Source organism: Bradyrhizobium sp. (genome assembly GCF_035935975.1).
Classification (GTDB): Bacteria; Pseudomonadota; Alphaproteobacteria; order Rhizobiales; family Xanthobacteraceae; genus Bradyrhizobium.
The window spans coordinates 57,672-110,411 of sequence record NZ_DASYWN010000025.1; the positions used below are offsets into that span (position 1 = coordinate 57,672).

Consider the following 52,740-nt stretch of genomic DNA (forward strand, 5'->3'; position numbering starts at 1 on the left):
CTTTCGTCAGGATTTGGCGGCACCCGCCCTCGATATCGCCAGCATTCCATTTCTTCACGATCGAGGACGAGCACACCGCGCCAACGCCCGCGTTGTAGGCGAGCGAGATCGCGGACGCGCGCACGCCATCCGGCAGGTCGACCTTGATGCACTTTCCGATGCCTACGTCGTACTCTTCGACGAGACGCTTCGCGAGTCGATCCGACCAAAATTTTTCCGAATGCGTCTCGCCTAGCTTCACATCTTCTGTTTCGCCGTAACCGCCGGTCGGCAGGCCGTTTGCGAGCTTGTCCGGAACAACGGTAGGCGCGAAGCCTTCCCAATGCTTGACGCCAACCGTAGCCATCGCGATGGCGCTGGCACTCGCAACTGTAATGGCGGTTTTGCGCGCGCTCATTGCGGCTCCCTCTGCTTCGCCAGCCTCGCCAGCGGGATCACGACCGTGTTGACGAACACGCTTACCGCAACGAGGAACCACGGGTTAAAGACGTCCGTGAATGCGCCGAGCACAGCCGCGACGCCATTAAACGCCCCGACGGCTAGCGATGCCCGGATCACCCACAGTCGATGAAATTCTCGTCCCGCATTTGCTATCAGCATGTCAGCCTCACGTTTTGATGCAGGCGAGCAGCGCGACGTTGCGCGGCCGCGTCTCCGCGCCACCCAGGCCGCCATTCACGCCGCCCGTTGTCGACGTCGTGCGCAAATTTTGAACTGTCGCCGCGTTCGTGCCGTCCTGATGCGGCGCCCCGTTCCACTCTTGATAGTTGTGCGTGTGGTCCTTCAGCAGATCGCCTTGGAAGCTGCCGATCGAGCGCGCGGGGTCCACGCCGCGACCGTTGTCCAAGGCGCGGATGAATTCGCCGCGCAGATCGGGCACGCGGAACGTCGTCGTGAGATCGCCGCTCGAAAAGGCGCCGTTATTCGCCGGCCACAAGGCCTCGGTGATGAAGTTGCCCGACCCCGCCGCGAACGCATAAAGCCCCGGATAGGTCGCGCGCGCGACAAGGCTGCCGTCCGCTTTGATATAACCGGCCGGCGCGTTTACCGCGGGAAACCACGCGATGGAGCCGATGGCGGTAGACGCCGCGCTCTCCCATGCGGTCCACAGGATGGTGCCAGAGCCGTTGTCGTAGGAATATCGGCGGAACGCCGTGACTGCCGACGTTCCCGCGGCGGCCTGCGCATACGGGTAGGCTCTCTGCGAGATGTAGAGATCGCTGAACGTGACTGTTTCAATAACCCAACTGGCGAAGCCAGGCGGCATATTGGCGCCCGCCGCGACGACCGCCCAGCCCGATGTGGTCAGGAGGTTGCAATCCGCCACGCTATTCGCGCTCGCGTGCGGCGCCAGACGCCCGACCATGTCCGAGCCGTCGACCTTCGCGGCTTGGATGTTGGCGCGCGCGGTGTCGGGCGCGCCGATCCCGGCCAGGTTGCCCGCCTTCGACAGATAGAGCGACAGGTTGACGCTGGCGGCCGATGCGGCGGCCGCTGCAGCGCTACCAGCCGCATTCGTCGCGCTCGTGCCGGCCGCCGTAGCGCTGCCACTGGCGGCCGTTGCTGCAGCCTGCGCTGCGGCCACTGCGTCCGCGACCGCCTGCCCGTCCGTCGGGTCGAAGATCAGCTGCAGCGCCAGCGCGAGACTATCCCACGTCACGATGCCGTTCTGCAGCGCGCCATCCGAGCGCCTGACGTCCTTGACCGAGTCGACGAGGCCGTCGATGGCCGTCGAGATGTTCGCGAGCTCGTTGTCGAGCGGCAGCGCGGGCAGCGGCGACGTGGGCGAATTCGCCTGAAAGTTTCCGAAGCTGTAGCTGACGGTGTAGCCGGATGGATCGCTCATCAGCCCCTCACGGCAGGACAAAGTAAATCAGGGTTACGTCAGCTGTGGCGGGAGCGCCTTGCGCCGTCCCGACGCGGAAATAGACGGTGTTCGCCGTCGGCAGCGCCGACGCCACACACGCGACGTTGCTGACGCTGGCGTTCACCGAGCACGCATTGTTGGCTGTCGCATCTGCCGCGGACGCGACCGTGTTGGCCTGCGTGGCGAACAGCGCCGTGCCAGCGCCACCCGCTGCGGTGAACAGACCCCATGTTGACGTGGTCAGCGTCTGCGAGGCGTGGTCGATCTGCACGCGGAACGGGATGAACCGCGTGAAGCCCGCAGGCAGGGCGATCGCCATCGCGTTGTCGGAGTTGGCGGCGTTGAAGTTTACGCCGGTCAACTTCGTCATGTAGAGGCCCATGACGTCCGCGGCCGGAACGACAGGCCCCGCGCCGACCATGTCGGAAACGGTCTTGCTGTTGATCTTGAAGGATGTGCCGTTCGCGGTGTTGATAGTCTTGTTGCTGAGAACCGTCGCGGCCGTCTCTTTGGCCGTTGCGAGGCCGCCGAACGGGCCGATGAACGTCGTTTGGGTGCCGTTGTCGGTGAACGACGTGATGAACTCGGTGCTGACCGAATACAGCCTGTTGTCGTTGTTGATGAGGCTCTGGAACTTGCCGCCGAGCAGAATAGCGCCGGTGCTGCCGAACTTGTTGCCAGCCGTCGTGCCCGCGCCGGAGCAGTTGATCAGCACGGGATAGTTGCCGTTCAGCGTCCAGTCTTCGGCCGATCCGTTCGATTCGTTGTCGAGGTTGATGTAGGTGTTGCGCGAAGACGTGGCGTCCTCGACGAGACCGCCCGCGGCGTTACTCTCGATCGTGCCGCCGCGGAAGTAGTTGTTGATCGCGCCCGTCAGCACGACGGCCTTGTTGCCGCTCGCGCCGCAGCCTTCAACGATCAGCTTCTCGAACTGGCACGCTACGGGCTTCGTAAAATCGACGCCACGGCCGGGCTGCACGAGGAATGCGCCGTCGGTGTTGTTCGAGATCCGAATGTCGAAATACGACTCGACGGCAGACGATCCGACCAGGCCGGTATCGGCGCCATACAGGCACGTCGCGCTATCCCGCAGCACGACCTTCATGTGGCCGAAGTGCCAATTGTCGATGTTCACTTCGCGGGTCGTGCCGCCCGCGGGGTTGCCCTTCAGCGCGATGTGCCCGGGGCCGCCGAAGACGCCGCCGATGCAGCCCTGCGATCCCGGGTAGGTGTTCATGCCACTGAACTGATTCGCTATGCCGGTCCCGACGTGGATAAAAGCGGCGTTCTCGCCTGGCGCGGTGATATGCAGATTATTGTAGGCCCAATTCGGCGCGGTCGAGTGCAGGTAGTTGCCGTCCGGCACGCTCAGCGAGACGCCCCGATTCCTGGCCTCCGTGATCGCGGTGTTGATAGCCGCAATATCGTCCGTGCCGTAGACGACGTTCTTTGACACGGCTGTCACCGTCGTGACCGCATTCGCCGCCAGCGTCACATGCTCGGCGTCGGTGAACCCCTGAATGGTGGTCGAAAGCACGGCGCCTGCCGTTCCCGCGCCAGGCACCCATATCCCCTTGCCGACATCCGCGGCCTTGAATACGGCCCCCGTCGCCTGCAATGCGTTCGTGCCGGAGTTGATCGTCACTGTCGCGGTGACGACGATGCCGTCGCCCTTCGCGAAGTCCTTCAGGTCGAGAACCCGGCCTATCTTCGCGTTGACCGTGCTTGCGATCGCGCCCGTGCCGGCCTGCGTGAAGGTCACGTCGACGGCGTCTGGCTGCGTCTGCACGCTCGTGCCGTCCGTGAGGATCGACGATATCCATTTGTGCGCAACCGCGGCCTTGGAGAACACCCCGCCGAGCGCAACCGCTGTCGGCGGCGTGAGCGTGGCGACCGGCAGCGCGACGACGAACGTCCATTTCCCGGCTGCCAGGTCGGTCGCGAAAACGCCCGACGTGTGCGCGACCGCAGCGCGGTACAGGTTGCCGTTCTGGATGACGCCCGTCTCCGCGGCGTAGAACGTCGCCGTGGCCCACGCGGTCGCCGGCGCAAGCCCTGCGGTCTGCAACGACGGCGACAAGCTGTCGTGCGTGACGATCCCGTTCTGAAGCGCGTTGTCCGATCTGATCGTGCCGGAGATGAACGTCTCAAGGGCGGCTATGCTCGCCTCGAGCCCGGCCAGATCCGCGTCGAGCTGCGTCCCCGGGAACGAGTTATCGCCCTGCGACTGCTGGAAGCCGGTGTAGCTGTACGTGATGTCGTAAAGGACCGGATAGGCCAAGGCCGCGCCCCAAATGTATCAATTGGCGCCATACAATGCACGACAAACGCCCAAAAAGCAAGAAAGGCCGCCCGGGTGCATCGGACGACCTTTCGAGGGAGGTACTGTGAGAGCCTGCAGCGGTGCGTTAAGCCGCTGCCGATGTTGTATCAAATCACAAGATACGCGTCAAGACGACGGCTCGGCGTCCGGCACCCCCTGCCCGCCCGAGCGCACATCGGCGTCCGGCACCGGCTGCCAACCCGGGCGCACTTCGACGACTTCGACGTCGGGGTGCAGCGCCATCGCCGGAGCGTAGCCGAACGCCGCCGCGCGGCGCATGAGATCGTTTATCCGCTCCTGCGAAAGACCCGCCAAGATACGCACCCGCCGACCTGGCGATGCGTCGATGAAGGCTTTCGCCGCGACGTCGATTTCGTCTTCGGTCATGATCCGCGTCAGGCCTTTTTCACGGGCGCCAGGCGTCGGCCGTTCTTGGTGACGCGAAGCGCGCCGTTCGCGATCAGGAACACGGCGGCTTCGAGCTCGGCTTTGGTCAGGTCCATTTCGATTCTCCGTGACGGTTGACGAATTCAGGCGCGAATGCTGCGCTACTTCGCCGAAGTGCCTTCGACGCCGCGGCGCATGCGGTCGAGCGTGCGCTTCTGCAGCCAGAGCAGCGCCTGCTCGACGTTCGTCAGCGCCAGCGCGTTCTCACGGCTCGAATACGGCCCCGCCTGGAACGAGCGCAGGCGGTCGGCGACGATCGAAAGCAGCACTTCCTGCGTGATGCCGTTGACGCCGGCCTCGGCGATCGGGCCGTTCTGGAAAAGGATCGTTGCGTGCTCGGCCGGCTGCCCGTGGCGCGCCGTAAACGGGCAGGACGGGTTCGATCCGGTGTTGAAGCCGGTGATCATGTACAGGTGGTTCGCGCCGCCAGCGCCCGGTTCGTCCGTCACGGTGATGACGAGCTTGTCGTTGGCAGGGTTGACGCGGTGATCGGTCACTTCGCGGGTCATTTTGCGGTCCTTCGCGGTCGTTGCGGTGGTCAGTGTTCGTCGCTGTATCACGCTAAAGCATACAACGTCAATTTTTGTACCGTTTCGCATGAAATCAGTATCCCAAAATCGGTTTTTGGGCCGCAAATTTGTAGCGGTGTCCGACGCCGCTTCGGTTTACACGCCGAAACCGTCACCAGGGGGCAGCCGCCGGCCAGGCCGGCAGCCGATCGCCGTTCGAGCACGGCGCCGATGCGCCGTTGCTATCTCATACAGTTAGACAAAGCTAAGCGAATACAGACTCTTCGCTATCCGGGTTGGGCGCATCTTGCGCGCTTTCGCCCTCAATCGGTAGCTCCTTACCGCTTACGACCTTCATTCGGGCTTCGAGCTGGCGCTGTGCCTGGCTCAACAGCTCGCGGATCTTGTCCGGCGGCATTTCGGCCAGGTCGGCTTCAGACAGGTTTGCGGCGCCTGTGATGCCGCTGAGCTGCACCAAGGCCTTGGCGGCCGCACCGCGCGTGCTGCCCTTCTGTTTCACGTCTTCTGCGAGCTCAATCAACACTCTAACGCCCACTTCGGCGCCCTCGGTTTGGAGCCTAAGCCGTGCTCGCCGGCGCACTTCTTCGGCCACGTCGGGATTGCGCATCAGCTTGCTCGCCGCGGCTGGCGCGTGAGCGTAGCCGGCTTTTTCGGCCGAATAGGCCGGATCGCCCGAAACGGCCATTTTGGCCGCAAATGCCCGCTCCATCGCGGTTAACTGCCCCTTTCGCTGCCTCATAACCCTTTTGCTTACTCTGAGAATAACCGCAAAAACTTACCTTAGCGGTTACTTACCTCTTTCGAGCACGATAGGCCGAACGTGAAAAAATCTCAACCCGTCTGTATTTTGTCTCTTGACGATAGCATACAACTGACATACGTTTATTCCATCAACAACGGAGGACACCCGATGCCGAAGGTTATAACTTTCCTCGCCCCTGCTATCGACCCAAAGACCCGCCAGGCAATGACTGTAGAGCGCCGCGGCGTTGTCGCCCTGCTCTACGTCGGCAACATCCAAGAAAAATTCGTTCTGCAGTTTCGCGCTGGCACCGACACGGTCGAGTGTCTCACACACTACGCGTCCGGCTACAAATTCGGCGACCTCGCCCCGATCAAGCTCCGTCACGCCCGCAGCTATCGCACCATGACCGATCGCGCGGCGGCAGAAGAGCTGATCTCCGACGCCGTCGCGAAGCGCGGCGCCGACGACATCCGCAAGATCATGAACGCCATGCCCGTCCTCAACGGCGCCGACGACAAGGTGGAAGCATGAAATACCCCCGCCGCAACTATCTCACAAACGAACAGATCGAAGCCGCCCTGGCCGCGATCATGGCTGCGCTCTACCCCAACTGCGAAGAGGGGTGGAACGCGTGGAGCCGCTACGCTGCAAACGGAGAATGGATATGACCGCGTTCGATGCTCAGCTCCGCAAGGTAAAGGCCCTCGAAGAAAAGCTCGCGGGTTGGTCCAATAAACTCAACGACCCGCGCAAGTTCAAACCCGTTATGCAAATCGAGTGGGGCCGCTGTTTCGACGCCCGCGAGAAGGCCAAGACGGAGCTTTGCCGCATGGACCGCGAGCGCTTCGCGGTCGTCTACCCGAACGAACCGAACGACCGTTAGCTCGCCTGAACTGTATCAACCACCGCAAGACAACACAGGACATCTGACCATGACCGACATCTACGACCAACACGCAAAAGCCTTCGCGAACGTTTCCGCCTATGTCGTCGCGAAGGATGGCGACATCATCGCCCGAATCGCGTTCAAGCACTCAAAGAGCAATTTGCGCGTTACCTGTTATCTGCACATCCTCGGCGCGCAGATGGTGAAGGCCTACGCGACGGGCGGTAACTACGACCGCCACACCGCAGCAGCTCGCAGCGCGATAAGCAAGGTTGTGGCCGAAGATACCGACATCCGCACGGTGCAGCGCGTCGGAGCATTCCGCGACGCTGTCACCGACAACGGCGCGCATTGGGATCAGGATTTGCGCCGCGTCGGCTTCGACGTCTGGCAGGCTGTCTGATCATGACGCGCAAGCAAATCTTGGCCGCTCTCAAAGCCGCAGGCGCGGCGAACGATCGCCAGGCGTGGACACGTCTCTACGTCGAAAACCGCGTCTCCCTTGTGGCCGCAAACCAGCAATGGCGGGAAGGCCAAGCTTGGGCTGAGTTCATCAAATACCGAAACGAACGGGTCGACGCGCTACTCGGTCAAACGCTAGTTGTCATCGACTCTCGCCCCGACTATGGCAGGGACCGGCTCAAAGGCGCGCAGGGAGACTAGGGTCATGATCCTGTGGTTGATCATCGTCGGCCTGCTGCTGGCGTTGTTGATGCTCCCCGCCCGCGCGTTCGGCTGGCTGTGCGGTCAGGCCGCGCGTATCCTGGTTCGCGACCGCAAGCCCCCGCTTCCGCCCCCGATAGACCCGCGATAGCATACCTTGACTTCGGCCTGCCCCCCGCCTGGTTTTGCGCCCGGCGGGGTTTCTGTTGAATAGCATACGTTTTGCCCCAAACGACACGAAGGCGGGGTGGTGGCCTCTGTAGGGCCAACCCCTCCCCGTAGGGGAGGGTCACTTTGATGCAGCACTTTGATGCACTTTGATGCAGACATACAAAGAACGCCTTTTTCCTTTGATTTCAACACGTTCTGCGAGCACTTGATGCAAAACGCAGAGCACTTTGATGCACCTTGATGCAGAAGTGCATCAAAGTGACCTCGATGCAATGATTTCAATGGGTTACGAGAGCACTTCGTGCACCTTGATGCACTCGAAAAAGCACTTTGATGCACTCAGCCGAAGACGCTTTCGTCCGTTTCGGTCGCCGCGGGATGTATGACCTTATAGCCTACAATTGGCATACGGTTAGACGGCTTCCTGCCGACGACGGCGACCGCCACCCGCCCCGCCTTAATGACGCGCTGCCAGCTCGCTTCCACGTCCCCAAACGGATACAGCGCCAGCACGTCCGAGCGCTTCATCAGGACGCGCGGCGCATAGTTGGGCGAGTTGTACCCCTTGACCATCGCGACGCCCTCCACGCACGCCTCCCCTACCGCGGCGAGCAGTGCATCATCGATCGCGTTGCCCATCGATTTAACCGGCCCTACGACCGCGCCAGGCGCCCCCACAGTGGCCGACTCGTCGGCGCCGTCGTCCAATACCGCGCCGGCCTTTGCGCTCTCCAGCGCGAAGCAGCCGCGCTGCCATCGCAGCATGAACACGTCACCGCTCGCCCCGTAATTGGCCTTACGGTTCTCGAGCCTCCGGAATGGTCCTGTGCCGTCTTTCGTGGCGTGCTGCAGATAGAGCCGCGAGCGCACAGACGCGTGCCAGGCCGTCGAACCGGACGTGCCATCGCCGCCAACAGCCTGCCCCGCTTTGCTGGGGTGGCCTAGCGCCAGGACGGCGCCGCCGATCTCTTGTGCGAGCCGGCCAAGGCATGACTGAACGTATTGCCGAACCTGCGAGCGATCGATCTCGGATCCGCCGAACGTGTCGGCGATCGTATCGACGACCAGCAGCTTTGCGCCGAAGGCCTTTGCGTCGCGCAGCAGCATTTCCCAAACGGCCGTGCGCTTCATTGCCGCGCTGCTGGACGTCCAGACGGCGAGCAGGTTGTCCATATATTTCCGCGACGCGATTCGCAGCCAAGGGCTGAGCTCTTCGAGATCCGCACCCATAGCCAGGCAAATGTCGCGCTGGCGCAGGTTCAGCTCGTCTTCGCTATCTTCGCAAAGGAACATCATGACCTTGCAGCGTTCGGTCGCGCGGCCAAGGAATTGGGCGCCGAGTGCCACAGCCGTGCCACCCTGCTGTGCCAATAGCGTTTTGCCGACGCCGCCTGCGCCCGTGAGAAGCGTAACCTCGCCGTCGGGCACCATGCCCGCAATGATCCAGCGACGCTTCGGCGGCGTGACGCCGGCCCACTCTTTCGGGTCCACCCAGCGGATCGGGGCGGCCGCATCTTGGGTCTGGTCTTCTAAAAGGCGTGGCGAATTTTCTATAAACAGGCTTTCGGGTTCATCTGGAATTTCCTCGAACCACGCATCTGTGCGCTTGAAGCTGTTGCCGCTGTGTGTCTCGGCCAGCTCGTAAAGCCATGACGCGCCCCGCCGATACGGCGGCTTCATCCGGCGCCAATCGGCTTCGACGATACCAGGGTCATTGTCCCCGTCGGTCCAGCGCGCGCACCAATCGCTGAAGAGCCCGAAAGCTTCCTGCTCGTGATCGGGGAGCGCGGCCTTGATGGCGTAGCCGAAGTCTCTGTAGGCCTCACGTGTCGGGAATGCCGCCGACGTGTTCGGCGTCGCCTCGACGGCCTTGCGAACGGCATCCAGATCGCCGCGCAGTGACGCCTGGTTGACAACGTCAGTCGCGCCCTCGGTGACGATTGGCTTCGCGGCCGGCAGGATGGAGCGCAGTTCCTCGAGCAGCGCCACGATCTGCGCCGGCGTTGCGATCGGCAGTTCAGCGAACGGTTTGAGCTCGAACGGCCAGGCGTAGGGCAGCTTGGTCTTGGGGTGGATGCCATGCGCGACGAACTGACGGCCGTCTGACAGGATCTCGACGCGGTCGCGCGGCTGGTTGCGCTCGGTTAAAGGCCCGAAGTCAACGCGGCAATATTTGATCGGCTCGGAGATCCGGCACAGATAGCCAGCCTTCGGGAAATTGCCGATGCGCGTAGGCAGCACGCCGATGTGCTTGATGACGGCCTGCTGGATGATGGCTGCGTGCTGCTTGTCGGGCGTGTCGGCGTCGATCAGGACAATGCCCTGCCCGCACTTGATGCCGATGCCGGCGCCCATGCTCTGCCAGCGCCGGCAATCCTTTTCGTCGGCCTCGTGGGGCAGCCAATCGAAGCCGAACCATTTGCCGTCCTGGCCCTTGACGCCGACGGCTTTGCCGCGGCTGTCCTGATGCGTGCCGACGCGCGCGTAGAGGCTGCTGCGCTCGCTGATGTCGGCGTCATGCGGGATGATCGGAACGAGGCGTGTGTAACCCAGGCGCCAAAACGCCTCGAACGTGTTGACTGTCATTTTTGCGGCGGATCACACATCAGGGCGTAGCCGCCCCCGTAGTTATGTTCAGCGAGAAAGCCGGCCATCTTGTCTTTGTGGCCCGTCGCGATAGCGATCAGTTCGGCTAACCACGTTACGGGCACTTCACCGTCGTGGACGATGACGCAGGACCACCCAACGCGCAGTCTGACGATCTCGTCGCGTTCTGTCGGCTCGATGTCTATGAAGCATCCGCCCCGCGCGCCCTCGCCGGCAAAGCGGTTCGGACAGATATGCCCTCGTTTCATGCCTGCACCTTCTCCACCAACTCGCCTTTGAGCCACTTCGCCAGCGCGACCTTGCCGCCGTGCAGGGTGCAGTAGGGCTTGCCGTCGATCTCGACGACGCTCTCACGCTGACAGCGCGCCGGGTCCGTGTGTGGCCGCAGATCGGCGTATCGACCTTTGCGCCAGGTCTCGAAATGCGTGTTCGCTGGCACGACCGTCGTGCATTGCGGCGTGATGACGCGCTCCGGCGGCGGGGGCGTCTGCTTAAGCTTGCTGATCATCGTCACCCCGCAGCCAGCGCGCAAAACGACGTGCGCGAGACGGCCCTGTTCCCGGCGCCATTGCGCCAGCGTAGGCGCAATAACAGCCGTGTTGTTTCATGCCTATGCAGTCCTCGCAATCGAACATCGGCCACGCGAAGTCGCGCAGCCAGCGCCAACGTCGGAACATGCGCCTCATTGCCGCGTGTCCTCTGTGCCGTGCTTGGCGTTGAGCGCAGCCATCATGAGATTGCACTTCACCACGCCGTGATGCTGGACCATTGCGCCGAGCGACGTCTTCGCCAGTTTAGCGACGAGCGTGTTCGGGTTGGAGCACGCCAGGATCGCCTGCTCGAAGTCGTCGAGCTCGGCCTGTGTGAACGGGCGCGCGTGCGCGAAGGTGACGGTGCCGGTCATTTGCCCTCGCTCTGTGGGCGCGTGAGTGGGGAAGTATCGAAGACGTGCGTGATTGCAGCGTCGTCCATCAGCCGCGTGCGGCCCCTCATCGCATAGACCGCATCTTGGATGTTCTTGAACAGCCCCTCGGGACGGTGCTCGGGCTCGATGCCGGTCCTGATTTGCTCTCGGATCGTCTCCAACAGCTCGTGTAATTTTGACTGGCGTTCGTCCTCCGCCATAAGCAAACGGAGCGCCGCCGCCATGTCTTGCAATCTCTGCGGTGGAGCGCTGAGCGCTTCAATGATGCGGTCAATCTGCTCTGCCTTCAGGTGCACGAGATGGTCTCCGTTCTCGTAGCATTGAAGATGCTGAATCAGCTCATCATTGCCGGCAGAACAGCGTTCAGGTGAATCGGTCATTTGCACCTCACGGATTTGATGATCCAAGCCACGACGACCAGGCCGAGCACGGTCGGCACGATGGCGAACAGCCAGGCGAGGACGGGGGTGATGTACGGAGCTGCTGCGGGGATCGGGAAACTCATTCGTGAGCCCTCCGGTCGTGCGGCGCGCAGTACGGCTTCCCCGCGCTGAAGTTGGCGCCCGTGCATCCGCAGAAGACGAAACCCGCCTCGCCTGGCGCACCTTTCGGCCAGCGGCACATGTCGTTCTTGAGCTCGTCCAGCGAAACGCCGACGCCATCGCTCGGCTCTTCGTAGCGGCTAATATCTCCCACCACGGGCTTCGCGCCGATCAGGTGCATGCCGTTGAGCGACGAGCGCTTCGGCTCTTTCGGCAGATGCAGCACCGGCCGGTCGAGCTTCCGCTGCGCGCGCTGCTCTTTGAGTTTTTCGCCGCGCGTCTTGCGCACGTAAGGCGCTGCGGGTTTTACGGAACGGGCGTGCTGATTCGTGTTGTGGACCGCTCGTGTGAAGCCTTTGCGGTCGATCAAGCTGATGACTGAGTTGCGCGATCGGCCGTTGAGCTGGCTCGAGATCTGGCTTGCAGACCAGCCTGCGGCCCACTTTTCACGGGCGAACTTGATCTCTTCGTCAGACCACCCACGGCGTTCGTGCGTGACGCCATCTACTGAATATTGATTTCCATGCGGGATTGTTTTAAGCATGAGTCGTCCTTCGCTCCGGTCAGGGCGGTGGGCATTGCGGTGGGCATTGCGGTGGTGATTGGCGGCGGGCTTTTTGCGGAGCCCGCCGTTTTATTTTGAGCAGCGGGACGTTACCCTACCGCTTTGTATTACGCTGTCAAACGCTATTCGATACAGCGCTAGCCGAGCACGCCGGTGGTTTGCTGCCCCTGCTTCAGGAAGATCGGCAGCGGCTCTGCCGTGGACATGTGGGCGCGCAGCCGGTCAACGTTCGGGGCGTCGTCGGCTCCACCGAGCACGGCGCCCTCGTGAATGAACGTGACGGTGTGGGGCTGGCCGGTCAGCTGCGAAAGCTTCTCGGCGTCGGCGTGCAGCGCATCCTGCAGTTCCGGAGGGAAGCCCTCTTCCGGACAGCCCGCGCTGTGGCCGCCGAACACTCCGCACGTTGTGCATTCAGTTGACGCGACCTGATGCTCATCGCCGCTATCGCCCGACACGGGCTCGGCGCCAGCGGTGTCCTGCTGGCCCTGGTCGATGACAGGCAGCTCCGGCCTGACGTCGGTTTTCTCCGGCTCGAGCGCCGCGGTAACAGCGTCCGTGACGCTCTGAAGCACAACGCCAGTAACCCCGCCCTGCGCGTTGGTCTCAACAGTTGACGGCTCGATCGTGAGGGGCGCGACGCGGACCTTCAGCAACGCAGTCGTGCCCTCGCTGGCGGATGTTGGCCCGGCCTGCGGGCGCGACACTTTCAGCATGGTCAACGCGGCCGTAGCGACGGCCTGCGCGTGCTGGCGGGTCTCGTCGAAGAGCGCAACGGCTTCGCTGTGGCGCGCCTGCAGCGCGGCGTGGTCGTTCTGCAGGGACGACAGCGCGGTCTTCAGCTGTGCGTTCTCGGATCTCACGCTGTCGAGGTTGGCGAGCGCGACGGAAAGGTCGTGTTCGATCGTGGCGACTTGGTCGGCAATTGCAGGCATCGGTCAGAGCTCCCTGAGTTGTGGCAATAGTTCTTCGAGCGCGTCGCTGATTGCGGCGAGAAGTTCATCGTTGGTCATCTCGTTGACCTTGTCGGTGGCGTAGGCCTCTGCGACCAGCGCCAATTGGTGCTTGCGGCATTGTCTCTCGTGGAGTTCGCGCACGGCGCGGTAAACGGCGCTCACGCGAAGTCCCCGCGGATCGGCAGCGCGCGTTCGAGCGTCTTGCGGACGGCGTTGGCGCCGAACGGGCTGAGCTCGGAGAACCGGCCGACGCGCCAGAACCGGCGCGCTTCCTCGACGCGCTGGTGCGCGTAGGCCTTGCCGAAGTTCACGGTCAGGCAGCGCACGGTCGCCCGCAGGCTCTCGTGCTCGACGCTCTCGTAGGTGTGCATCGCGATTGTCCTCAGTCGAAGATGCTGCGGTCAGGCAGTTGCGGTGGTGAAGGCGCCGGCGGCGCAACAGGCCGCGGGTCGTAGGGGTCGTCGGTCGCCGGCGCGGGAAAAGCCGCCAGGATCGCGTCGGCCTCGGTCTCGCCCTTGAAGGTGTAGACCTGGCCGCCGTCGTAGATTTCGAGCGTCACGCTCCGTCCCGGCTCCATCGCGTAGACGGCCAGTGCGAGATCCGGGCGCGCCGCGCGCAGGTCATCCAAAGATGGGCGCATCGGCCTTGCCCTCGGTCGCCGCCGGCTGCGTCTTCAGGCCGAGACCCTTGCGCAGCGTCATGTCGATCGTGCTCGCTAGCGAGCGGCCTTCCTTGCTGGCGCGCTCGTCGAGCTTTGCGCGCAGGCCGTTGTCGAGCCAGATGCAAGTGCGCTTCGAGCGCTGGTTTTTAGGCTTGGTTTTCGCCAAGTGCTGCTCCGATGGTGGCGGGAATCTGTTGTATCAAATGTATGTCGTTTGTATTCCATTGTCAACAAGCGCGAAAGACAATACATTCGGGAACCGCTAATTTTGCGAGGCGCTATGGCCTATTCACAGAATCAAGCGCTGTTCTCGGCGCGCACGACCGACGGCAACAGCAACGCGGTTTCATGGCCCGGCGGGCGCGGCGTCTTCGCGGTGTTCGGCACGTTCGGCGGCGCGACCTGCAAGCTGCAATGGTCGCCTGACGCTGATGCAGGCGGCTCGACTTGGCTCGATGTCGACGCGGCCGGCGACGCTTACGTTACCAGAACCGCGAATGGCGCTGGCGGCTTCGAGCTCCCGCCCTGTCAGATCCGCGCGGTGCAGTCGGGGTCGACAACGACGAGCCTTACGGCCACCGTCGGCGGGTTGCGACTCTGATGCCGGCGATCTCTTTTCCCATTTCTGGCGCGCTCGGCGGTAGCGGCGGCGGAAAGGTCAACGTCCGCGTCGTTCCGGACACCGCAAACAGCTTCTATGTCATGGCGCGCAACGTGCGCGGGACCGCGTTCGCTTATCACTTCATTCGCAATACGGGCGGCAACTCAGCGACTGACCAGGGCGGATCGTGGCCGAATTGGCGCTACGTTGGCTGCGCTGAATTTGCCAGCGTGCTTAGCGTCCCCACCGGCGCGCCCATCCGAACATTCTCTAACGACACGGGCGCGCAGGATTACGCTTTCGTGTTGCCGACGTCGTCGGGCAAATTTTCCGGTTCATACCACGGTATAGGCTCCGGCTCGCTGACCGCTGAAGCGTTGACGATCGACGGTCAAGCATTCGACCCCACGTCCAGCGTCGCTTCCGGCAACCAGATTGTTCTCACGCATAGCGTGTCGATCACAGACGGCTCTAGCACCGTTACCGTGACAGGATTCACCGTCACGATCAACGCTGCTGGTATCTTCTTCGATTCCGGCACGGTCTCGTCATCGGCCGTACTTGCGACTGCCTACATCGGGATGGGCATCGCTACAGGCACTTACGACGAAGGCACCTTTACGCTTGCAAGCGGTGGAACCGAATACAAAACACCGATATCGGTCGGCACGACGACCTACGGCCGCGTCTATCTGCAAAAAGCCAACATGGTCAGTCTGCGCAGAACAGCAGACGGCGTGACGATGAGGTTTACAACCAACGCGCCCAACCAGGCGAACTATCGTCGGACGTCCGTGGTGCGCGACACCACGATCGGGCGGTCGAAGTTCTATTTCGATATGGGCAACGCCAGTGCATTCGGCTCGGTGTCCGGCATATCGTGGTCGCAGACGTTCGAGCTCGGCGCGACCGGGGCGACTTCATTTGCAGCCAACATGATTACGAACGGAACTTTCCCGGCGAACATATCCGGGTGGACGACTAACCAAAACCCGTCCGGGGTGGTGTGGAACGCGGGTGGCTTCCTTCGCATGACGCGCGGCGCGAGTGGCACTGACACTCGAACTATTCAAGGCGTGACGACGGTGATTGGTGCGCCCTATCTGCTTTCCGCGGAGAACGTGTATACGCCGAACGTAGGCGGAACCTATTTGAACCCAGGTTCGCTCGGCTTGACAAACAACAGCAACGGCAGCACGTCGTCCCCCACACCCGCCTATGCGCCGATCAACTACGACCAGAACGGCTATAACGCGCACGTTGTCATCCCGACCGCGACGACGCAATACGCTATGCTGGCGCTTCCCGCCGACACGGTGTCCGGCAACGATACGACCAGCGACACGAGCGATTGGGACAACGTCCAGATGTTCCCTCTCGCGGCCTAGTCCTTCCGGTAGCGCTTCCCGACGAACCCGCTCGCCGTCAGCGGCAAGCCCTTTGCCCACGGCGGCAGCCGGCAGATCAGCTCTTCGAAGAAGCGGACGTCGCCGCTGCCGCGCACCTTCTCGGTGATGATCTCGTCATGCACATGGCCGATGACGGGGTAGCCGTTCGCTTCGGCGAGCCGGATCCCGTTCTCGAGCAGGTCCAGCGCGATGGCCTGCACGATGTTCTCGAAAGCGAGGCCGCCGTAAAGGGCGAAGCGGACCCACCGCTTCGTGACGCTGTCGACGCCGAGCGCGGTCGGGGACGGCTTCGCTTCGCTCTCGATCTTGACGTCGCCCTTCGCGGCCATGCGCTCGGCCTGCGTGCGCTCCATGACCTCGGACGATTCGGCCCATGAGCCGTCGGCCTCCCGCCGGCGCACCCAAACCTGTCGGGAGAGCCGCGGCGAGCCATAGGCCAGGCAGCGGCCGCTGGGCAGCCGGCACCACAGGAAGCCCATCTTGACGAGGTAAGAGACCTTTTTGACCGTGACGACCTGCCCGGGGTTCTGGATGGCCTGCGCGATGCCTTCCTGCAGCGCCGGCCAGCAGCCGACGATTGCGGGATGGGTGGCGCGCCAGCCGACCTTGACGAGCTCAGCGGCCAGCCAGGCCTTGCGGGAGAGCACCTTCGTGGTCGGGTCGCCGCGCTTCAGGCAGGCCTCGTAGCGCTTCTCGGCGGCCTCCCGCCGCTGTTCTGGCGCCACACTCCACACGGGGTCATAGACGGGCTCGATCTTGAGGCTGTAGTTGCGCGCCATCGACCGGAACGCCCCCACCCCGCCCTGATATTGCAGCGACAGCTCGGAAACCTTGCCGACCTGGCGGCGGGGGTCTTTCTTGCCGAGCAGGTCGACGTCGGTGTTGAAGATGCCCGCGGCCGCGCGCCGGTACAGGTCCGGCAGGTCCGGATTGGCGATCAGGTCGAACATCGCCTTGACCTTCCAGTCCTCATCCGCGAACCACGCCGCGACCGCGCCCTCGATGCCGGAATAGTCGGCGACGCAGAGTTCGTGCCCCGGCGCGGCCCAAATGAAGCTGCGGAGCGCGTCGGAGACGAGATGTAGCGGCTTGCCGAGCTCGTCGCCATAGCAGAGCTTCAGCCACTCCGGATCGCCGTGGCGGAAGTTCTCGAACAAGGTCTTCAGGTCGGGGTGCGTGTCCCCGTAGACCTTGCGCGGGCGCGGCAGGTTGTGCAGCTGCGCGTCGACGGACGAATAGCGCCCCGTGCCGGCCGCGCGGAACAGGAAGGCGCCCCGCACGCGATCGTCGGCGCCGGCGCGCTTCAGGAATGCGACCAGCTTCGACGTCGACGTCTTGGCGGCTTCCTGGCGCAGCTCGAGCGCCTGCCGGACCTTTGCCGGTAGATCGTCGGTCTCGAGCAGTTCTTCGATCTCGGCCTTCGCTGCCGACGGGATCGGCACACCCTGCGCGTTGATCCACTCGACGAGCTTCGTGACCTGGCTGCAGGCCGTGACGTAGCCTTTCGGGTACGCCTCCGACGCCGTGGTCGCGGCCATCTGCCGGTCGAGCGGGATCTTCGCCCGCTCGACGAGACGGAGCGCGGCGCGGGCCGACTTGACGTCGATGCGGATGCCGCGGTCGTTGATGCGCTGGTCGATCCAGTACATTTCTTGATCGGCGTCCGAGAGCGGCACCATGCGGCTGTCAGCTTCGGCTTCCGATTCGACGTCGTCGTCGCAATAGTCGTGGAAGCGGTCGAACTTTTCCGGATAGTCCTCTGGCTCGTTGAAATAGAGCCCCGGCGGCTCGTCCTTCTTCTGCCGGCGCGGGATGCTGAAAAAGCGGATCAGCGCCCCGCCCTCTTTGTCCTTTTTGATCTTGAGGCCGAGCGCGTCGCCGAGCCCTTCGAGGCTGCGCGGGAGCGCCATCGCAGCAGCCGTGGCGGCCGTGCAGCGGAACTGCTCGAGCTTCGGCATCGGCCAGCCTATGCGGGCGAGCACGCGTTGCATCAGCAGGCGCTCGAAGCCGGCTTGGTGCGCGGAAATCGTGCCGCCGCGCTCGATGTGCTGGCGGATGTCGTCGGGGCACGGCTGACCGTAGCGCCAGCGTTTCCGCGGGCCGCCGTTGATCTTGTAGGACGCCATCAGCGCCTTGGTGTGCAGCGATTCGAAATAGCGGTAGCCGCCGGCGACCTTGATGTCGACGTCGGAGCGCGTTTCGAAGTCGATTTCGAGTCCGCTCACGCCGACGCCTCGTCGAAAAATCCCTTCTGCTGCAGAAGGTGCCGCTGACGGTGCCAGTTATTGTTCTGCTTGATGGTAGACCACGTCAGATTGTCGCGGCAGTTGTTCGCGCTGTCACCGTCCCCGTGGTCGCCGATCGTGTGGTGCATGCTGCGGCGCCGCTTCCCCGCCCGTTTCAGGATCTCTTTGTGCATGTAGACTTTGCGCTGCTTCCGCGTGCCGTCGGGCAGTCGCTCCGTCGTCATGCGGGTCGCGTAAAACTTTTTGCCGGTGCTGTTGAACGTCGCATGCCAGCGCCACTGCTGCGCCCACTCGTAGTCGATCGGGTCGACCACGACGTACTTTGTGTCGTCCAGCCAGATCTGGCACTCGCTCATGCAAACACCCCCGACGCCAGGCTCAGTCGAAGATGTTCGGTGTCGAGGTAGGCGCGGACGAATTCTTCCGCTTGCTGCGCGACGATGGCGTTGCCGTAGGCGCGCAGGCGTCCCACTCTGGTGGCAGCCCCATGAGCCAGCGGGAATGTGCCGGATTCAACTGGCCGCCACTTGCCATCCCGGCAGAGGAGCCAGTCAGGATCTCGCCAGTGGCCGTTAGTCGGGCCGGCTGCATCTCCGCAACCATCTGTGAGAGCGGCACTCCCTTGTCGTGCGGCCGCGGCGGTTTGCTGCCCCGCCGATGATCCTCTGCCGTCGGTGTCGCCCAATTCGCGAGTTCGACCGTCTTCCTGCTGCTGTCGTTGTTGCCCGCCGCGTTGTAGCCCTTCTGTGCTGGCGTCCCTGCCATCGGCGTCGGCCAGCCCGCTACGTTCAGCCAGTGATGCGCCGCCGCGTCCAGCCGCATCCCCTTCTTCCCGCCGCCCCGTTCCTCGTAGGACAGCGACGGCGCCCCCTTGAAATCCGTGGTGGTGGGCGTGGGCCAGGCCGCCAACATCGTCACGTCGCATAAGCGCGGGCCGCGATCCCGGTTCGTCTCTCTGATCGCCCGCTCGTTCACGCCGCTGCGCGTGTCCGATTGGAGCGGCGTCGGCCATCCAGTAGAGTCGTTGTCGGATATGCGGCGCACCGAAGCCCGCAGCGCAGAGATCGAACGCCCCGCCGGCGTAGTCCTCGCCTTCCAAGTCAGCGAGAACAAGGTCGATCCAAGCGAGGCCGTCTTTGCTCGCAACCTGCTCTCCAAAGACGACATCCGGGCGGCATTCGCGGATGAGATGGAAGAACGCAGGCCATAGGTGCCGCTCGTCAGCAAACCCTGCGCCTCGGCCTGCCGAGCTGAAAGGTTGGCAGGGGCAACTTCCGGTCCAGCCTCGCCGGTCGTCGGGCCAGCCGGCGCGTCGCATTCCGTAAGACCACACGCCGACGCCGGCGAAGAAGTGGCATTGCGTGTAGCCTCGCAGGTCTGAAGGTCGAACATCCCGGATATCTCTTTCGTCGACGTCGCCCGGCGCGATCAGACCCGCTGCAATCAGGTTGCGCAGCGTCGCGGCGGCGAACTTGTCGATCTCGTTGTAATAAGCCGTCATCCGAAAACGCTGTCTTCCGGATCTGGCAATTCAGGTTCGAAGACTTCGCGCGCAGACACCATTTCGGCGTCGCTGACTTCGAGCCCGGGCGTGTCGCTCAGCAGCTCGGCAATGGCCTCGCCCGGCGTCGCGCCGTTACGGATGCGCCAGGAATTCGAGCCGACAGCCAGATTCGCCTGGTAGCCGCCCTGCGACGGCCACAGCGAGAATCCGTGCATCTTGCCGGCGAAATGGAGCCCGTTAAGGCGCGCGATCAGATCGTCGGTCAATCGAACACCCCTGTCGGTTCAGCGGGTTCAAGCCCGATCGCCACTTCGCGCGCTTCGCGGGCGTTGAAGTCCGCCCAATGGCTGTTTCGATCAGCAGCCACTTGTTCGTCCTTCGCGCGCTCAGAGACGGCCGCCGCCCCGTATTTCATGTCGTAGGCCTCCGTGGCCGGCACCTTCTCGATCGCCTTCGCGAGCGCGGAGGACGGGCTGTCGTCGATCTGTGCGATGTGGCTGCCGGTCGCGCCGAGCGTCAGGTAGCATTGCCAGCCGCCACCGTGGCGCCGGGCGAGCGATACGTTCGTCACGCGGCCGTCTGCCGCCAGGTTGTCGAGCTCTTCCATGCTCACGCGACAACCTCCGGAACGGGGTCTTGCAGCATGTAGCCCCTGCCCCAAATCGTCTTGACGACGTCGAGGCCGGCGGCGGTCAGCTTCTTCCGGAGCTTGCAGATGAAGACATCGACGATCTTCAGCTCCGGCTCGTCCATGCCGCCGTACAGGTGGTTCAGCATCATGTCCTTGCTGATGCACATGCCTTTGCGCAGGCACAGCAGCTCGAGAACCTGATACTCTTTGCCGGTCAGATGCAGCGGCTGCCCGGCGGCGCTGGCGGTTCGCGTGTCGAGGTTGAGCGCGAGATCGCCCGTCTGGATGATCGACGCAGCGTGGCCGCTTGAACGGCGCACAACGGCGTGGATATGGGCGACGAGCTCGTCCTTGTGGAACGGCTTGGTGAGATAGGCGTCGGCGCCGACGCCGAGCGCCTTGACCTTGTCGACGACGCCGGCGAGGCCGGAGCAGACGACGATCGGCGTCTTGATCTTCGCGACGCGGATTTCGCGGATCATATCGTAGCCGGACATGTCCGGCAGATTGAGCTCCATCGTGACGACGTCGTAGTCGTAGAGCTTCGCCAGGTCGGCGCCTTCTTCGCCGAGATCGGTCGTGTAGACGTTGAAGCCTTCGGACTTCAGCATCAGCTCGATCGACTGCGCGACCGAGCTATCGGGTTCGATGACCAGCACTCTCATGCGAAAATCCCCAGCGCCTGGCAGTAGGTGTCGAGAATGGCTTCGTGCTCGGCCCGCTCGTTCGGGTCTTGTTTGCGGATCTTGACGACCGCGCGGATTGCCTTCGTGTCGTAGCCGTTGCCTTTGGCTTCCGCGTAGACATCGCGGATGTCGTCACCGATCGCCTTCTTCTCTTCTTCGAGCCGTTCGATCCGCTCGACGATCGACTTCAGCTGATCCTTGGCGAACTTCGTCGCCGCGCTGTTGTGGCCCTCTACGGCCCGCTCGTTTTCGGCTTTTGCCATGTGGTCTCCGGTCAGGATTTGCGGTGGTCGGGAGACGTTCTGTCTCCCGGTGTATTACGCCACTTGATACAACAGAGTCAGCCGAAAAGGCCGCCCGCCCCTGCGCCGCCCTTCGTGCTGGCGGGCGCTTCGCCCTCGTCGGGAATGACTTCGGCCCACTTCTCGACGTCGACGCCGCCCCCGCCGCCAAGACGATCGCCGTCCTTGACTGCCTGGAACATGTCGATGCCGAACGTCAGGCCCTTGCCCTTTTCCTTGTTCTCCCAAGTGAAGACGTGCAGGACAGCGAAGCCGTAGCAGCCAGAGTAGATCGCGCCGCCAGCCTTGGTGACGGGCAAACGCTTCCGGTCAACCAGCGCCGGCGGATAGTTCTCGCCGGACTTCACGCGGATGAACCAATGCCCGGGGAAGCCCGGATGCGACTCGCCGGTCTGTTTGTTCTTACCCTGCGGGCCGTCGCCGTCGAGGATCGGGTTGTGGATCAGCTTGTCCTTGATCAGCTGCTTCACCTTCGCTTCGCCGCCCCACTCGCCGGCGGCCGCCTCGAGCGCGGCCTTTTCGTAGACTGCCAGGCTGTCGCTCTTCGGGATCAGCAGAGAGCACGTCCAGCTCTTGTTGCCGCGATCGTCGGTCTGGAGCTCGAAGAGCCCGTTGGAAAACGCCACGCGCACGAGCGCGGGCGTCTTAAACTGTTCTGACCTGCTAGCCATTTAAGTTGCGCTTTCGTCGTTGAAGAAACGATTGACGCCCGACGGGATTGCCTGGCGTGTCGTTTTGTCGGCCCGAACGAGGTTCGTGCCTCCCGCTGGCGTCTCGGACAGGCCGGCAACCAGCGATTCCTTTTTGCCAAGCGCTTTGCGGACCTGCTTCGGGGTCTTCAGCTTGGCGGGGTTGAGATATTTTTCGGGCTTCAATTCCGAGTGGTCGAGGATGTTCAACACAGCCTCTTCCTCGCCGTCTTTCCATTTTTCGCGCTTCTGCTGCGGCACGAGGATGTAGTTCGGGATCTCCGTACCGCCTTCGGCCATCTTGTGCGCCAGCGCGCGGCGAGCGCTGATCCAGTCTTGGATCATGTCGAGCATGTCGAGATCGGCCGCTATCTGCTCCGGCGTGTCGAAAATCGCCTTGTTGCTGATCTGCGGCCGGTCGAGATCGTCGAACCAAACGTGCGCGGCGTCGAGCGCGCGCTGCTTCAGCGCCGGGCAATTGCCCTCCGACGGACAGAATTTGCAGTTGCCGGGTTTGAGCCACTTCGCCGACCAGGCGGCGAACGCCATCGTCTCGAACTCGTCGTCGGCCTGCTTTGCGAGCTTCATGCGCTCCAGCAATTCCGCGGTCCACTCAACGAGATCGGCGACATGAGGCTCATCGCTTCGAATCTTGCCGTCCTTGTGCGGCGCTCGCGGCTGCACGATCGTGGTTTTGACCTTCTCGACGTCGAGGCCCGGGTTTGCGAGCAGCGAGCCGAGCCCGTAGGTGCGCAGCTGCTTGTTGTCGGCAGCTTCGACCAGGCCGCGCCCACCCTTTAGGTCAACGACTTCGAGCAGTTTCCAGCGCGGAAAGTACATCACGGTGTCGCCCGTGCCGCCGGCATCGTAGGGGCCGCCGAGACGGTCGAGCGGCAGCGGCTGTTCGTGGACAACGATCGGCTCTTCGCCGAATTCCTGCACGTAAGCCGCAATGCGGCCGCGCACATAATCGACGTACATTTCGGTCGTTTCGGCGACTTCCCCGTCGACATCGATCTTGTGTTGCTTGGTCGTCTCGACGGTGCCAATGTATTCGTCGGGGTGGCGGTTGTGCTTGAAGCACTTCTCGGCGAGCTGATGGCAGGCCGTCCCCCAAGCGGCCGCCTCGCTCTCAACCTCCGGGGCTGGATTACGTCGGTTGAGAGCGATGGCGCCGCTACAATTCCAGTTGCGCGCGGTAGAGCTGGCCGCCCAAGTTGCGTGATCGCGGTCTGCGTGAACGGCCAGCTTGGTCATGTCGGCTCCTACTTCACAGCCTTGGCGGCTTCGACGATCGGCTTCAGCTCGGCGATCTTCTCAGCCGAGATGCCGTCGCCGGCCATGTCGCGCTTGTTGGGGTTCTTCTCGATCCCGTCCGCGATGGCGATGACCGCCTTGGCGATCAGCGCCTGGTCGTCGGGCACTTCGCTGATCTTCGGGAAGCCGACGAAGCCGGGGCCGTCGGCCTGCGCCTTCTCCATGCCGTAGGCCATGACGTAGCCGCCGAGCATCGTCCGGATGTGGTCGTGCGTCAGTTTCAGCGGCTCCGGTGCCTTCTGCTCGGCCGCCTCGTCCTTGGCGTCCTGCTTCTCGGTTTCGGTCGGCGGGGCCTTCGCGGCTTCAGCGGCGGCAGCGTCCGCTGCGGCCTTTTCGGCGGCTTCCTTCGCCGCCTTCTCGGCAGCGCGCTTCTGTGCGGCCGTCTGCTTCGGTTCGGGCTCGATCGGCGCGAGGGGTGCCGTGGCCCCCGAGACAGTGATGACCGCCGTACCGGCAAGCAGGACGCGCAGCTGCGCCTGCATGTCTTCGACGTTGTCGGCGTTGATGGTTAGCGAGATGTTCATGCGTTTTGGTCTCCTATGACTTCGCGGATTGCGGTCCAGAGCATTAACAGCCTGGCTTGGATGGCCTCGTCGATTGAGTTTTCGATCACGCATACCCGGACGACGGCCTGGCGGGTCTGCGTGTGGTTGGTGATCCGCAGCGACATCTGCTTCATGTCTTTCGGCGTGAATGACGCCTCGACGAACCAAAGGACGGCCGCGCTGCTGAGATCGATGGCTTCGCCGGCTGCGACAATCTGCGCGAGAAAGACGCGCTTCGACTTGTCGGTCAGCCACTGCTGCTCGATGCTGCCGCGCTCCGCGGCGGGCGTGGAGCCGTCGAGCCGGAGCACGCCGAACTCGGCGAGCTCGTCGGCCAGCACGTCGCCGACTTCGCGGTGCCAGTAGGCCAGGACGATCTTGTCGAGGCCGCCGGCGAACTCTTCGCGCACGGCTGCGGCCACTGCCGGCGCCTTGATGACGCCTGTCTGCCGCCGCAGCGGTCCAAGATGCATTTCGAGATCGCGCGTCTTGCCGGCGTCGATCGCGACGAGCACGGCCGACAGATCGGCGTCACCGTCCGCCGCGCGCCGCGCAGCATCGGGCACCATCAGCGGCAAGAGCTCATAGACAGGCGGCCGGATACCGACGTCCTCTTGCGTGCGCAGCAGGAAGAAGCCCGCCATGCGCTCGCGCAGCTCGTCGAGGTTGCGCCCACCGACGACAACCGGGATCTTTCGGAAGCGCGACGTCGCCTTCATCCGCACGACGCAGTAGCGGTGCAGGAAATCCTGATATTTCGTGACGTCGGGCCAGCTCTTCGCCTGGTCGGCGACGAGCCGCATCGGCGCCAGCGCGCGCAGCATCGGGTAAGCGTCAGCCGGCGAGTGTGGCAGCGGCGTGCCTGTCAGGCACCACACGCCCTCGCCTATGGCGGCCAGCGCGCGCTTGTTCAGCAGATGCGAGCCGCCCGCGTCAAGATCGCCGTAAACGGCACAGGTTCGCTTGGCGTCGAAGCTCTTCGCGTAGTGGCTCTCGTCGAGGATGACACGGTCGAATTTCTGCGCCAGCAGCGCGGCGCGCATCGCCGGTTCGGCAACCTGCGGCCAGCCGATGATCACGACGCCGGACAGCTTCTCGCGGGGCGGCCGCGTCAGGATGCGCACTTCCCGGGGGAAGATCGACCATGCGGCGATTGCGCGCTTCCAGACCGGCCGCCCCGACGCAGTCGTGACGATCAGGATCGTGAATTCGAAGTTCAGATCGGCGGCGATGACCGCTGCGCCCGTTTTCCCAACCCTCGGTTGATCGGCAAGCAACGCGTATCTGTTTCTCGCAAGAAACAGCGCGCCGCTGACCTGTGTCGGCAGAGGGTTCATGCGCATTTGCCGCGCCCCCGTTCGACGATGACGCCGCTGGGCGCGATCCAGTTGCGAGTGTTGATGACGTTCCAGATCGTGCGCTGACTGACGCCGTAAATTGCGGCCAGTTCATATTGGTTCGCTTCAAACGCCGTGTAGGCGCGTCGAATCTCAGCTGCCTTTTCGTCTGTCAGCTTCGCGTGTGCCTGAGCGGTGCCGCGTCGGCGCAAGACGGTCGCGCGCCGCTTCGCCCACATGTCGTCGACGTTCGCGAACGCGTCGCCAACAAAAAGGTGATCCGGGTTGACGCAGGGCGGAAAGTCGCAACGGTGCAGGACGTCGGCGCTGTCCGGCACTTCGACACCGGCCGCCTTGAGAGCGAACCGGTGCGCCTTCTCCAACCTTTCACCGTTCCAGAACACGCCGTAGCCGTGCTCGTTGAGGCCACCAATCCAGATGTGGCACCCGCAGTTCGGCTCCGGAATCCACTTCCGGTCAAATCGCTGCTGGCGTGTCGGCAAAGGTTGCATGACAGGTTGAACAGGCTCGCTAGGAAATCATTAACTGTATGTCGTTGTATCACGTCACTTGATACAGTCAAGACGCGATTTTGCGCGGCCTGTCGTCTGCACCCTCGCTCCGCGCTTCAAACGCGATCAGAAACATCAGGCAACACGACGCATGCCACAGATGAGGCTTGCCGGTCTCGGCGTCGTTCTGTTCGCCGCGCCACCAGGCCCACATGTGGCGCATCAGCGCGCCGAACGGCCGCGACCATGACATACCTTTTTCCCAATTGCGCTCGCCGTATTTTTCAGCGCCGAACGACAGGATTTCGGCCGTGCCGAACAGCATTTCCGGCGCGATCAGGTCGATGCGCGGCTTGCCGCCGTCGAACTTTGATCCGGCCTCTTGCTTCTGCTGGCTCACGCGAAAACTCCGTTGTTGATCGGCGTCACTCGGATCTCGGTGCGCGGCCGATCGCTGTAGAACTTGCGCACGCGAGCATCGACGACCTGTTTGTCGTCGATCCAGACTATGAGGTTGAGCGCGTCAGTGAGCTTGCCGCCGTTATCCCAATCGGGCTTCACGGTCGGCCGTATTTTGCCCGCCAGCGCGTCCTGACGGAAACGCGCCGGCTTGGAAGCCGGCACGGCGAAGTACATGACGACGTCGAGCTCGAGCGGCCCTTCGAGTGGGGGCCGACCTGCCATCGCGAGCTGAGCCGCATAGGCAAGTCGGCCCTCAAACGAGACGGTTCGTTCGGGTGTGTAGGAATGTCCGTCGGCAGCGGTCTTGACGCGTTCCTTGCCGCGCGGGGCGCCTGCCAGGGCGAACTCGATCACGCTATCATCGGCATCAGGGGGCGACGATGCTCTCGGATCGTCGCGGAGCAGGCCGCCCGGAGGCGATCGCTCTCTGTATGCGTATGCATGGCATACAGTTCGTTAATATGGAACTCGACGTCTTCGGCATTTCCTGCCCGGAATGCTTCGTTAAGTTCCCGTTTTATCTCAAAATAATGCTTCAGCTCTGTGGATTGTCGCTTGGTCAGCATTTGCGGTGATGCCCAACATGAGGAAGTGTTTTTAGATTTTTTGTATGCACCTGTAATTCAATGTATGACACTCCAAAGACAAAAAGTCAACGCGCTTTAACTTATACTAATGTCCGTACAACTACCGCGACATAACGCCACAAGTTGTTAACTTATTGACCTACAACCGTAAGATTTGCACGCTATTGGGCATAATTAACTCTTGACGTATGCCACTCGACGCGGTATGCATGACATACAACAGGCATACGACCAGTGTAAAATAATGTAGAAAAGGCGTCTAAAAATGGCTAGGACTACGCGCACTCATCTACCCCCAACATCAAAACAGTCGAAGTCGCCGCTCATTCCAAAGCACCTTGCCAAAGAAGAGTTCGCTCGCCGCTTGTATAAGCTGATGCTCGACAGAGGTTGGCGACAGGCGGACCTTGCGCGTGCAGCCGGCCTGCCCCGCAACGCGATCTCCGTTTACCTGCGCGGTGCTTCGCTGCCGACGCCGAGCAACCTCGAGAAGCTCGCCAAGGCTCTCGACATGAAACCCGAAGTGTTACTCCCGAACTATACGGAAAGCGCTATCGAGCGCGACAACCCGGAGTTGGAATTCCGTGTGTCGCCCGGCGATCCGTCGAAGGCGTGGCTGCGCATCAACAGACTCGTGCATACGTCGACCGCGGTGAAGATCCTGGCGCTGCTCGAAGCCGATGACGCAAACAAAACTTCTCACTGAAGAAGAAGCCGCGGTCGAGCTGCGCTGCTCTCCATCGACAGTGAAGCGCCTCCGGCTAAGCGGTCAACTCGGTTATCTTAAACGTCGGCCGGTGCTCATCGGTAGCGACGACATCGCGGTATATCTGGACCGTATCAAATGCCGACCTACAACTTGCAACAACACGACAACGGGGTCTTCTACATCCACTGGACCGAAGGTCGACGTTCAAAGCGTCACAGCACGGGCCAGACGGAAGAAACTGCAGCGCAAATTTACCTTGGCGAGTTCCTGAAGGGTGAAGCCGCCGATCGCGGCGAAGCCGCGCCCGTGTATCTCATCGAGGACTTGCTGCCGTTCTACACGAACTACCTTGAGCGCAAGGGATCCAGCCCGCGCAAATACGAATGCAAGAATCTGCTGCGTCACTTCGGAAAGCTTACTCTCGCTCAAGTTGCAACGTCAAGCCGCCCCGACGAACCGACGAAGATCGACGAATACATCGATCTGCGGGAAGCCGGCGAGATCGGGCAGAAACCAGCTTCGCCGGAGACGATCCGCAACGAGCTCGGCGTCTTGAAGTCGGCCCTCAATTGGTGCGCGGCGCCGAAGCAGGCCTTGATCAAGCCCTCCGATCTGCCGGTGTTCGAGCTACCGCCCGGCAGTCCGCCGCGTGACCGCTGGCTGCGCGCCGAGCAGGTCCAACTATTCCTGGCAACGGCCGCCGAGATGGTGAAGAGCGGCGACTTGCCGCAGAAGATGGAATGGCTCGCGTGGATCGCGCTCGAGACAGCGGCCCGATGCACGGCGATCCTGCAGCTCAGCAAAAAGCGGATCGACTTCGAGCTCAAGACGATCGACTATCGCCTCCCCGGCGCCAGGGAGACACGGAAACGGCGCACCGTCGTGCCGATCTCTGCCGCGCTGGAACCGCATCTGCGCGCCGCCTGCGCAGCCGTGAAGGGCGACCTGCTGTTCGACGGATTCTCGCGCGGGTCGTTCTACGGCTACATGCGCAAGATCGGGAAGCGCGCCGAGATCGAACTGAGCACGGGGCCGCATGTGATGCGACACACCGCTGCGACGCACATGCTGCGCAACGGCGTCGCGCCGTGGATCGTCGCCGGCGTCCTGGCCGACACGATCGCGACCGTGGAGCGCGTCTACGGGCACCACATCCCTAGCGACTTGCGCCAGGGCGTCGAGAACATCTACGGCGGGCTGCGGCCCGCAGAATAGGAGCAATGATGGACGACCAGCAGTACGCAGACCTGTTCGCAAAAGCTCTGGATAGCGCCATGTACAAAGTCATGACCGGAGGCCCGGCGAAGGCGCAGCCACCGCGCGCCGTCACGTTCCGCTATGGCCGCTTCGAGACCGTCGAGCTTGACGCCGAAGGCAAGATCGTCGAGCCGTCTCCGCGGTGCTGCTGGGGTGTCGTTTTGCACGCGCCGAACTGCAAAACCGGGTTTCTCTGCACCTGACAACGGCGGGCTGCGACCCGCTAAGTGAGAGGAACGCCTGATGACGATTAACGAGCAACAGCTCAAGGCTATTTTGCTGGCAGGCATTAAGGATCAATTCGATTACGTCCGGCAGCGAATCAGCGACGAGTTCGAGCCGATGCCAGATCACTACACTCTTGACACGCCAGATTTTGACTTTGCCAGGTTTGCAGCTTTTGTCCTGGCGAGCGAGCGGAACGCGCCGATCGACGATCTGGTCGGCGTGGTGATGAAGAACAGCGGCGGCTCGGCCAACCCCGACACGGTGCGGAAGGTCATTCTAGCGCTCCGCGGCGAGCGGGTTTCCTTCGTGGAGCTGCCAAACGGCGGGCTGCGGCCCACAGAATAGGAGGCTACGTGGTCAACTATATCGTCGTGGCGCCGGGCCACATCGCGCAGTTCTGTCACTACGAAGCCGCTCGAATCTTTGCGTCGGATTCCGATGGCGTCCTGCTCAACATGGCCGGTTTCATTAACTCGCGTTGCTTCGTGCGCGGGAGTTTTCACGACTGCACGTTCGGTCCTTGCAAAGAGGCTGGAGCGTGCCAATGCTGAGCGCAACTTGGGGCGCAAAACGCCCAAAATGAGCGTCCGGCGCAATACATTCTGAGCTACAAAGCGCCATACAGAGCTGAACAAATTAAGGGAAAATCAGCCTTAAAGGCAAAAACGCTAGAAGATACAACGAGAGACAAAAGCATACGTTTCTAACTAAGCCAGTGAGCGATCCGGTCAACTGCCTGCCGCATCTCATCTGCCGAGCGTGCATAGGAGAATCGTATGAACGAGCGCCCATGGATGGGATCGAAATCGACGCCCGGTGTGGCCGCAACATGGGCCTGTTCCAGCATCTGCTTGGCGAACTCGAAACTGTCGGAGGTGAAGTCCGAGACGTCGGCATAGAGATAAAATGCGCCATCGGCCGGCAGGAACTTGCTGAGGCCCGCTTTCGGCAATCCCTCGATCAGAATGCGCCGGTTTTCCTGATAACCGTGCTTGATCTCTTCCATCTCGGCTGCGCCGTCGAAGGCCGCCTCCGCCGCGATCTGCGACAGCGACGGCACCGAGATCGAGAGGTTCTGCTGCAGCCGCTCGATCGGACGCACCAGGATCTCGGGCACGACCATCCAGCCGACGCGCCAGCCGGTCATGCAAAAATACTTCGAGAACGAGTTGATCACGAGTGCGTGCTCGGACAGCGCCGCCGCGGTCACCGCGGGAAACGCGTAGTCGAGCCCGTGATAGATCTCGTCGGAGATGAAGCGGATGCCGGCGTCTTCCGCCGCCGTGATCAGGCCGGAGAGCGCCTCGCGGGACATCATCGTCCCTGTCGGATTGGCGGGGCTGCCGACCAGCACGCCCTTCAGCGGCGCCTTGCGATGCGCCGCGAGCAGCGCCTCGCCGGTCAGTGCATGGCGCGTGTCGTTGGTGGTCTCGATCAGCACCGGCTCGCAGCCGAGCGCCGTGAGGATGTGACGATACGGCGGATAGCCCGGCACCGTCACGGCGACGCGGTCGCCGGGCTCGAACATCGCCAGGAAGGCCAGGATGAAGCCGCCCGAGGAGCCGGTCGTCACCACGATCCGCTCGGGGCTGACGTCGCAGCCATAGGCATCGCGATAATGCCGCGCGATGCGTTCGCGAAGGCTGGGGATGCCGAGCGCCGAGGTATAATCGATCCGCCCCGCCTCCAGCGCCGCATGGGCGGCCGCGATCGCGGTCTTGGGCGCCCCGGCTGCGGGCTGGCCGACCTCCATGTGGATGACATGACCGCCGGCGGCCTCGATTCGGGCCGCCGCGGCCATAACGTCCATCACCATGAACGGGGGAACATCACTGCGGCGGGAGGGCTCGAGCCACTGCCCCAACCGGTTCCTCAAGGTCGCATCGTGCATCGATTTCTGCTATTCGCTGGCGGACCGGTTCGTCCGGTCCGGGAAACGGGGCGCTTGCGCCCCAGACTGGCCGCATTGTACGGCTCATAAGGGGAACGGCTCATAAGGGCATATCGCGTATCCGGTCCGCCGCCAATCGCCAAAAACCAATCACGAAACTGCTTGATCTAGACCGTTTGACCCAGACCGCCTGATGTTGCTCCAGATCGCATTGCGCAAGAAGGCCTCCGCCCTCGCCGCCCTGGTCACGGCTGCGGCCATCGCATTGTTGCCGGTCCCGGCTGCGCATGCGCAGGCCAAGGGGCCGCCCGTCCTGCGCGACACCGAGACCGAGCAGCTTCTGCGCGAATACACCCGCCCGATCCTGCGCGTCGCCGGTCTGGAAAAGCAGAACATCCAGATGGTGATCGTCAACGAGGCCTCGTTCAACGCCTTCGTCGCGGACGGCCGCCGCATCTTCGTCAATTACGGCGCGATCCTCCAATCGGAGACGCCGAACCAGATCATCGGCGTGCTCGCGCACGAGACCGGGCATCTGGCCGGCGGCCATCTGTCCAAGCTCCGCGAGCAGCTCGCCAACGCCCAGACCCAGATGATCATCGCGATGCTGCTCGGCGCCGGTGCGATCGCCGTCGGCAGCACCCGCGGCTCGAGCAGCGCCGGCAACAACGGCCTTGCCAACGCCGGTGCGGCCGCGATCGCCGGTCCGCAGGAAATGATCCGCCGCTCGCTCCTGTCCTATCAGCGCCAGCAGGAGGAGAACGCCGACCGTGCCGGCGTGAAATTCCTGACCGCGACCCAGCAGTCGCCGAAGGGCATGTACGAGACCTTCAAGCGCTTCACCAGCGAGAGCCTGTTCGCCGCACGCGGCGCCGATCCCTATCTCCAGTCGCACCCGATGCCCGCCGAGCGCGTCGCCGCGCTCCAGGAATTCGCCAGCACGAGTCCTTACTGGGACAAGAAGGACGATGCCGCGCTGCAGCTCCGCCACGACATGGTGCGCGCCAAGATCTCGGCCTTCATGGAGCGCCCGGAGCTGGTCTATCGCCGCTATCCGCAGACCAACGACAGCCTGCCGGCACGCTACGCCCGCGCCATCAGCACCTATCTGCACGGCGATCTGCGCAGCGCGCTCGCCCAGATCGACGCGCTGATCGCGGTGCAGCCCAACAACCCGTACTTCTACGAGGTCCGCGGCCAGGCCCTTCTGGAGAGCGGCAAGGCCGCCGAGGCGATCGCGCCCCTGCGCAAGGCTGTCGCACTCTCCAACAACGCCCCCCTCATCGAGATGTTACTTGGGCAGGCTCTGGTTGGAACCGATAATAAGGCCTACACCGAAGACGCCGTACGGATTCTCCGCGCCGCGGTGGCCCGGGAGCCCGAGGCCATCCTCGGTTATAGCCAGCTCGCGATGGCCTATGGCCGGAAGGGCGATTATGCCGAGGCGGATCTCGCATCGGCCCAGGCCGCCTCCTTGCGCGGCGACAACAAGACCGCCCGCGAGCTCGCCACGCGCGCGAAAACCCGTTTCGCCGTCGGCACGCCCGGTTGGGTCAAGGCCGACGATATCGTCGCGGCGAAGCCGCCGCGCAACTAACGAGAACGACGCCTGACACCACGACGTCACGACACCGAGCTTTAAGTCCGCCGGGACGTTTTCCGAAACCTGCTTTGGATAAGAGGATTTGCCTATGCCTTCGCTGCGTCTGCTTGCCCCCGCGCTGTTTGCGCTCGCCATGTTCGGCGCAGCCGTGCCCGCGTCGGCCGACAGCTTCTCCGATGCCCAGCGCACCGACATCGAGGCGATCGTCAAGAACTATCTCGTCACCCATCCCGAGGTGCTCGAGGAAGCCATGGCCGAGCTCAGCAAGCGCCAGGCCGATGCGGAGACGAAGAAGCACGAGGCCAGCATCACGCAGAACTCGGATGCGATCTTCAACTCGCCGCGCCAGGTTGTGCTCGGCAACAAGGATGGCGACGTCACCTTCGTCGAGTTCTTCGATTACAATTGCGGCTACTGCAAGCGCGCGATGGACGACATGCTCAACCTGATGAAGGGCGACCCCAAGCTCAAGGTCGTGCTGAAGGAGTTTCCGGTGCTGAGCCAGGGCTCGGTCGAAGCCGCGCAGGTCGCGGTCGCCGTGCGCATGCAGGATCCCACCGGCAAGAAATATCTCGACTTCCATCAGAAGCTGCTCGGCGGCCGTGGCGCGGCCGACAAGGCGCGCGCGATGCAGGCGGCCAAGGAAGCCGGCCTCGACACCGCGAAGATCGAGAAGGACATCGCCAGCCCCGAGGTGCGCGCCACCATCGAGGAGAACTTCAAGCTCGCCGAAGCGATGGGCATGAACGGCACGCCGAGCTACGTCATCGGCAAGCAGATCGTGATCGGCGCCGTCGGTCTCGAAGGCCTCAAGGAAAAGATCGGCGTTGCCCGCTGCGGCAAGGCAACTTGCTGATCGCGCATCTCGCAACTCACTCATGCAACGAGGCCGGCTGAAAAGCCGGCCTTTTTCGTTGGCCGAATATCGGCGCGAATACGGCGCGCGCGTTCATCCCGCGTTTAGGAAACAAATACCCCGGAACCCCCAATGTTCCGGAACAACTCAAATCTCCTTTCGTTGTCGGCGCGGGCAATGACGCAAAGAAACACGTGAGGAGAATATAGATGTCGAACCGCTTTATGATCTCGGTTGCCGCACTCGCGCTCGTGGCGGGCACCGGTCTGGCGAACGCACAAGGCAATATGAACCGCGACAGCGGCAGCGCCGGTGGCGCGCAGATGCAGCACTCGCAGCCCCAGGGCGGCGCGGCTGAGCGCGGCGCGATGGGCAAGGAAGCCGCTCCCGAGAAGGGCACGGTCGGCCAGTCCGGCGGCGCCATGAAGTCCGGCGGAGCGGCCGAGGAGAAGTCGTCCGGCGCGATGGAAAAGTCCGGCGGGATGGACAAGTCCGGCGCGATGAATAAGAACGCGGCTGACGAGAAGGCCGGCGCAGCGAAGGGCGAGCACGCCCAGGGCATGCAGGACAAGTCCGCACAGGACAAGTCGAAGAGCACGATGGACAAGTCCCAGATGGACAAGTCCAAAAGCACGGAGACCGACACCAAGAGCGGCAACATGAACGCCCAGACCAAGGGCGCGGACAGCAAGGCGGCCGACACCAAGTCGCAGACCACGACGGGCACCGCTTCCGCCACAGCGACCGCCGCGCCCCCCGCCGAGAAGCGGAGCGAGATCTCGACGGCGATCAAGTCGACCAAGATCGAGGAGACCACGAACGTCAACTTCAACATCGCGGTCGGCACCGCGGTCCCGGCGTCGGTCCGCTTCCATCCGCTGCCGCCCCGGATCGTCGAGATCTACCCGGAGTGGCGTGGCTATGAAGTGATCTTCGTCCACGGCCAGTACGTGATCGTCCGTCCGCAGACCCGCGAGATCGTGTACATCATCGAAGGCTAAGCTGCTTCGCTGACTGCCAAACGAGCCCTTGCCGAGAGATCGGCAGGGGCTTTTGGCCTATGGACAGGCCTCCCCCGCGCGTCCGGGCGGCCAGCCATCCTTCGGACTGGTTAACAAGCGATTTCCGTAGTTTCCGCACAGGTTTTTGCGCACTGGATGAGGTACCTGAACCACCCCCGGAGGCCCTTCGAGGCTTCCCCTGACGCGCTTTGTTACCTATAACCCCGCCACGCCGAAGCACCTCTTCCGGGATTGGAATGGCCGAACCTGCAACCGACACGATCCTCGTCCTCAACGGGCCGAACCTCAACATGCTGGGGACGCGCGAGCCTGAGAAGTATGGTCACGCGACACTGGCCGACGTCGAGGCGCTGTGCCGGGAGACCGCGGCGACGTACGGCCTCAAGGCCGATTGCCGCCAGTCCAACCGCGAAGGCGAGCTGATCGACTTCATCCACGAAGCGCATGCGCGCAAGATGAAGGGCATCATCATCAACGCCGGCGGCTATTCGCACACCTCGATCGCGCTGCACGACGCGCTGCTCGCGGTGCAGATCCCGACCGTCGAAGTGCACGTCACCAACATCCACGCCCGCGAGAGTTTTCGACACCACTCCTACACCGCACGCGCGGCCTTCGCCTCGCTCTGCGGTTTCGGCATCGAAGGCTACCGCCTCGCCATCCAGGGCCTTGCCGCCAAGCTTGCCATCAAGCCCAAAGCCTGACGCTCCCCTTCAACAGAACATTCGGATCAGACAACATGGCGCGCCAGCCAGACGACAAAGCAGCCGCAAAGTTTTCCAGCGAGGATTCCGCACTCGTTCGCGAGCTCGCCCTCCTGCTCGATGAGACCAGCCTCACCGAGATCGAGATCGAGCGCGCCGGCCTGCGCCTGCGCGTCGCGCGCAACATCAGCGTCGCTGCGACCATGCCGATGCCGGTCGCGGCCGCTTCCGTCGCCCTGCCTGCGGCCGTCGCCGCTGCCGCGCCCGCCGCGGCCGCTGCCGATTTGTCGAAGCATCCGGGCGCGGTGACCTCGCCGATGGTCGGCACCGCCTATTGGGCGCCGGAGCCCGGCGCAAAGCCGTTCATCGAGGTCGGCAGCAAGGTCTCGGTCGGCCAGACGCTGCTGATCATCGAAGCCATGAAGACCATGAACCAGATCCCTTCGCCGCGCGCCGGCACGGTGACGCAGATCCTGGTCGAAGACGGCCAGCCGGTCGAGTACGGCGAGCCGCTCGTCATCATTGAATAAGCGAGTGGCGAATGGCGAATAGCGAATGGTGCCTGTCCTGCCATTCGCCACTCGCTACTCCCTATTCGCCCGCCGAGGCACCATGTTCGACAAGATCCTCATAGCCAATCGCGGCGAGATCGCCCTTCGCATCCTGCGCGCCTGCAAGGAGCTCGGGATCGCGACCGTTGCCGTGCACTCCACCGCCGACGCCGACGCCATGCATGTGCGCCTGTCGGACGAGAGCGTCTGCATCGGGCCGCCGGCGTCCAAGGACAGCTATCTCAACGTGCCCGCGCTGCTCGCGGCCTGCGAGATCACCGGCGCCGACGCCGTGCATCCCGGCTACGGCTTTCTCTCGGAGAACGCGCGCTTCGCGGAAATCCTCTCCGAGCACAATCTGCATTTCATCGGCCCCAAGGCCGAGCACATCCGCCTGATGGGCGACAAGATCGAGGCCAAGAAGACCGCCAAGAAGCTCGGCATCCCCGTGGTGCCCGGCTCCGACGGCGCGGTCGGCCCCGACGATGACGCGATGGCGATCGCCAGGAAGATCGGCTTCCCCGTGCTGGTGAAGGCGGCAGCCGGCGGCGGCGGCCGCGGCATGAAGGTCGCCCAGAGCGAGGCCGACCTCCAGCTCGCGCTGTCGACGGCGGCCAATGAGGCCAAGTCGGCCTTCGGCGATGCCTCGGTCTATCTGGAAAAATATCTCCAGAAGCCGCGCCACATCGAGATCCAGATCCTCGGCGACGGCCGCGGCGGCGCGATCCATCTCGGCGAGCGCGATTGCTCGCTGCAGCGCCGCCACCAGAAGGTCTGGGAGGAAGGCCCCTCGCCCGTGCTGGCTGCCGCTGCGCGCGCCAAGATCGGCGAGACCTGTGCGAAAGCGATGCGCGAGATGAAATATCTCGGCGTCGGCACCATCGAATTCCTGTTCGAGGACGGCGAGTTCTACTTCATCGAGATGAACACCCGCATCCAGGTCGAGCATCCCGTCACCGAGAGCATCACCGACATCGACCTCGTGCTGGAGCAGATCCGCATCGCCGCCGGCGGCGAGCTGCCGGCCAAGCAGAGCGAGGTGCAGATCATCGGCCACGCCATCGAGTGCCGCATCAACGCCGAGAACCCGCAGACCTTCCGCCCCTCGCCGGGCCGCATCACGCAATACCACCCGCCCGGCGGCCTCGGCGTACGCATCGATTCCGCGGTCTATCAGGGCTACCAGATCCCGCCTTATTACGACTCGCTGGTCGGCAAGCTGATCGTGCACGGAAAGACCCGCGCCGAATGCCTGATGCGGCTGCGCCGCGCGCTGGACGAGATGGTGGTGGAAGGCATCGAGACCACGCTGCCGCTGTTCCGCGACCTGGTCCGCCAGGACGACATCATCAACGGCGACTACCACATCCACTGGCTGGAACAGTATCTGGCCGGCAAGGCGGAACCTGCCGCGAAATAATCCAATCGCCCCATGGAACCCTTTGGCCCCAATCGCGTTCTCGACCCTGGGGTTAGTTCCAAGGGGCCGTTTTGAACTCCAAGAAGCCTGATACGAAGCCTGACAAGGCGGATCCGTCGTGACGGTCGAGGCGCAGCGGCGGCGCGCATTCTGGCAGATCCTGCTGCTCGCGGCGGGGCTTCTGGTGCTGACCGTGATCAGCGCCGGCTCGGTCTATCTGGTCAACAAGGCGCGCGACGACAACAAATGGGTGGTTCACACCATCGAGGTGGAGAACCAGCTCAATGCCCTGCTGCTGGAGATTCGTCGCGCCGAGAGCGGTCTGCGCGGCTACCTTCTGACCCAGGGCGACAACTTCAAGGCCGACCACGACAAGGCGGTCGCCGCGATCATTCCCGCGCTGGACCGGGTGACCCGCCTGAGCGTTGACAATCCGACGCAACGCGAGGGCACCGAAAAGCTCAGCGCGGCGATCGAGACCCGGCTGGGCCAGTTCTCCCGGGAAACGGACTTCGTCCGGAAGGGCCAGGTCGACAAGGCCACAGCCCTGATGAATGAGGCCGCCGCGGCCAATACCACCGCCGCGATCGGCAGTGTGGCAAACGCGATGATCCAGGAGGAGGAACGTCTGTTCCGGCTCCGGTCGACCAACGCCGATCGCAGCCAGACCCTCGCCGCATCGATGACGGGCATCGGCTCCGGCCTGGTCGTCCTGCTCGCCATGATCTCGATCTGGCTGGTGCGGCGCTCGGCGCAGGCGCGCGACGACGCCGAGGCGCGGCTGCGCGATGCCAACGTCAATCTGGAATCCGTCGTCGACGAGCGCACGGCGGACCTGCGCGAGGCCAACAACGAGATCCAGCGCTTTGCCTATATCGTGAGCCACGATCTGCGCTCGCCGCTCGTCAACATCATGGGATTCACCAGCGAGCTCGAAGAGCTCGGCGGCGATATCTTCCGACGCATCGGCGGCCTCACCCACGTTCCGGCCGACGGCCCGCCGCTGCCCGCTGGCGAGGTCTCGCTCGAAGGCCCCGACAAGCAGCTTTCAGCGGATTTCTCCGAGGCGCTCGGCTTCATCAAATCGTCGATCGCCAAGATGGACCGGCTGATCTCGGCCATCCTCAACCTCACCCGTGAGGGGCGGCGCGAGTTCCAGCCGGAAAAAATCGAGACGCGCGACTTCGTCGAGGCGATCGTGTCGACGCTGGCGCATCAGGCGGCCGAAGCGCAGGCCGAGATCCACATCGAGCCGCTGCCCAATATCGTCAGCGACCGCCTTGCGCTGGAGCAGATCTTCTCCAATCTGATCGACAACGCGATTAAGTATCTGAAGAACGGGGTCCCCGGCGAGATCAGAATTCGCGGGCGCACCAAGCTAGGCTACGCTATCTTCGAAATCAGCGATAACGGCCGCGGTATCGATCCCAAGGATCATCAGCGGATTTTCGACCTGTTCCGTCGTGCGGGAACCCAGGACAAGCCCGGACAGGGCATCGGTCTTGCGCATGTACGTGCACTTGTGCGCCGCCTCGGCGGCACCATGTCGGTATCGTCGGAACTGAACACGGGCAGCGCCTTCACCATCACGCTGCCCATTGCCTGGAACACCAGCAACCGGAACGCAGATCGATGACCCAGCCTGTCAGCATCATCATGATCGAGGACGACGAGGGACATGCGCGACTGATCGAGCGCAACATCCGCAGGTCCGGCGTCAACAACGAAATCATCTCCTTCGCCAACGGCACCGACGCGATCAAGCACCTGTTCGGCGCCGACGGCAGCGGTCTCGTCCAGAAGGGCAATGCGCTGCTGATCCTGCTCGACCTCAACCTGCCCGACATGACGGGGATCGACATCCTCAAGCAGATCAAGGAGAACAAATACCTGAAGGCTTCGCCCGTGGTGGTGCTGACCACCACCGACGACAGCCAGGAAATCAAGCGCTGCTACGAGCTCGGCTGCAACGTCTACATCACCAAGCCCGTCAATTACGAGAATTTCGCCAACGCCATCCGGCAGCTCGGGCTGTTCTTCTCGGTCATCCAGGTCCCGCCTGCCGCCACATGAACCAGACAACGCCGACGCTGCTCTACATCGACGACGACGACGCGCTTGCGCGCCTGGTCGACCGCGGCCTGACGCGGCGCGGCTACAAGGTCATTCATGCCGCGAGTGGCGAGGAAGGCCTCGAGCACATCCGCCGTGCTTGCGCCCAAAGCAGCACCGAAGGCGGCATCGATGTCGTTGCGCTCGACCAGTACATGCCGGGGCTCGATGGCCTGGAGACGCTCGAGCAGATCATGGCGATCCCGGGCGCGCCTCCGGTCGTGTTCGTCACGGCCTCGCAGGATTCCAGCATCGCGGTCACCGCGCTGAAGGCGGGCGCGGCCGATTATCTGGTCAAGGACGTCAAGGGCGACTTCATCCCCCTGCTCCACGTCGCCGCCGACGGCGCGCTGCGCCAGGCCGAATTGCAGAAAGCGCGCGAGGAAGCCGAGGCCGAGATCCATGCCTCGCGCGACCGCTATGCGGCGCTGGCCGCCGAGCGCGAGCTGTTGCTGCGCGAGGTCAACCACCGCGTCGGCAACTCGCTCCAGATCATCGCCTCGCTGTTGCATCTTCAGGCAAGCTCGGCCGGGCAGGACGAGGTCAAGGCCGCGCTGACCAACGCCATGGGCCGCGTTGCCGCCGTCGCGCAGGTGCATCGCCGCCTCTACACCTCGCAGGACCTCAAGAGCGTGGTGCTGAACCAGTATCTGGACTCGCTGCTGGAGGACCTCAGGCGGTCGGCCGAAGGTAACCGGATGTCGCGCCTGACGCTGAAGGCCGAACCGATCGAGATCGACCCGGACCGCGCGGTCGCCGTCGGCATCATCGTCAACGAGCTGGTGATGAACGCGGTGAAATACGCCTATCCCGACGGCGCCGGTCCCATCCATGTCGAGCTGACCTCGCAGGGCGAGGATCTGCAACTGTCGATCGCCGACGACGGCGTCGGCGACAACGTCAAGGCCGATCCGCGCTCCACCGGCATGGGCCAGCGCATCGTCGCGGCGATGGCCACCAAGCTCGATGCCACCGTCGAGCGCGACCCCGCCCATGACGGAACCCGCGTCATCCTGAGGTTCCGGCGTTTGCCCTCGGCGCCCAAGGCCAACAACGCCGCCGCCGCGAGCTGATCCGCGCCGCCATCGCAACCGCGATCCAATCCTGCTATTGTCGCATCATGACTTCGCGCGACTCCGCTTCGTCTGAGATCACACCGGCCGTGCTGTTGCGCGCCTATGCCTGCGGCATCTTCCCGATGGCCGAGAGCGCCGACGATCCGACCCTTTTCTGGGTCGAGCCGGAATTGCGCGGCGTGATCCCGCTCGAGGGCTTTCGCGTCGCCTCGCGACTCGCGCGTACGGTGCGTTCGGACACGTTTCGCGTCACCGTCAACACCGCGTTCAAGGCCACGATCGCCGGCTGCGCCGCGCCGCAGGAAGGGCGCGAGGACACCTGGATCAACAAGCGCATCCGCGACCTCTATGGCGGCCTCTACGAGCTCGGCCATTGCCACAGCGTCGAAGCCTGGCAGGGCGACGACCTCGTCGGCGGTCTCTACGGCGTGAGCCTAGGACGCGCCTTCTTCGGCGAGAGCATGTTTCACACCGCGCGCGATGCCTCGAAGGTCGCGCTGGTGCATCTGGTCGCGCGGCTGATCCATGGCGGCTTCGAGCTGCTCGACACGCAATATGTCACCGAGCATCTGAAGAGCTTCGGCGCGGTCGAGATTTCGCGGCGGCGCTACACCGCGCTGCTCGACAAGGCGCTCGCCGGCGATCCCGGCGATTTCCTGCGGCTCTCGCCCGGCGATGCGATCCCGGGCGCGCGCGCGCTCGAGATCATCGCCTCACGGCCACGAGGCTAGCGGCTGCCGAAGCCGGGGAAGCCGAACAGACCGCGCTGCTCCTGCGGCTGCGGAGGCGGCGGTGCAGGCTGCGCTTGCGGCGGTGGCGGCAGAGGCTGCGGCGGACGCTGCTGCACGGCCTGCTTGGGCGCTGCCTTCTTCTGCGCGGGAGGTGGCGGCGGAGGCGCGGGCTTGTTCGCCGGATCGGGCGCAGCTGTCGCGATGGTCTGCTGCGGCTCTTTGCAGTCGGTGAGCCAGATGTCGTAGATCGGATGCTCGACGCCGTGCAGGCCGGGGCTTGCCGCGTACATCCATCCCGAGAAGATCCGCTTCACCTCGCCCTGCAGGGTGATCTCGTCGACCTCGACGAAGGCGTCGGTGTTGGCGGCTTCCGTCGCCGGCCGCGTGTAGCAGGCGTCGGTCTTGACCCTGAGCGCGCCGAACTGGACGGTCTCGCCGATTTCCTCGTCGAAATTGATGATGCGCCCGGTGATCTTGTCGAGGCCGGAGAACGTCGCCTTCTTGTTCACGATCTTCTGGGCCGGCGGCTCGGTCACGACCTCGTCGCCCGGCTGCAGGCTCGCCGGCGTCTGCGGCACAGGGCCACCCGGCGCGCCCTTCTGCTGCGGCTGGCGCTGACCAGGGGCGCCCGGCGGGACGGCTCCCGGTGCATTGGGCGGAGCGACCGCCACGGAGGGCGGCGGCGCGACCGGGGAGCCCGGCGGCGGCGCCAACGGCTGGCTCTCGACCGGTCCCGGCATCACGTTACCCTGCCGTCCCTGCGGAGGCGGGGCCATCGGGCGCGACGGCAGCACGCGGCCCTGCGGCGGCAGCGCGGGCACTTCCTCGTCGTCGTCATCCTGAGGCGGCGGCTGCGGCTGGCCGCGCGGAATCGCGCCCGGCGGCCGCGGCGGCGGATCCGAGAAGATCGTGCCGATCTGCGCCTGCGCCGGCGTCGCAACCGTCAGCGCGGTGGCGGCCAGCAGCGCCGCAAGGCCTGTCAGGGTAAAGGTTTTAAACATATCGCGCGGCTTCAACAGCGAATCGGGCTTGTTGCACATTCTACAGGGGATACCGCCGCTCGCAGGCCATCCGGTTAACACGCCGAATACGGCGGGGAAAGGGCGGCATCCCAGCCCTGCCCGCCGCCTGCTGGCCAGAGCCGCCCCCGGATGGGATAGTCCGAACAGCTCTCCCCAGGCCGAAACGGGCATTTCCCCGATAACCGACGTCCGCCCCTCACCAGAAACCGCAAGGCCGCTCCGCCATGCCCGTTGTGCTCGATCCCGACGCCGCCGCCGTCTACAAGGCGTTCCTGGAGGCCGCCCGCCCCGCCTACGAGACCCTGACGGCGCCGGAGGCGCGCGCCTCCTACGCGCAGGCCCGCTTTGCCACCAACCCCGAACCGCCCGAGCTTGCCCGCGTCGCACCGCTTTCGATCCCGGCGCCGCACGGGACGATCCCGGCCCGGCTCTATGTGCCGAAACAGCCGCGCCTGAAGAACGGCGTCTCGCCGGCCCTGGTGTTCTTCCACGGCGGCGGCTGGGTGATCGGCGATCTTGAATCCCACGACGTCGTCTGCCGCCAGCTCGCGGTCGAAGGCGCCATGATCGTGATCGCGGTCGACTACCGCCTCGCCCCCGAGCACAAATTTCCCGCCGCCGTCGATGACGCTATTGCGGCGACCAAATGGATTGCCGCGAACGCGCGCGCGCTCGGCATCGACGCCTCGCGCCTTGTGATCGGCGGCGACAGCGCCGGCGGCAATCTCGCCGCGGTCGTCGCGCTCTCCGCGCGCGATGGCGACGGCCCCGCGATCGCGGGCCAGGTGCTGATCTACCCCGCGACCGATTTCGCCATGACGCACGGCTCGCACAGCGAGCCCGAGACCAGCGTGCTGCTGACGCATTCGGTGATCCGCTGGTTTCGCGACCATTACCTCAGCGGCGCCGCCGACATCCACGACTGGCGCGCCTCGCCGGCGCGCGCGCAAAGCCTGGCCGGCCTGCCGCCGGCCTATGTGCTCACCGCCGGCGCCGATCCGCTGCGCGATGAAGGTAGTGAATATGCTGCGCGCCTGAAGCAGGCCGGCGTGCCCGTCACGTACAAGCACTTCCCCGGCCAGTTCCACGGGTTCGTCACCATGGGCAAGCTGCTCCGACAGGCCGATATAGCGATCAGCGAGATCGGCGCATGGTTGAAGGGATTGGGATAGTCCCGTAGCCCGGATGAGCGATAGCGACATCCGGGTCCGCTCTCGCCTTCAATGACACCTTCAATGATACCTGCCCCGGATATCGCTTCGCTCATCCGGGCTACGCACCAACGCTCACGACCATGCTGTCCATCCTCAAAACCGTCTTCGCCATTCCCTTGCGCGCCCTGACATGGCTCGGCGACCAGGGCACGCGCGCCGTGGCGGCGATCGCCTTCATCGCGGTTGCGGTGCCGCCGCTCGGCGCATTGCTGCGCCCCTACGTCACCGAGGCGATCCTCTGCCTGCTCTGCATCTCCTTCATGCGGGTCGATCTCGTCGCGCTCTATGGCCATCTCCGCCGGCCGGCGCTGATCGCGAGCGCAACGGCCTGGACCACGATCGCCGTGCCGCTGATCGTCGGCCTGCTCGCCCATGCGACCGGGCTCGACACCAGCTCGCCCGGCCTCTTCCTCGCGCTGATGCTCCAGGGCATGGCCTCGCCGATGATGGCAGCACCCGCGCTCGCCGCGCTGATCGGCCTCGATGCCACGCTGCCGCTGGTCACGCTGGTCACCGCCACCGCGCTGGTGCCGTTCACGGCTTCGCTGTTCGCCAGCCTGTTTCTCGGCGGCATGCTCAGCATCTCCCCGCTCGTGCTCGGCACCAAGCTCCTCGCCATCCTCGCGATCTCGCTGATCGGTGCGACCGCGATCCGCTGGATGTTCGGCGCCAAAGCGATCCAGCGCCACAAGCGGCCGATCGACGGCTTCAACATCCTTATCCTGCTGGTGTTCGCATCCGCCGTGATGGGCGACGTCGCGCACGACTTCGTCGCCGATCCGCTGTTCACGATCGGCGTCGCGCTGCTCGCCTTCGCGGTCTATTTCGCGCTGCTCACTGTCACGACACTGATCTTCCGCCGTGCCGGCTATGAGCGCGCCTTCGCGGTCGGCCTGATGGTGTCACAGCGCAATCTCGGCCTGATGCTGGCCGCGACCGCGGGCGCGCTGCCGGCCACGACCTGGCTCTATTTCGCGCTGACGCAGTTTCCGATTCACCTTGCGCCCTATCTGCTGACGCCGATCGCGCGGCGATTCACGGCGCGCGCAGAGGCGTCCGGCGCGGCGGCCGCAAACAGCACGAGCTAGGGGCGCTCTCAGAGAAGTTATTCAGCAGGTTTCGACGCACTGAAGATATAGCGGCAGGTGCTGAAGAAATATTGGCCCGCTCCGGTCAAGCGCTCGAACTCGCTGTGCCAGGCGTTGAGATCGTCGGCCGAAACGTCGTTCCTGCGGCCGACGAAGCCCCGAACTCCCTGCGCCAATCCCTTGCTGTAGGTATCGTCATCATACCGCAAATTCAGGATCGGAAAGACGGACGCTCCATCCAGATGAAATCCCGCATTGATCAGTCTGGAGGCCATCGACCGCGGGAGCCGCGGATGGGCACAATGTGCTTCCCATGATTTCATGACCGAGGCCATACGCTCCCGGTTTTCAGAATGCCACACCACGGCATCCCAATCGGTTGCGACAAAAATCGTCCGTCCGCCCGGCTTCAGGACGCGAAATGATTCCATGAGGACTCGGTCGACGTCCGGGACGTACTCGGCGACCTGAGTGCACACGACGACGTCAAACGATGCATCGGACTGGCCCAGTTCCGTCGCGTTGCCGATGGCATATGAAATCCACTCCGAAGCCTTCTGCCGGTTGCAGACGGCGATCAGGTCGGTCGACACATCGATGCCGACGACAGCACCGTCAGGCCCGACGAGCTGCGCCATGCTTTCACAGAGATAGCCCGGACCGCATCCAATATCGAGAACGCGCTCGCCGGCGGACAGATTGAGCTGCCGGATCGTCTCGGCGCGCTGGGCCTTCACATCGCTGGTGAGATAAAGTCTCTGGAGCCGCTTGGCGTTCTCATTGCTGTACTCCATCCCGCTCATCGTCGCTGCCTCCGTCGAGTGGCAAGTTACAGTCCCTACCCCGCCCGCGCCGCGCGCCGGAGCGCCTGCGAAAACCTGACCGACATTGAAGAGTTACTCGGGCAACCCCGCTTTGCGAAGTCCCTCGATCAATCGTTTCGCCTTTGCCTGCCCACCTCGGGCGATATAAGTGGAGATGGTAAAGGCAGGGTCGTGCTCGAGCACACCAGCCGCTGCCTCGCGTGCCTCCGCGTCCAGACCGAGGTAGGCGAACGCGCATGCCAAACACCGGTATGACGCAGCATGAGCAGCATTCTGACGAACGGCTTTCTTCGCGGCCGCGATTGCCTCGTCAAAGCGACCGAGCTCAATAAGGGCCATCGCCATTCCAATGAACGACCGATGAAGTAGCGGATCAATCGGGCTTACGCGGATGGCGCGCTCAAAGCTGCTGATCGCCTCCTCATACAGGCCCGCAATCCGGTACACCCAACCTCTGCCATGCCACGCCTCAAACGCATTCGGGTTGATTGTGACCGCGCGATCCGCCATCTCGATCTCGCTCTCGGAATCACCGACCATGAAGGCTGACACGGTGGCAGCATAGGCCAACGTTACGGTATCGCTGTCGTCTATACTCAGGGCCAGACGAAACAGGCGAATCGCCTCTTTACGATCCAATTGCGGATCGACGGAGAAGCCCATGGTCACGGTGAGCGTGTGGCACAGGCTTGCCAAGGCCGCGGCGATGCCGAATCGAGGATCCAGCTCCAACGCACTGTGAGTGAGCTTTATCGCCTCGGCGAGCCCTTCGCGGGTTGAGGCGTAAAACTGCGGCAGAGCCCGAAGATAAAAATCGTAGGCTGTGAGATTCTCCAGTGGTCGTCGCGTTGCGATCGCAATTTCCGTTTGAAGCAATTTCGGCTCGATGGCCGAGACGACGGCGACCGCGACCTCATCCTGGAGCGCGAACACGTCCGTCAAGTCACGCTCGAACCTGTCGGCCCAGATGTGCGCGCCTGTCACCGCATCGATCAACTGCCCCGCGATGCGAACCTTGCCGGAGGACTTGCGCACTGACCCCTCAAGAACATAGCGCACGCCAAGGCTGCGCCCGACTTCCTTGATATCGACCGCCTTGCCCTTGAACGTGAAGCTCGAGTTTCGAGCGATGACAAACAACCATTTGAACCGCGAAAGCGCCGTGGTGATCTCTTCGACCATACCGTCGGCAAAGTACTGCTGCTCGGGATCGCCGCTCATATTCTCGAACGGCAATACGGCGATCGAGGGCTTGTCGGGCAGCGCAAGCGAAGGCTTTGGCGAATCTACGTGGCCGGAAGCCCCCGCGACGGCAGGCGGGAGGTCCTCCTGGACCACGCCGACGAAACGAAAGCCCTTTCGCGGCAACGTCTTGATGAGGCGCTGTTCCTCGCCAGAATCGCCAATCGCGTTTCGAGCCGCATTGAGACGGGTGGTCAGTGCGACGTCGGACACGATACGTCCATTCCAGATGACAGTTACAAGGTCGTCCTTACTGACGACACGCCCCCTGTTGCGGATCAGGTAGTCGAGCAGATCGAAAACCTGCGGTGCGGTCGGGACGACACGGGATCCACGACGGAGTTCGCATCGGTCGGTGTCGAGAGCGTAGTCCTCGAAGAAATAGCGCACGCTACTGCTCCTTGGTCACCTCACAGATTGCCTGATGCGCTCCAGCTCCCTTGGGAGCCGCAAGAATAAGCTGCCGGTAAGCAAAATGTAAGCCGATTATAAAGCGCCGCCTGCGGCGTCCTGACATTCTTGCCTGGTCGCATACCAGGGAGAGTTCTGATGGCTACAACCTACGATGTGTCCTCGCCGAGACAGACCTTCGTGCCGGTTCGACCTGGGCTGGGCCCGCTCGCCAATTGCTACGCCGCTCTTCGTGAATGGCGCGAACGTCGACGATTACGAGCAAGGCTGTCGGAACTGAGCGACATGGCGCTCCACGACATCGGTATCTCGCGCGGCGAGATCGACTACATCGCTGCGAACCGGGATGTCGATCCGCGAGGCGTCTGATCGGCCGCCCTACCCCGCCCGCGCCGCGCGCCGCAGCGCCTGCGGCGGCTGGCCGAAGGCGCGGATGAAGGCGCGCCGCATGCGTTCGGGGTCGCGAAATCCCGTCGTCTCCGCAACGAGCTCGATCGCCTCGCGCGAGGACTGCACGCGCTCGCGTGCGACTTCGAGCCGCAACCGCTCGATCGCCTTGGACGGTGTCGTGCCGGTCTCGGCAGCGAACGCGCGGGCGAAATGCCGTGCGCTCATCCCGGCGCGATCGGCGAGATCCTCCACGGTCAGCGGCGCGTCGAGATTTTCGCGCGCCCAGGATAAGAGCTCACTGAAGCGGCCGTTCGGCGTCTTCAGCTCCAGCAGCGAGGAGAATTGCGACTGGCCGCCGCTGCGGCGGTGGTAGAGCACGAGCTGCCGCGCGGTCGCCTGCGCGATCTCCTCGCCATGGTCCTCGGTGACCATCGCGAGCGCAAGGTCGATGCCCGCCGTGATCCCCGCGGAGGTCCACACATTGCCGTCGCGGGTGAAGATCTGGTCCGGCTCGAACTTCACTTGCGGATAGCGCGCAACGAAATCGCGCGTCCGTCCCCAATGGGTGGTGGCGCGGCGGCCGTCGAGCAGGCCGGCTTCGGCGAGCACATAGGCGCCCGAGCAGACGCTCGCGACCCGCACGCCGCGCCTGGCCAGCCTCTGCACGAAAGCGCGCGTGGCCTCGCAGCGCGCGGCGTCCGCAACGCCGGCACCGCCCGCGATGACCAGCGTCGTGAGCGCATTCGCCGACTTGAAATCGCGCGCCATCATCTCGACGCCCGAGGAGCTGCGCACGAGGCCCGCCTGCGCCGCCAGCACGCGGAGCACCAGCGGCTTGCCGCTCGCACGTGCCGCGATCTCGAACACCGAGATGGGACCGGCCGCGTCGAGCAACTGGAAATCCGGGAAGATCAGGATGCCGATCATGGGTTATGTCCGAAAGTGAGGGAATTACGCCATTTTGGACAGCAGGGCATCATGCCAGTTTGCGCCCGTCAAGCTCTTCATTGGAGGTTCTCATGTCGGCACCGCTCCAGATCGGAATTCTGGTGTTTCCGCGCGTCACCCAGCTCGACTTCACCGGCCCGCTGCAGGTGTTCTCCATGCTTCCCGACGCAAAACTGCACCTGATCTGGAAGCGGATCGAACCGGTGCCGAGCGATTCCGTCATGGCGCTGACGCCGACGACGAATTTTGCGGACTGCCCGCAACTGGACGTGATCTGCGTGCCCGGCGGCGGCGGCACCAACGATTTGCTCAACGATGAGGAGGTGCTCGGCTTCCTGCGCAGGCAGGCTGAAGGCGCAAGCTACGTCACTTCGGTCTGCACGGGATCGCTGGCGCTCGGCGCCGCCGGCCTCTTGAAGGGCTACCGCGCCGCCACCCATTGGAGCGCGATGGAGATGCTGAGCCAGTTCGGCGCAACGCCGACCAAGACCCGGGTCTGCGTCGACCGCAACCGCATCACCGGCGGCGGCGTCACCGCCGGCATCGATTTCGCCCTGACGCTGGTGTCGATCCTGCGCGACCGCACCACGGCCGAAGCGATCCAGCTCCAGATGGAATACAACCCCGCCCCGCCCTTCAATTCAGGCTCGCCCGACACCGCGCCGGCCGAGGTGCTGGCGTTGCTGAAGGAGCGCGGCGCACAGAACCAGGCGCGGCGACTGGAGGCGGTCAAGCGCGCGGCTGAGCGGGTGAACTAGCTTCCGTTCTCGTGTCCCGGACGCGCTGCAGCGTGCAACGCTGCTGCGCAGAGCCGGGACCCAGAATGCCACACGGATCGCTGCAGCGTGGGCCCCGGCTCAGCAGCGCATCACTGCGTGCTGCGCCGCGTCCGGGGCACGAGACCGGAGTTTGGCGCAAGCTCCATCGGCATCATCCGGAACGATGTTGCTGACACGACGCTGTCAGGAGCCTGTCGCGACAATCCGAACCGCGACCGTCCACTTCCCGGTCGCGCGCACGGAAGGACCTGACCATGGCGCGATACCGGCTGCACTGCGTCGGAGCTTCGGGCAATTCCTTCAAGGTCGCGCTCTTTCTCAACTGCGCGGGGCTGGACTGGGAGCCGGTCGGTGTCGACTTCGCGGGAGGTGAGACCCGCAAGCCCCACTGGCGGGCCGCAACCAACGTCATGGGCGAGGTCCCGGTCCTCGAAGCCGATGGCCGGCAGATGAGCCAGTCGGGCGCGATCCTGCTGTGGCTCGCCGAGACTCACGGCGTATTCGTTCCGACACGCGAGGACGGATTCGAGGCGATGCGCTGGCTGCTGTTCGACAACCACAAATTCACATCGAGCTTTGCCCAGCACCGGTTTCAGCGCTGCTTCATGCCGGAGCCTGCTCATCCCGCCGTGCTCGCGTACTTGCGGGCGCGGACCGAAAGCGCATTCTCGATCGTCGAGCGACATCTCACGGGCCGCCACTTCATGCTGGGCGACCGGCCGACGATCGTCGATTTCTCGCTGCTGGGCTATTTGTACTATCCAACGGAGGAGACGGGCTTCGATCTCGCGGCGGCCTTCCCGGCCATCGACGCCTGGCGCCGGCGTATCGCCGAGTTGCCGGGCTGGAAGCCGCCTTATGAGATGATGCCGGTCGGCAACTCACCGCCGCTCCATCTGTATCTCTGAGTGGGAAAGCGCTGACCTGCAGCAGCATTCGTCGCTCTCCTGTCCCGGACGCGCTGCAGCGTGCAACGCTGCTGCGCAGAGCCGGGACCCAGAATGCCACGCGGATAGCTGCAGCATGGGCCCCGGCTCTGCGGCGCAACACTTCGTGCTGCGCCGCGTCCGGGACACAAAACTCCACCCCAACAGAAAAAGGCCGCTCGGTTTCCCAAGCGGCCTTTCCTGTCTTACGGCGGCTGCACATTCACATCGGGCGATTTCGGAGCTTCCAGACCGGGGGCCTATCTCCCGATCGAGTCCTTGTCGGCGGCCGCTGCATTTCGGGACAGTCGCGAACTGTTGCCCGAACCGAACGCGATGGTCTCCCATCTCCGTAAGATGGGATCATTGAGCCGCATCGTCCGTGTCGGTGCAACGCCCGCGCAAGCGCCATCCCCGCTGTTCCCGTTGTTCACAGCGGCATGAAGCGGATGCCTGTGCATCCAGTCGAACGAAGAAGAAGCGCGGGGCGGCTAAAGCGCGATGAGATTTGGATCAAACATCATCGCGCTTTAGGTTATTGTTTGAGCATGATCTTTTCGGAAAACCGCTGCGCACTTTTCCGGATCATGCTTTAGCCAGGGGTCCAGGGCTGGTAGTCGCCGGTCGCCTTGGGACGCTTGCCGCTGGCGAGCGTCGAGCCGGAGGGCCGCCAGGCCTTCGCCGTGCCGGTCAGGTTCGGCTGGTGCGGCTTTTCCCACTCGCGGGGCTGGTAGTTGATCTCGGTCGGCGGGGTGTCGACGACGTGATGGATCCAGCCGTGCCATTCCGGCGGGATCCGGCTTGCTTCCGCATAGCCGTTGTAAATCACCCAGCGCCGCTGAAAGCCGAGCGTCGGATCGATCGCTCCGCCGCGGGTGCGATAATAGAGGTTGCCCTGCTCGTCCTGGCCGACCAGCTCGCCATAGCGCTTGGTCCAGAGCTGGGTGCCAAACGTCTGACCACTCCACCAGGTGAAAAACTTGAGGAAGAATTGTTTCATTGCGGCAAGGGCCCTGCTTCGTCGGGTCCTGATGCCATCCGGACGGCAAAATGTCCAGTTCGCCGGGGGCAGCCGTCCCCGCCGCAAAATGCGTGACCGCCGCAAATCGGACGCGATCCGTTCATGCCGGGTACAGCGGACGCGTGAAAATCTGCCCGCACACGCGCACAGCCGCGTGAACCCAGGAACCACAGCCCTTTCAAGGGGTTTGCTTCCGGGAATAAGGAGTTTGAACATGAACACTATGAGAGTTCTGGGCGCAGCCGCGGCGTTGGCATTGATTCTTCCCTTGGCGACGCCGAGCTTCGCGCAGGGCCGTGGCGGACACGGTGGCGGCGGCGGAGCCCATTTTGGCGGTGGCGGCGGCGCTCATTTCGGCGGTGGTGGTCCGCGCATGGGCGGCGGTGGATTCGGTGGCGGCCCGCGGTTCGCTGGCGGTGGCGCTGGTTTCGCGGCGGGCGCGGCGGTGCGTCCTGGTGGCGGTAGCTTCGCCGGCGCGACGGTTCGTCCCGGTGGCGGCGCTGCCTTCACAGGCGGCGGTCGCAACTTCGCAGCCGCGGGCAACAACTGGCGTGGCGGCAACAACTGGCATGGCGGTGGCTGGCATCGCCGTGGCGGCTTCTGGCCGGGCGTCGCGGCAGGCGCCGCGATCGGCGGCCTCGGCTCGTATGCTTACTACGGCGGCGGCTACTACGATGATCCCTACTCCTATGGCGACAGCTACTATGACGAACCGTCAGTGGCGGTTGTGCCCGACAGCGGCGGCGATTCCTCCGCCTACTGCGCGCAGCGCTACAGGTCGTACGACCCGGCCTCGGGCACCTATCTCGGCTATGATGGCCAGCGTCATCCCTGCCCGTAAGCAGATCGACGCAACGCTTGAACGAAAGGCGCCGCAGCGATGCGGCGCCTTTTTCGCGCGCACCGTGCGCGTTGCTTGCGGCGTTCTGTACAAGTTGAAGCAATCGGACCTCTATTCACCGCACCGTGCATATCTACCCTGATCCAATCCAAAATTGACCCGGCCCACGATTCGCGGATATCACCAATGCGGGGACTTCGATCTACTGGGAAATGTCATGCCGCGTATCCTCGTGGTAGATGACGATCCGATGGTCGGTGCGACCATCGAGGTCCTCCTCCAACGTCAGGGCTTCGACGTCACGCTGGCTGACGGCGGTGAAACGGGGCTTGCCGCGCTGGAAGCGCAGTCTTTTGATGTGATGCTGGTCGACATCTTCATGCCGCACATGCGCGGCTTCGAATCCATCCGCATCTTTCACGAGCGCGCGCCCGCGATCCCGCTGATCGCAATGTCCGGCTACGCCTTCGCCTCCTCCGCCTCGCCCACACCCGACTTCCTGCGCATGGCGCTGGAGCTCGGCGCGACGCGCTGCCTGCGCAAGCCATTCACGCCGGATGCGCTGCTGACCACGATCCGGGAATGCCTCGGCGAGGCCGCACTGCCCAAGGACAAGAAAGAAGCCCCTTGATCCCCACGCAGCGCGTCATTCTCGGTGCCGGACTTGCCATCCTCCTGATCATCACCGCAGCCTCGATCGGCCTCGACGTGAAATCGCGGTCCGACACGATTTGGGTCAATCACACCGTCCAGGTGCTGAAGAAGATCTCGGATCTGCGCGTGCTGCTGCGCCGCGCCGAAAGCGCCGCGCGCGGTTACGAGATCTACCGGGAGCCGAGCTTCCGCGACGAATTCCAGGCGGTGCAGGCCCAGATCGCGCCGGCCCTCGCCGATCTCAAGCGGAATTTGCGCGATAATCCCGATCAGGTCGCGCTGATGGAGGGCACCGAGCCGCTGGTGCTGCGCCGGATCGAGATCGCCGCCGAGGCGATCCGCCTGCGCACGGCCAATGACCAGGCCGGCGTGACCGCGCTCCAGGGCAAGGGCGAGGGCCGCGGCCTGATGGATACGGTGATGGCCGATCTCGACCGTTTGAGCACGGAGGAAGAACGATTGCTCAGCGCGCGCTCGCAGGATTCGCGCCGCACCGGCATCGTGCTG

71 protein-coding genes and 2 pseudogenes (2 of these 73 running past the window's edge) are annotated in these 52,740 nt (G+C 63.9%); 33 read left to right on the forward strand and 40 right to left on the reverse strand.

All coding sequences use genetic code 11. From position 1 onward, the window contains the following. The 7 genes from VGR99_RS13700 to VGR99_RS13730 all read right to left on the reverse strand — a co-directional run. Nucleotides 1–397: the 5' portion of a glycoside hydrolase family protein gene (locus tag VGR99_RS13700; protein WP_326898908.1), read on the reverse strand. Its footprint begins 248 nt before the window's first position; only the first 397 of its 645 coding nucleotides appear in the window; its start codon is at nt 395–397; the stop codon falls past the left edge of the window. After that, nucleotides 394–600, reverse strand: a complete 207-nt coding sequence (locus VGR99_RS13705; protein ID WP_326898909.1) for a hypothetical protein — start codon at nt 598–600, stop codon at nt 394–396. The genes VGR99_RS13700 and VGR99_RS13705 overlap by 4 nt, the downstream gene beginning before the upstream one ends. Before the next feature lie 7 nt (nt 601–607). Beyond that, complete coding sequence (locus VGR99_RS13710; RefSeq protein WP_326898910.1) at nt 608–1,846, reverse strand: tail fiber protein; 1,239 nt, start codon at nt 1,844–1,846, stop codon at nt 608–610. A gap of 7 nt (nt 1,847–1,853) precedes the next feature. After that, nucleotides 1,854–4,148 (reverse strand): hypothetical protein, encoded by a 2,295-nt coding sequence (locus VGR99_RS13715; protein WP_326898911.1) that lies wholly within the window; start codon nt 4,146–4,148, stop codon nt 1,854–1,856. Nucleotides 4,149–4,316: 168 nt separating this feature from the next. Beyond that, entirely contained in the window at nt 4,317–4,577 is a 261-nt protein-coding gene (locus VGR99_RS13720; protein WP_326898912.1) for a hypothetical protein, read from the reverse strand. Between the two features lie 161 nt (nt 4,578–4,738). After that, complete coding sequence (locus VGR99_RS13725; RefSeq protein ID WP_326898913.1) at nt 4,739–5,146, reverse strand: hypothetical protein; 408 nt, start codon at nt 5,144–5,146, stop codon at nt 4,739–4,741. A 265-nt stretch (nt 5,147–5,411) separates the two neighbouring features. After that, nucleotides 5,412–5,876: a hypothetical protein gene (locus VGR99_RS13730; RefSeq protein WP_326898914.1), complete on the reverse strand. Its 465-nt coding sequence runs from the start codon at nt 5,874–5,876 to the stop codon at nt 5,412–5,414. Between the two features lie 111 nt (nt 5,877–5,987). Between VGR99_RS13730 and VGR99_RS13735 the strand changes: the two genes are divergently transcribed. From VGR99_RS13735 to VGR99_RS13760, 6 genes are read left to right on the forward strand one after another with little or no spacing between them, the layout of a single operon-like run. Next, nucleotides 5,988–6,443: a hypothetical protein gene (locus VGR99_RS13735; RefSeq protein ID WP_326898915.1), complete on the forward strand. Its 456-nt coding sequence runs from the start codon at nt 5,988–5,990 to the stop codon at nt 6,441–6,443. Next, nucleotides 6,440–6,580, forward strand: coding sequence for a hypothetical protein (locus VGR99_RS13740; RefSeq protein WP_326898916.1), 141 nt, complete (start codon nt 6,440–6,442; stop codon nt 6,578–6,580). Before VGR99_RS13735 ends, VGR99_RS13740 begins: the two co-directional genes overlap by 4 nt. Further along, nucleotides 6,577–6,795 carry a hypothetical protein gene (locus tag VGR99_RS13745; RefSeq protein ID WP_326898917.1) on the forward strand — a complete coding sequence of 73 codons (219 nt, stop codon included), beginning with the start codon at nt 6,577–6,579 and terminating at the stop codon, nt 6,793–6,795. Before VGR99_RS13740 ends, VGR99_RS13745 begins: the two co-directional genes overlap by 4 nt. A gap of 49 nt (nt 6,796–6,844) precedes the next feature. Next, on the forward strand, nt 6,845–7,201 hold the full coding sequence (locus VGR99_RS13750) for a hypothetical protein (protein ID WP_326898918.1): 357 nt from the start codon (nt 6,845–6,847) through the stop codon (nt 7,199–7,201). Nucleotides 7,202–7,203: 2 nt separating this feature from the next. Further along, nucleotides 7,204–7,461 carry a hypothetical protein gene (locus VGR99_RS13755; RefSeq protein ID WP_326898919.1) on the forward strand — a complete coding sequence of 86 codons (258 nt, stop codon included), beginning with the start codon at nt 7,204–7,206 and terminating at the stop codon, nt 7,459–7,461. 4 nt (nt 7,462–7,465) lie between these two features. Continuing rightward, entirely contained in the window at nt 7,466–7,612 is a 147-nt protein-coding gene (locus VGR99_RS13760) for a hypothetical protein (protein ID WP_326898920.1), read from the forward strand. A gap of 359 nt (nt 7,613–7,971) precedes the next feature. Here the strand turns inward: VGR99_RS13760 and VGR99_RS13765 are convergent, their stop codons facing one another. The 12 genes from VGR99_RS13765 to VGR99_RS13820 form a co-directional block, all read right to left on the reverse strand. Next, the gene (locus VGR99_RS13765) at nt 7,972–10,218 is read right to left on the reverse strand and encodes an AAA family ATPase (protein ID WP_326898921.1); all 2,247 of its coding nucleotides are present in this window, start codon (nt 10,216–10,218) and stop codon (nt 7,972–7,974) included. After that, nucleotides 10,215–10,487: a hypothetical protein gene (locus tag VGR99_RS13770; protein WP_326898922.1), complete on the reverse strand. Its 273-nt coding sequence runs from the start codon at nt 10,485–10,487 to the stop codon at nt 10,215–10,217. The genes VGR99_RS13765 and VGR99_RS13770 overlap by 4 nt, the downstream gene beginning before the upstream one ends. Continuing rightward, entirely contained in the window at nt 10,484–10,747 is a 264-nt protein-coding gene (locus tag VGR99_RS13775; RefSeq protein WP_326898923.1) for a hypothetical protein, read from the reverse strand. The genes VGR99_RS13770 and VGR99_RS13775 overlap by 4 nt, the downstream gene beginning before the upstream one ends. Nucleotides 10,748–10,921: 174 nt before the next feature. Next, nucleotides 10,922–11,143 carry a hypothetical protein gene (locus VGR99_RS13780; RefSeq protein WP_326898924.1) on the reverse strand — a complete coding sequence of 74 codons (222 nt, stop codon included), beginning with the start codon at nt 11,141–11,143 and terminating at the stop codon, nt 10,922–10,924. Beyond that, nucleotides 11,140–11,544 carry a hypothetical protein gene (locus VGR99_RS13785; RefSeq protein WP_326898925.1) on the reverse strand — a complete coding sequence of 135 codons (405 nt, stop codon included), beginning with the start codon at nt 11,542–11,544 and terminating at the stop codon, nt 11,140–11,142. The genes VGR99_RS13780 and VGR99_RS13785 overlap by 4 nt, the downstream gene beginning before the upstream one ends. Continuing rightward, complete coding sequence (locus tag VGR99_RS13790) at nt 11,541–11,669, reverse strand: hypothetical protein (RefSeq protein ID WP_326898926.1); 129 nt, start codon at nt 11,667–11,669, stop codon at nt 11,541–11,543. Before VGR99_RS13790 ends, VGR99_RS13785 begins: the two co-directional genes overlap by 4 nt. Then, the gene (locus VGR99_RS13795) at nt 11,666–12,250 is read right to left on the reverse strand and encodes a GcrA family cell cycle regulator (protein WP_326898927.1); all 585 of its coding nucleotides are present in this window, start codon (nt 12,248–12,250) and stop codon (nt 11,666–11,668) included. Before VGR99_RS13795 ends, VGR99_RS13790 begins: the two co-directional genes overlap by 4 nt. A 158-nt stretch (nt 12,251–12,408) precedes the next feature. After that, nucleotides 12,409–13,203 carry a hypothetical protein gene (locus tag VGR99_RS13800; RefSeq protein ID WP_326898928.1) on the reverse strand — a complete coding sequence of 265 codons (795 nt, stop codon included), beginning with the start codon at nt 13,201–13,203 and terminating at the stop codon, nt 12,409–12,411. Between the two features lie 3 nt (nt 13,204–13,206). Further along, a complete protein-coding gene (locus VGR99_RS13805) occupies nt 13,207–13,386 on the reverse strand; it encodes a hypothetical protein (protein ID WP_326898929.1) in 180 nt (59 codons plus the stop codon). After that, nucleotides 13,383–13,595, reverse strand: a complete 213-nt coding sequence (locus VGR99_RS13810; RefSeq protein WP_326898930.1) for a hypothetical protein — start codon at nt 13,593–13,595, stop codon at nt 13,383–13,385. The genes VGR99_RS13805 and VGR99_RS13810 overlap by 4 nt, the downstream gene beginning before the upstream one ends. An 11-nt stretch (nt 13,596–13,606) precedes the next feature. After that, complete coding sequence (locus tag VGR99_RS13815; RefSeq protein ID WP_326898931.1) at nt 13,607–13,864, reverse strand: hypothetical protein; 258 nt, start codon at nt 13,862–13,864, stop codon at nt 13,607–13,609. Next, nucleotides 13,845–14,051, reverse strand: a complete 207-nt coding sequence (locus VGR99_RS13820; RefSeq protein ID WP_326898932.1) for a hypothetical protein — start codon at nt 14,049–14,051, stop codon at nt 13,845–13,847. The genes VGR99_RS13815 and VGR99_RS13820 overlap by 20 nt, the downstream gene beginning before the upstream one ends. Nucleotides 14,052–14,165: 114 nt before the next feature. Here VGR99_RS13820 and VGR99_RS13825 point away from each other — a divergent pair, with 114 nt between their 5' ends. Together VGR99_RS13825 and VGR99_RS13830 are read left to right on the forward strand one after the other, a co-directional pair. Then, on the forward strand, nt 14,166–14,486 hold the full coding sequence (locus VGR99_RS13825; RefSeq protein WP_326898933.1) for a hypothetical protein: 321 nt from the start codon (nt 14,166–14,168) through the stop codon (nt 14,484–14,486). After that, on the forward strand, nt 14,486–15,874 hold the full coding sequence (locus tag VGR99_RS13830) for a hypothetical protein (RefSeq protein ID WP_326898934.1): 1,389 nt from the start codon (nt 14,486–14,488) through the stop codon (nt 15,872–15,874). Before VGR99_RS13825 ends, VGR99_RS13830 begins: the two co-directional genes overlap by 1 nt. Here the strand turns inward: VGR99_RS13830 and VGR99_RS13835 are convergent. From VGR99_RS13835 to VGR99_RS13890, 12 genes and pseudogenes are all read right to left on the reverse strand, one after another. Beyond that, complete coding sequence (locus VGR99_RS13835; RefSeq protein ID WP_326898935.1) at nt 15,871–18,120, reverse strand: hypothetical protein; 2,250 nt, start codon at nt 18,118–18,120, stop codon at nt 15,871–15,873. The genes VGR99_RS13830 and VGR99_RS13835 overlap by 4 nt on opposite strands. Continuing rightward, on the reverse strand, nt 18,117–18,497 hold the full coding sequence (locus tag VGR99_RS13840) for a hypothetical protein (protein WP_326898936.1): 381 nt from the start codon (nt 18,495–18,497) through the stop codon (nt 18,117–18,119). The genes VGR99_RS13835 and VGR99_RS13840 overlap by 4 nt, the downstream gene beginning before the upstream one ends. A 22-nt stretch (nt 18,498–18,519) precedes the next feature. Next, nucleotides 18,520–19,053 (reverse strand): hypothetical protein, encoded by a 534-nt coding sequence (locus tag VGR99_RS13845; protein WP_326898990.1) that lies wholly within the window; start codon nt 19,051–19,053, stop codon nt 18,520–18,522. A gap of 157 nt (nt 19,054–19,210) precedes the next feature. Beyond that, nucleotides 19,211–19,642: pseudogene (locus VGR99_RS13850) on the reverse strand (DNA cytosine methyltransferase); the annotation flags it as partial. Further along, nucleotides 19,639–19,911 carry a hypothetical protein gene (locus VGR99_RS13855; RefSeq protein ID WP_326898937.1) on the reverse strand — a complete coding sequence of 91 codons (273 nt, stop codon included), beginning with the start codon at nt 19,909–19,911 and terminating at the stop codon, nt 19,639–19,641. The gene VGR99_RS13855 and the pseudogene VGR99_RS13850, both read right to left, overlap by 4 nt. Beyond that, on the reverse strand, nt 19,908–20,258 hold the full coding sequence (locus VGR99_RS13860) for a hypothetical protein (RefSeq protein ID WP_326898938.1): 351 nt from the start codon (nt 20,256–20,258) through the stop codon (nt 19,908–19,910). Before VGR99_RS13860 ends, VGR99_RS13855 begins: the two co-directional genes overlap by 4 nt. Then, nucleotides 20,255–20,941, reverse strand: a complete 687-nt coding sequence (locus VGR99_RS13865; RefSeq protein ID WP_326898939.1) for a response regulator transcription factor — start codon at nt 20,939–20,941, stop codon at nt 20,255–20,257. The genes VGR99_RS13860 and VGR99_RS13865 overlap by 4 nt, the downstream gene beginning before the upstream one ends. Continuing rightward, nucleotides 20,938–21,225, reverse strand: coding sequence for a DUF2312 domain-containing protein (locus VGR99_RS13870; RefSeq protein WP_326898940.1), 288 nt, complete (start codon nt 21,223–21,225; stop codon nt 20,938–20,940). The genes VGR99_RS13865 and VGR99_RS13870 overlap by 4 nt, the downstream gene beginning before the upstream one ends. 77 nt (nt 21,226–21,302) lie before the next feature. Beyond that, nucleotides 21,303–21,935: an ssDNA-binding protein gene (locus VGR99_RS13875; protein WP_326898941.1), complete on the reverse strand. Its 633-nt coding sequence runs from the start codon at nt 21,933–21,935 to the stop codon at nt 21,303–21,305. Then, nucleotides 21,936–23,210, reverse strand: a complete 1,275-nt coding sequence (locus VGR99_RS13880) for a DUF2800 domain-containing protein (RefSeq protein WP_326898942.1) — start codon at nt 23,208–23,210, stop codon at nt 21,936–21,938. It abuts the gene before it with no gap. Nucleotides 23,211–23,218: 8 nt separating this feature from the next. Further along, a complete protein-coding gene (locus VGR99_RS13885) occupies nt 23,219–23,794 on the reverse strand; it encodes a hypothetical protein (protein WP_326898943.1) in 576 nt (191 codons plus the stop codon). Beyond that, nucleotides 23,791–24,858, reverse strand: a complete 1,068-nt coding sequence (locus VGR99_RS13890; RefSeq protein ID WP_326898944.1) for a helicase-related protein — start codon at nt 24,856–24,858, stop codon at nt 23,791–23,793. The genes VGR99_RS13885 and VGR99_RS13890 overlap by 4 nt, the downstream gene beginning before the upstream one ends. A gap of 28 nt (nt 24,859–24,886) precedes the next feature. Here VGR99_RS13890 and VGR99_RS13895 point away from each other — a divergent pair, with 28 nt between their 5' ends. Further along, complete coding sequence (locus VGR99_RS13895) at nt 24,887–25,081, forward strand: hypothetical protein (RefSeq protein WP_326898945.1); 195 nt, start codon at nt 24,887–24,889, stop codon at nt 25,079–25,081. 67 nt (nt 25,082–25,148) lie between these two features. Here the strand turns inward: VGR99_RS13895 and VGR99_RS13900 are convergent, their stop codons facing one another. From VGR99_RS13900 to VGR99_RS13910, 3 genes are all read right to left on the reverse strand, one after another. Next, nucleotides 25,149–25,664, reverse strand: a complete 516-nt coding sequence (locus VGR99_RS13900; RefSeq protein ID WP_326898946.1) for a hypothetical protein — start codon at nt 25,662–25,664, stop codon at nt 25,149–25,151. A gap of 67 nt (nt 25,665–25,731) precedes the next feature. Further along, entirely contained in the window at nt 25,732–26,064 is a 333-nt protein-coding gene (locus VGR99_RS13905) for a dATP/dGTP diphosphohydrolase domain-containing protein (RefSeq protein ID WP_326898947.1), read from the reverse strand. Next, nucleotides 26,061–26,480 (reverse strand): RusA family crossover junction endodeoxyribonuclease, encoded by a 420-nt coding sequence (locus VGR99_RS13910; protein ID WP_326898948.1) that lies wholly within the window; start codon nt 26,478–26,480, stop codon nt 26,061–26,063. Before VGR99_RS13910 ends, VGR99_RS13905 begins: the two co-directional genes overlap by 4 nt. 498 nt (nt 26,481–26,978) lie before the next feature. Here VGR99_RS13910 and VGR99_RS13915 point away from each other — a divergent pair, with 498 nt between their 5' ends. The 6 genes and pseudogenes from VGR99_RS13915 (at nt 26,979) to VGR99_RS13940 (ending at nt 29,458) form a co-directional block, all read left to right on the forward strand. Further along, on the forward strand, nt 26,979–27,419 hold the full coding sequence (locus VGR99_RS13915) for a helix-turn-helix transcriptional regulator (protein WP_326898949.1): 441 nt from the start codon (nt 26,979–26,981) through the stop codon (nt 27,417–27,419). Then, a pseudogene (locus VGR99_RS13920) lies at nt 27,394–27,492 on the forward strand (hypothetical protein); the annotation flags it as partial. The gene VGR99_RS13915 and the pseudogene VGR99_RS13920, both read left to right, overlap by 26 nt. Nucleotides 27,493–27,557: 65 nt before the next feature. After that, a complete protein-coding gene (locus VGR99_RS13925; protein WP_326898950.1) occupies nt 27,558–28,637 on the forward strand; it encodes a site-specific integrase in 1,080 nt (359 codons plus the stop codon). A gap of 5 nt (nt 28,638–28,642) precedes the next feature. Further along, nucleotides 28,643–28,882 (forward strand): hypothetical protein, encoded by a 240-nt coding sequence (locus tag VGR99_RS13930; protein ID WP_326898951.1) that lies wholly within the window; start codon nt 28,643–28,645, stop codon nt 28,880–28,882. A gap of 40 nt (nt 28,883–28,922) precedes the next feature. Then, on the forward strand, nt 28,923–29,252 hold the full coding sequence (locus tag VGR99_RS13935) for a hypothetical protein (RefSeq protein ID WP_326898952.1): 330 nt from the start codon (nt 28,923–28,925) through the stop codon (nt 29,250–29,252). 8 nt (nt 29,253–29,260) lie between these two features. Beyond that, nucleotides 29,261–29,458 carry a hypothetical protein gene (locus VGR99_RS13940; protein WP_326898953.1) on the forward strand — a complete coding sequence of 66 codons (198 nt, stop codon included), beginning with the start codon at nt 29,261–29,263 and terminating at the stop codon, nt 29,456–29,458. 152 nt (nt 29,459–29,610) lie between these two features. Here VGR99_RS13940 and VGR99_RS13945 read toward each other — a convergent pair whose 3' ends face one another. Continuing rightward, a complete protein-coding gene (locus VGR99_RS13945) occupies nt 29,611–30,798 on the reverse strand; it encodes a pyridoxal phosphate-dependent aminotransferase (protein ID WP_326898954.1) in 1,188 nt (395 codons plus the stop codon). Between the two features lie 193 nt (nt 30,799–30,991). On the opposite strand from VGR99_RS13945, the gene VGR99_RS13950 reads away from it, so the two are divergent. The 10 genes from VGR99_RS13950 (at nt 30,992) to aat (ending at nt 40,873) form a co-directional block, all read left to right on the forward strand. Continuing rightward, nucleotides 30,992–32,395 (forward strand): M48 family metalloprotease, encoded by a 1,404-nt coding sequence (locus tag VGR99_RS13950; RefSeq protein WP_326898955.1) that lies wholly within the window; start codon nt 30,992–30,994, stop codon nt 32,393–32,395. 94 nt (nt 32,396–32,489) lie between these two features. Next, entirely contained in the window at nt 32,490–33,257 is a 768-nt protein-coding gene (locus VGR99_RS13955) for a DsbA family protein (protein ID WP_326898956.1), read from the forward strand. A 209-nt stretch (nt 33,258–33,466) separates the two neighbouring features. Next, the gene (locus VGR99_RS13960) at nt 33,467–34,258 is read left to right on the forward strand and encodes a DUF1236 domain-containing protein (protein WP_326898957.1); all 792 of its coding nucleotides are present in this window, start codon (nt 33,467–33,469) and stop codon (nt 34,256–34,258) included. A 257-nt stretch (nt 34,259–34,515) separates the two neighbouring features. Further along, on the forward strand, nt 34,516–34,983 hold the full coding sequence (aroQ, locus tag VGR99_RS13965; RefSeq protein ID WP_326898958.1) for a type II 3-dehydroquinate dehydratase: 468 nt from the start codon (nt 34,516–34,518) through the stop codon (nt 34,981–34,983). A gap of 35 nt (nt 34,984–35,018) precedes the next feature. Further along, nucleotides 35,019–35,513: an acetyl-CoA carboxylase biotin carboxyl carrier protein gene (gene accB / locus VGR99_RS13970; protein ID WP_326898959.1), complete on the forward strand. Its 495-nt coding sequence runs from the start codon at nt 35,019–35,021 to the stop codon at nt 35,511–35,513. Nucleotides 35,514–35,595: 82 nt separating this feature from the next. Next, nucleotides 35,596–36,954 (forward strand): acetyl-CoA carboxylase biotin carboxylase subunit, encoded by a 1,359-nt coding sequence (accC, locus tag VGR99_RS13975; RefSeq protein ID WP_326898960.1) that lies wholly within the window; start codon nt 35,596–35,598, stop codon nt 36,952–36,954. A gap of 118 nt (nt 36,955–37,072) precedes the next feature. Then, nucleotides 37,073–38,590: a sensor histidine kinase gene (locus tag VGR99_RS13980; RefSeq protein WP_326898961.1), complete on the forward strand. Its 1,518-nt coding sequence runs from the start codon at nt 37,073–37,075 to the stop codon at nt 38,588–38,590. Continuing rightward, nucleotides 38,587–39,027, forward strand: coding sequence for a response regulator (locus VGR99_RS13985; RefSeq protein ID WP_326898962.1), 441 nt, complete (start codon nt 38,587–38,589; stop codon nt 39,025–39,027). Before VGR99_RS13980 ends, VGR99_RS13985 begins: the two co-directional genes overlap by 4 nt. Further along, on the forward strand, nt 39,024–40,139 hold the full coding sequence (locus VGR99_RS13990) for a histidine kinase dimerization/phosphoacceptor domain -containing protein (protein WP_326898963.1): 1,116 nt from the start codon (nt 39,024–39,026) through the stop codon (nt 40,137–40,139). The genes VGR99_RS13985 and VGR99_RS13990 overlap by 4 nt, the downstream gene beginning before the upstream one ends. 47 nt (nt 40,140–40,186) lie before the next feature. Next, entirely contained in the window at nt 40,187–40,873 is a 687-nt protein-coding gene (aat, locus tag VGR99_RS13995; protein ID WP_326898964.1) for a leucyl/phenylalanyl-tRNA--protein transferase, read from the forward strand. Here the strand turns inward: aat and VGR99_RS14000 are convergent. Then, a complete protein-coding gene (locus VGR99_RS14000; RefSeq protein ID WP_326898965.1) occupies nt 40,870–41,913 on the reverse strand; it encodes a DUF2155 domain-containing protein in 1,044 nt (347 codons plus the stop codon). The two genes, aat and VGR99_RS14000, sit on opposite strands and share 4 nt — an antisense overlap. A gap of 206 nt (nt 41,914–42,119) precedes the next feature. Between VGR99_RS14000 and VGR99_RS14005 the strand changes: the two genes are divergently transcribed. Beyond that, the gene (locus VGR99_RS14005; RefSeq protein ID WP_326898966.1) at nt 42,120–43,067 is read left to right on the forward strand and encodes an alpha/beta hydrolase; all 948 of its coding nucleotides are present in this window, start codon (nt 42,120–42,122) and stop codon (nt 43,065–43,067) included. A 122-nt stretch (nt 43,068–43,189) separates the two neighbouring features. Then, complete coding sequence (locus VGR99_RS14010; RefSeq protein ID WP_326898967.1) at nt 43,190–44,197, forward strand: Na+-dependent transporter; 1,008 nt, start codon at nt 43,190–43,192, stop codon at nt 44,195–44,197. A gap of 17 nt (nt 44,198–44,214) precedes the next feature. Here the strand turns inward: VGR99_RS14010 and VGR99_RS14015 are convergent, their stop codons facing one another. Both VGR99_RS14015 and VGR99_RS14020 read right to left on the reverse strand, forming a co-directional pair. Beyond that, nucleotides 44,215–45,000, reverse strand: a complete 786-nt coding sequence (locus VGR99_RS14015) for a methyltransferase domain-containing protein (protein ID WP_326898968.1) — start codon at nt 44,998–45,000, stop codon at nt 44,215–44,217. 93 nt (nt 45,001–45,093) lie between these two features. After that, entirely contained in the window at nt 45,094–46,653 is a 1,560-nt protein-coding gene (locus tag VGR99_RS14020) for a winged helix-turn-helix domain-containing tetratricopeptide repeat protein (protein WP_326898969.1), read from the reverse strand. A gap of 159 nt (nt 46,654–46,812) precedes the next feature. Here VGR99_RS14020 and VGR99_RS14025 point away from each other — a divergent pair, with 159 nt between their 5' ends. Further along, on the forward strand, nt 46,813–47,043 hold the full coding sequence (locus tag VGR99_RS14025; protein ID WP_326898970.1) for a DUF1127 domain-containing protein: 231 nt from the start codon (nt 46,813–46,815) through the stop codon (nt 47,041–47,043). A 9-nt stretch (nt 47,044–47,052) separates the two neighbouring features. Here VGR99_RS14025 and VGR99_RS14030 read toward each other — a convergent pair whose 3' ends face one another. After that, complete coding sequence (locus VGR99_RS14030; RefSeq protein WP_326898971.1) at nt 47,053–47,991, reverse strand: GlxA family transcriptional regulator; 939 nt, start codon at nt 47,989–47,991, stop codon at nt 47,053–47,055. A 92-nt stretch (nt 47,992–48,083) separates the two neighbouring features. Between VGR99_RS14030 and VGR99_RS14035 the strand changes: the two genes are divergently transcribed. Next, on the forward strand, nt 48,084–48,770 hold the full coding sequence (locus VGR99_RS14035; protein WP_326898972.1) for a DJ-1/PfpI family protein: 687 nt from the start codon (nt 48,084–48,086) through the stop codon (nt 48,768–48,770). A gap of 275 nt (nt 48,771–49,045) precedes the next feature. After that, complete coding sequence (locus VGR99_RS14040) at nt 49,046–49,699, forward strand: glutathione S-transferase (RefSeq protein ID WP_326898973.1); 654 nt, start codon at nt 49,046–49,048, stop codon at nt 49,697–49,699. A gap of 610 nt (nt 49,700–50,309) precedes the next feature. Here the strand turns inward: VGR99_RS14040 and VGR99_RS14045 are convergent. Then, nucleotides 50,310–50,717 (reverse strand): NADH:ubiquinone oxidoreductase subunit NDUFA12, encoded by a 408-nt coding sequence (locus tag VGR99_RS14045; protein ID WP_326898974.1) that lies wholly within the window; start codon nt 50,715–50,717, stop codon nt 50,310–50,312. Between the two features lie 235 nt (nt 50,718–50,952). On the opposite strand from VGR99_RS14045, the gene VGR99_RS14050 reads away from it, so the two are divergent. The 3 genes from VGR99_RS14050 to VGR99_RS14060 all read left to right on the forward strand — a co-directional run. Then, on the forward strand, nt 50,953–51,579 hold the full coding sequence (locus VGR99_RS14050; RefSeq protein ID WP_326898975.1) for a BA14K family protein: 627 nt from the start codon (nt 50,953–50,955) through the stop codon (nt 51,577–51,579). A gap of 217 nt (nt 51,580–51,796) precedes the next feature. Continuing rightward, complete coding sequence (locus tag VGR99_RS14055; protein WP_326898976.1) at nt 51,797–52,210, forward strand: response regulator; 414 nt, start codon at nt 51,797–51,799, stop codon at nt 52,208–52,210. After that, nucleotides 52,207–52,740: the 5' portion of a CHASE3 domain-containing protein gene (locus VGR99_RS14060; RefSeq protein ID WP_326898978.1), read on the forward strand. Its footprint extends 1,707 nt past the window's final position; the window shows 534 of its 2,241 coding nt (coding positions 1–534); the start codon lies at nt 52,207–52,209; the stop codon falls past the right edge of the window. The genes VGR99_RS14055 and VGR99_RS14060 overlap by 4 nt, the downstream gene beginning before the upstream one ends.

Coding starts and splice junctions, on each gene's coding strand:
- VGR99_RS13865 (WP_326898939.1), bottom strand. CDS start 20,941: ATGAGAGTGCTGGTCATCGAACCCGATAGCTCGGTCGCGCAGTCGATC.
- VGR99_RS14015 (WP_326898968.1), bottom strand. CDS start 45,000: ATGAGCGGGATGGAGTACAGCAATGAGAACGCCAAGCGGCTCCAGAGA.
- VGR99_RS13935 (WP_326898952.1), top strand. CDS start 28,923: ATGACGATTAACGAGCAACAGCTCAAGGCTATTTTGCTGGCAGGCATT.
- VGR99_RS13945 (WP_326898954.1), bottom strand. CDS start 30,798: ATGCACGATGCGACCTTGAGGAACCGGTTGGGGCAGTGGCTCGAGCCC.
- VGR99_RS13745 (WP_326898917.1), top strand. CDS start 6,577: ATGACCGCGTTCGATGCTCAGCTCCGCAAGGTAAAGGCCCTCGAAGAA.
- VGR99_RS13750 (WP_326898918.1), top strand. CDS start 6,845: ATGACCGACATCTACGACCAACACGCAAAAGCCTTCGCGAACGTTTCC.
- VGR99_RS13880 (WP_326898942.1), bottom strand. CDS start 23,210: ATGACCAAGCTGGCCGTTCACGCAGACCGCGATCACGCAACTTGGGCG.
- VGR99_RS13985 (WP_326898962.1), top strand. CDS start 38,587: ATGACCCAGCCTGTCAGCATCATCATGATCGAGGACGACGAGGGACAT.
- VGR99_RS13890 (WP_326898944.1), bottom strand. CDS start 24,858: ATGCGCGCCGCGCTGCTGGCGCAGAAATTCGACCGTGTCATCCTCGAC.
- VGR99_RS13930 (WP_326898951.1), top strand. CDS start 28,643: ATGATGGACGACCAGCAGTACGCAGACCTGTTCGCAAAAGCTCTGGAT.
- accB (WP_326898959.1), top strand. CDS start 35,019: ATGGCGCGCCAGCCAGACGACAAAGCAGCCGCAAAGTTTTCCAGCGAG.
- VGR99_RS13760 (WP_326898920.1), top strand. CDS start 7,466: ATGATCCTGTGGTTGATCATCGTCGGCCTGCTGCTGGCGTTGTTGATG.
- VGR99_RS13775 (WP_326898923.1), bottom strand. CDS start 10,747: ATGATCAGCAAGCTTAAGCAGACGCCCCCGCCGCCGGAGCGCGTCATC.
- VGR99_RS13785 (WP_326898925.1), bottom strand. CDS start 11,544: ATGACCGATTCACCTGAACGCTGTTCTGCCGGCAATGATGAGCTGATT.
- VGR99_RS14010 (WP_326898967.1), top strand. CDS start 43,190: ATGCTGTCCATCCTCAAAACCGTCTTCGCCATTCCCTTGCGCGCCCTG.
- VGR99_RS13810 (WP_326898930.1), bottom strand. CDS start 13,595: ATGCACACCTACGAGAGCGTCGAGCACGAGAGCCTGCGGGCGACCGTG.
- VGR99_RS13955 (WP_326898956.1), top strand. CDS start 32,490: ATGCCTTCGCTGCGTCTGCTTGCCCCCGCGCTGTTTGCGCTCGCCATG.
- VGR99_RS14025 (WP_326898970.1), top strand. CDS start 46,813: ATGGCTACAACCTACGATGTGTCCTCGCCGAGACAGACCTTCGTGCCG.
- VGR99_RS13950 (WP_326898955.1), top strand. CDS start 30,992: ATGTTGCTCCAGATCGCATTGCGCAAGAAGGCCTCCGCCCTCGCCGCC.
- VGR99_RS13705 (WP_326898909.1), bottom strand. CDS start 600: ATGCTGATAGCAAATGCGGGACGAGAATTTCATCGACTGTGGGTGATC.
- VGR99_RS13780 (WP_326898924.1), bottom strand. CDS start 11,143: ATGACCGGCACCGTCACCTTCGCGCACGCGCGCCCGTTCACACAGGCC.
- VGR99_RS13720 (WP_326898912.1), bottom strand. CDS start 4,577: ATGACCGAAGACGAAATCGACGTCGCGGCGAAAGCCTTCATCGACGCA.
- VGR99_RS14000 (WP_326898965.1), bottom strand. CDS start 41,913: ATGTGCAACAAGCCCGATTCGCTGTTGAAGCCGCGCGATATGTTTAAA.
- VGR99_RS13830 (WP_326898934.1), top strand. CDS start 14,486: ATGCCGGCGATCTCTTTTCCCATTTCTGGCGCGCTCGGCGGTAGCGGC.
- VGR99_RS13800 (WP_326898928.1), bottom strand. CDS start 13,203: ATGCCTGCAATTGCCGACCAAGTCGCCACGATCGAACACGACCTTTCC.
- VGR99_RS14055 (WP_326898976.1), top strand. CDS start 51,797: ATGCCGCGTATCCTCGTGGTAGATGACGATCCGATGGTCGGTGCGACC.
- VGR99_RS13740 (WP_326898916.1), top strand. CDS start 6,440: ATGAAATACCCCCGCCGCAACTATCTCACAAACGAACAGATCGAAGCC.
- VGR99_RS13925 (WP_326898950.1), top strand. CDS start 27,558: ATGCCGACCTACAACTTGCAACAACACGACAACGGGGTCTTCTACATC.
- VGR99_RS13725 (WP_326898913.1), bottom strand. CDS start 5,146: ATGACCCGCGAAGTGACCGATCACCGCGTCAACCCTGCCAACGACAAG.
- aroQ (WP_326898958.1), top strand. CDS start 34,516: ATGGCCGAACCTGCAACCGACACGATCCTCGTCCTCAACGGGCCGAAC.
- VGR99_RS14035 (WP_326898972.1), top strand. CDS start 48,084: ATGTCGGCACCGCTCCAGATCGGAATTCTGGTGTTTCCGCGCGTCACC.
- VGR99_RS13960 (WP_326898957.1), top strand. CDS start 33,467: ATGTCGAACCGCTTTATGATCTCGGTTGCCGCACTCGCGCTCGTGGCG.
- VGR99_RS13900 (WP_326898946.1), bottom strand. CDS start 25,664: ATGCAACCTTTGCCGACACGCCAGCAGCGATTTGACCGGAAGTGGATT.
- VGR99_RS13885 (WP_326898943.1), bottom strand. CDS start 23,794: ATGAACATCTCGCTAACCATCAACGCCGACAACGTCGAAGACATGCAG.
- VGR99_RS13765 (WP_326898921.1), bottom strand. CDS start 10,218: ATGACAGTCAACACGTTCGAGGCGTTTTGGCGCCTGGGTTACACACGC.
- accC (WP_326898960.1), top strand. CDS start 35,596: ATGTTCGACAAGATCCTCATAGCCAATCGCGGCGAGATCGCCCTTCGC.
- VGR99_RS13845 (WP_326898990.1), bottom strand. CDS start 19,053: ATGTTGGCGGCCTGGCCCACGCCCACCACCACGGATTTCAAGGGGGCG.
- VGR99_RS13840 (WP_326898936.1), bottom strand. CDS start 18,497: ATGAGCGAGTGCCAGATCTGGCTGGACGACACAAAGTACGTCGTGGTC.
- VGR99_RS14040 (WP_326898973.1), top strand. CDS start 49,046: ATGGCGCGATACCGGCTGCACTGCGTCGGAGCTTCGGGCAATTCCTTC.
- VGR99_RS13770 (WP_326898922.1), bottom strand. CDS start 10,487: ATGAAACGAGGGCATATCTGTCCGAACCGCTTTGCCGGCGAGGGCGCG.
- VGR99_RS13895 (WP_326898945.1), top strand. CDS start 24,887: ATGATCACGACGCCGGACAGCTTCTCGCGGGGCGGCCGCGTCAGGATG.
- VGR99_RS14045 (WP_326898974.1), bottom strand. CDS start 50,717: ATGAAACAATTCTTCCTCAAGTTTTTCACCTGGTGGAGTGGTCAGACG.
- VGR99_RS13825 (WP_326898933.1), top strand. CDS start 14,166: ATGGCCTATTCACAGAATCAAGCGCTGTTCTCGGCGCGCACGACCGAC.
- aat (WP_326898964.1), top strand. CDS start 40,187: ATGACTTCGCGCGACTCCGCTTCGTCTGAGATCACACCGGCCGTGCTG.
- VGR99_RS14005 (WP_326898966.1), top strand. CDS start 42,120: ATGCCCGTTGTGCTCGATCCCGACGCCGCCGCCGTCTACAAGGCGTTC.
- VGR99_RS13730 (WP_326898914.1), bottom strand. CDS start 5,876: ATGGAGCGGGCATTTGCGGCCAAAATGGCCGTTTCGGGCGATCCGGCC.
- VGR99_RS13870 (WP_326898940.1), bottom strand. CDS start 21,225: ATGGCAAAAGCCGAAAACGAGCGGGCCGTAGAGGGCCACAACAGCGCG.
- VGR99_RS13915 (WP_326898949.1), top strand. CDS start 26,979: ATGGCTAGGACTACGCGCACTCATCTACCCCCAACATCAAAACAGTCG.
- VGR99_RS13815 (WP_326898931.1), bottom strand. CDS start 13,864: ATGCGCCCATCTTTGGATGACCTGCGCGCGGCGCGCCCGGATCTCGCA.
- VGR99_RS14030 (WP_326898971.1), bottom strand. CDS start 47,991: ATGATCGGCATCCTGATCTTCCCGGATTTCCAGTTGCTCGACGCGGCC.
- VGR99_RS13875 (WP_326898941.1), bottom strand. CDS start 21,935: ATGGCTAGCAGGTCAGAACAGTTTAAGACGCCCGCGCTCGTGCGCGTG.
- VGR99_RS13790 (WP_326898926.1), bottom strand. CDS start 11,669: ATGAGTTTCCCGATCCCCGCAGCAGCTCCGTACATCACCCCCGTCCTC.
- VGR99_RS13710 (WP_326898910.1), bottom strand. CDS start 1,846: ATGAGCGATCCATCCGGCTACACCGTCAGCTACAGCTTCGGAAACTTT.
- VGR99_RS14050 (WP_326898975.1), top strand. CDS start 50,953: ATGAACACTATGAGAGTTCTGGGCGCAGCCGCGGCGTTGGCATTGATT.
- VGR99_RS13990 (WP_326898963.1), top strand. CDS start 39,024: ATGAACCAGACAACGCCGACGCTGCTCTACATCGACGACGACGACGCG.
- VGR99_RS13755 (WP_326898919.1), top strand. CDS start 7,204: ATGACGCGCAAGCAAATCTTGGCCGCTCTCAAAGCCGCAGGCGCGGCG.
- VGR99_RS13795 (WP_326898927.1), bottom strand. CDS start 12,250: ATGCTTAAAACAATCCCGCATGGAAATCAATATTCAGTAGATGGCGTC.